The sequence below is a fragment of the Bacillus sp. S2(2019) genome (genome assembly GCF_005144805.1).
Lineage (GTDB): Bacteria > Bacillota > Bacilli > Bacillales > Bacillaceae > Bacillus > Bacillus altitudinis.
The window spans coordinates 632437-689443 of sequence record NZ_SWFL01000002.1 but is presented as its reverse complement, the minus strand read 5'-3'; the positions used below and the strand labels follow the sequence as shown (position 1 = coordinate 689443).

The following is a 57007-nucleotide window of genomic DNA, read 5'->3' as shown; positions in this document are numbered from 1 at the left end:
CAGGATAAATATCGAATGGTTCTTTTGTTTGAACCGTATCTGATTTGCCTTTCAGGCTTGCATACGCAAGCATTGTATACTCACCTGCTTCTAACTTCTGTCCTTTATTGATCGTGCCATTCCATTTCACACGATGCTCTCCTTTATCAACATGTTGATAAACTCCTGCTTCACCTAAGTACTCTCCATCTGTCGAGTAGACGAGGAATGCAAGGTTTTCAGCACCGCCTGGGAGATAGCTGCTAATAACATAGCTTCCAGCACGGTTATCCGGCTCTACGGAAACCGAAGTGACGCGCGGGTAATCAGGCTCTTTTACAATCAATAAAGTAGGGATTTCAGTGACCTTTCTGCCATTTTCGCGAATGGTGATACTGCCTTGGTACGTTCCTTTTTTCGTTTTCCCATAATTCACTTGTACTGCGGAAGTAAAGGACCCTGTGGAATTCCCTTTTACTGTGATTTTTTTCGTGCCGTTTGTGCTAATGCCGTTGCCATCGAACTTGTAATCAATGGTATAGGTTTTCGGTGCTTTTGACAGGTTTTCTACCTTGAACTTCTTCGTTTTGATTTGAACGCCCTTTTCTTTTAAGAAAGTGCCGTACGAATAGCTTGCATCAGACACAATAGAAGATGCTTGAAGTGATTCGATGATTCGAACGCTGCCTGTGCCCTGCGTATTGTGAGGGAACGGGCTGCCATTTGGATCATACAATGTTTCTGCTGTATTCATCATCAGCGCTTTAATTTGCTCTGTAGAATACGATGGTTTTGCTTGTTTAATAATCGCTGCTACTCCGGCTACATGAGGAGATGCCATGCTTGTTCCTTGCTTCGATCCATAGCCGTATGGCTGAGAAGGATCGTGTGTCGGAATGGTGCTGACAATACTCACGCCAGGTGCTGAAAGATCTGGTTTGATCATCCACGTATCGACAACAGGTCCGCGAGATGAGAAGTCAGCGACTTGTTCACTTAACTCTTTCACAAATTGAATCGAGAAAGTTGTTGTATTGTTACCAGCCTCAATGGCTTTAACAAGTGCTGTTCCTTCCGCTTTTGACAGCTTAATCGTCGGAAGTGCTAGACCTGGTACATCCACAGGGATTTCTCCATCGGTATTGTTGTACATGACAACGCCGATCGCACCAGCAGCTTTCGCATTGTCCACTTTATCAACAAAGGCAATGGCTCCACGTTCAATCACTGCCACCTTTCCTTTGACATCGATGTTTTCAAAATCTTTTTCGTCACCGATGCCTGCTTGGACGAGTGTGACTTGTTTTTGGTCAAGTGCTTTTAAATCATTTTCTTGATAGTAGCCCATCACTTTTGCTGTTGAATAGTTCGGGAATTTCACGTTGTATAAACTGTACGGAAGCTGAGTGGCTCCGACAGAAATAGCATCTCTTGATGTCCCAGGAGATCCAACGGTCCAGCTGTTTGGCCCACTGTTTCCGTTTGATGTCACAGCAACAACCCCTTCAGACATGGCCCAATCCAGTGCGATGCTTGTTGCATAATCAGGGTTATTCACACTGTTCCCAAGAGAAAGGTTCATGACATCGGCTCCGTCAGTGACAGCCCGGTCGATGCCTGCAAGGACATTTTCAGTTGTTCCTGATCCGCCTGGTCCAAGGACACGGTAGGCGAGAAGGGTAGCGTCTTTAGCGACACCTTTAATTTGTCCATTTGCCGCAATTGTTCCTGCGACGTGTGTACCATGATCTGTCGATTCGCCTCTAGGATCTCCTTTTGGTGTTTCTTGTGGAGAATAGTCATTATCAACAAAGTCATAGCCTTTGTATAATCCGAAGTTTCCTTTTAAATCAGGGTGGGTATAGTCTACTCCAGTATCAATGACAGCGACTTTTACCCCTTTTCCAGAGTAGCCGGCATCCCATGCTTTTGGGGCACCGATAAATGGAGCACTTTTATCCATGAGTGGAGAGACATCCTCATTAGGAAGCTGGACGCTTTTCTTTTTCACTTCATCTGTTTGATATGTAACATCCGGATAAACGGCTTTTACTCCGTCAACTGCGAGCAGTTTCGGGATTTCGTTTGCAGGAAGTTTCATAGAGAAACCAGAGAAGACTTTTTCATATTCTTGACGAACACTCGCTTTATCTAACTTTTTGAGTGCTGCATTCTTTACTTTCGTTCGAGATTTTTTGAGGGAGGCTTTTGTTTGTGCTTCGCCTTCTTGCTTGGCTTCAACTAAGGATTTTTCCTTTAATTCAACAATGACAGTGGTGTGTTTTCTAGACTTAACATTGATTTCGCCGAAGATTTCTGCTTTTTCCAGTTCCACCTGTTTGTTCGATGGAGCGGCAGCAGCCTGACCTGAAAAGAATGTGGATAAGGTAAAAATAGTGGAGAACAATAGAACAGAAGAACGAGAGATTACTTTTTTCAATTAATTTTCCCCTTTCTAGCTGTGTATTTAGGGAGATAGCCTTTCTTTTTGTGGATAAATAGGAAAGATTCACTGCCCGTTATTAAGTATTCCATACGATGAAACCAATTCCTTTACTAAAATGGTCTTATTTTACATAGTCACAAAGAACTATTTTGTTTATAAAGTCACACTTATGCACAATAATCTGTTGATAACTCGATTATTCAGATATATATATGGAAAATAAAAAAATCTCATACACAAAATCTAGTAAGAGGGTGTTGATATGTGGATAAACCCTGTTGATAAGATGTGCTTATCTTTGGGATAGTGTGTGTATAAAATTTTCATAGAAACATTGTGAAACATGCTCATCTTCTGCACTTTTCAACAAAACTTCTGAAAACTAGTTCGTTTTTTCACCCAGATTGTGACAAACCTCTCTTTTTTCTCGGGATATGATAGGAACAGTTAATTTGCTAGAACTGCTAGATTCTAAGGAAATCGGAGGGATGTTCAGTGAAGAAATGGAAGAACTGGTTGAGTGTATGGTTTGGTTTTGTAATGAATGTGCTTGTGAATCCTGGTGAGCTGCTGAAGAAGCAAGGGGTGAAAGTGGCAGCAGTGGATGGAGGATTCTTTCTTGCGGTGAATGAGAGAAAGCTAGAGAAACTGGCAGATGAAAAGAAGAAGAAGCGCAGGACAGAAAAGCCGTTTCAAGAAAGTCTGATGATGCTTGATGAAAAGACAACGAGAGAGGCGCGTGCCGGTCCGCTCTTATCTTTACAGAAAAGTTGAAACAGGGTAAAATCCCACATAAGACACGTTATCTGTGGGAGAGGATGCCCCTTGAAGATATATAAAATATTGAATAACAATGCAGTGGTTGTAAAGGAGGGTGATCAGGAGAAAATTGTGATGGGGCCCGGAATTGCTTTTCAGAAGGGGAAAAATGACGTCGTTCCCGTTCAAAAAATAGAGAAGATTTTTGTTGTGCGTGAAGAAAATGAGAAATTCAAACAAATTCTTGCGACATTGCCAGAAGCGCATATTGAGGTGGCAGAGCATATTATTAGTTATGCAGAGGGTGAACTCATGATGCCGCTCAGTGATCATATCCACATTTCACTGACAGATCATTTATCCTTTGCCATTGAACGCGTTCAAAAAGGCATTGTGCTATATAATAAATTGCTTGGTGAGATCAAAGTCTTATATAAGCAGGAATATGATATTGGAAAGTATGCCATTCGTTATGTAAAGGAGCGGCTTGGGGTTGACCTGCCGGACGATGAGGCAGGGTATGTGGCACTTCATATTCATACGGCCAAAATGAATACGGAGTCCATGAAGAAGACGGTCAAATACACAACGATGATCAAAGAAATGATCGAGCATATCGAAAGCGTTTTTGAGCGCTCGATTGATGAGGATAGTATTTCATATCAGCGGCTTGTGACACATTTGAGGTATGCATTAGGCAGGTTGGAATCGAATGAAGCATTTCAAATCATGGACGATGACATGCTGACTTTTATCCAAACAAAGTATGATTCGGCTTACCGGTGTGCACTTGGACTGGCTGATTTGCTGAAAAAAGAATATGGACTTCATCTCCCTGAATCGGAGATCGGCTACATCACGCTGCATGTCCAGCGTCTGCAGGATGCCGAATTGGTGTAAAGGTTGTGCCTGTCCGCAGGCTTTTTTTTATGCACACTACTCTAATTAGTGTATATGGGTCATTTGATTCGAAAAAATAGGTTGACGCAGGTCACGCTCTTATACTATGATGAAAGCGTAATCAAAAACCAATATCGTGGGATTGTGACTGTCAGGCAGGCAAGACCTAAAATTTGCGTAACGAGGGGACGTGTATGTCCTTTCATCGTTAGTGAATTTTAGGTCTTTTTTGTTTTAAAAAAAGGGGGAGACAACATGGATTATCAAAAAACAGCCAAAGAATTAACAACATTATTAGGCGGCAAAGAAAATGTCATTAGCGCAACACATTGTGCCACACGACTCCGATTGGTGATGAAAGATGAGGCGTTGATTGACAAAGATGCCATTGAAGAACTTGAGGGTGTGAAGGGTGCCTTCTCAAGCTCGGGTCAATTCCAGATCATATTTGGAACAGGTTCTGTCAACAAAGTATATGAGCCTTTTGCGCGTGAGGCGGGTCTTGAGGCAGACGACGAGAATCAAAAACCAGCCAGCCATGATGAAGCCGTGAAGCAAAAAATGAATCCACTTGCACGTTTTGCCAAGACGCTATCGAATATTTTTGTACCAATCATTCCAGCGATTGTAGCAAGCGGTTTATTAATGGGCCTATTAGGTATGATGAAAGCCTTCAAATGGGCTGATCCAAGCTCTGCCATCTTCCAAATGCTAGATATGTTCTCAAGTGCTGCCTTTATCATTTTACCGATTTTAATTGGGGTTAGTGCAGCCAAAGAGTTTGGTGGAAATCCATATTTAGGAGCTGTCATTGGGGGCATTATGATTCACCCGAGCTTGCTGAATCCATGGGGACTGACAGACGCAAAACCAGAATATATGCATCTATTCAACTTTGATATTGCGCTTCTTGGTTACCAAGGAACGGTCATTCCCGTGTTATTAACTGTGTATATCATGTGCGTGATTGAAAAGAACTTAAGAAAAGTTGTGCCGAACAGTATTGATTTACTTGTGACGCCGTTTGTGACGGTGATTGTGACTGGATTTGTGACGTTTATTGCTGTAGGACCGCTAGGGAGAATGCTCGGTACAGGGATCTCGAATGCACTCACTTATGTTTATGACCATGCAGGATTCTTAGCTGGACTGATTTTCGGAGGTGCTTATTCTTTAATTGTACTGACAGGTGTTCATCATAGCTTTCATGCGATTGAGGCAGGACTTCTGAATGATATTGGACGGAATTATTTGCTGCCGATCTGGGCCATGTCCAACGTCGCTCAAGGCGGAGCTGGGCTAGCGGTCTTTTTCTTAGCAAAGCGTGCAAAAACGAAAGAAATTGCTTTACCAGCAGCATTTTCTGCTTTCTTAGGTATTACAGAGCCGGTCATATTCGGTGTGAATCTTCGTTATCGTAAGCCATTTATTGCTGCAATGATCGGAGGTGCATTAGGCGGGGCGTTTGTCGTCTTCACGAAGGTAGCCGCCAACGCTTATGGTTTAACAGGGATTCCGATGATTGCCATTGCAGCCCCATTCGGTTTACAAAATGTGGTAAATTATGTTATTGGTATGTTAATAGCTGTTGCTGTTTCATTTATTCTTACCATCATCTTTAAAGTCAAAGAAGTCGAAAAATAATCAAGGAGTGGTCACCAGTGATGACAATAACGGACGCAGCACTTCGTCAAAAGGTAACAGATCGTATTCGAAACTATGAGCATTTGGTGAAAAAAGATGTGTACCGTCAGAACTTCCATTTAATGCCCCCAGTTGGTCTTTTAAATGACCCGAATGGATTGATTCAGTGGAAGGGAGTCTATCATGTGTTTTATCAGTGGCAGCCATTTAAAACAGGACATGGTGCAAAATTCTGGGGTCACTACACATCAACCGATCTAGTGAATTGGAAGCATGAAGAGGCTGCCCTCACGCCAAGTGATTGGTTTGATCAAAATGGCTGTTATTCTGGCAGTGCAGTCATTGACGATGGTCGTATGTACGTGATGTATACCGGAAATGTCCGTGACGAGCAAGGGAATCGTGAGACATATCAATGTTTAGCTGTGTCAGAGGATGGGGTTCATTTTGAGAAAAAAGGTGTCGTGGCGACTTTGCCAGCGGGATTCACTGCACATTTTCGTGACCCGAAGGTGTGGAAGCGGAATGGAAAGTGGTACATGGTCCTTGGAGCACAAAGTGAAGATCTCAAAGGACATCTTGTTTTATTCACATCTGATACATTAGACAATTGGACGTTTCAAGGCATTATTGCAGGCAGTGGAAAGAATGGATTAGACCATTTCGGATACATGTGGGAATGTCCAGATCTGTTTGAATTAGACGGTCAGGATGTATTGATCGTGTCACCACAGGGGCTGAAGCCTGATGGATTTAAATACAACAATACACATCAATCTGGTTATTTTGTTGGTACATTCGATGATCGTACCTACCAATATACGCATGGAGCGTTTGAGGAGCTGGATCGTGGCTTTGACTTTTATGCACAGCAGACTTTCCAAGATGAATCGGGCAGACGCATTTTAATGGGATGGATGGGTGTACCAGATCAAGGGGAAGAGCATCATCCAACTGTCTCTTATCAATGGATCCATTGTTTGACGATTCCGAGAGAGCTTCGTTTAGATGATGAAGGACGTCTTATTCAAAAGCCGGTAAGTGAACTTCGATCTATGCGGACAAATGAGCAGGAGCATGTTTTTCACGTTAAACGATCTGTTCACTCCATTCCTGTTGAAGATTTGACGAGCGCAGAGGTATTCATTGATCAAATTGAAACACAAAAAGGATTTGAATGCTGTATCCGTGCTGCTGCTCGTATCATTTATGATAAAGATGAAGGCAAACTAACATTAGAGCGAGATCGATTTGAAGATCGAACAAAGGAAGTTCGTGAAGTAGAAATTGATGAATTACAGGATCTGCATATCTTTATTGATGCATCATCGATTGAGATTTTTGTCAACGGAGGCCGGGAAGTATTTACTGCACGTTACTTTCCTTCCCCGGGAAATAAATCAATCTCCATCAGTGGTAGAAATGAAACGAAGCTTAAATTGAAGACGTGGCATTTGCAAAAAGAAGCAGATCATTGATCTGCTTTTTCTAGTGAGATCAGCCTGTATCTTAAAGCCTATATCATGTATATACAAGGTTAGCCTAAAGCGGTTTGATGACGTTTTACATATATGATAACAGGTTCAATTATGGTATCATTTTAAAATATATACAGCTGAGGCTGACGTTTATCCAAATGCGGTAGGACAAAAAGGGGTTGTTTACTTGAATTCAAAACAGCAGCCGACGACTAGAAAACGCTTGGAGACAATGGCAGATCATGTTGAAGATAAACGTGAAGAATATAAAGAATTGCTAATTCAAGTCCAATCTATTCTCGGTGAACCTTCTCTAGAGCAGGAAGAATTAAAAGAGAAGCTGTCAGATACGTATAAACAAATGAAAGAATATGCCTTATTTGTTGAATCCATTGAAGCCTTTATTCGAAAAATGGCGAAAGAATCTGATCAGCAAAAGTAGGTAAAAAAGTATGGTGAAAGAGTGTACCTGGGTGCGGGTATGCTTTTTTTATTTTAGTCAGATTATTCAGAAATTTAAATGAAAGCGTTGACATTCCTTTTGTCATGATACAAAATAAATAAAAATTCATCTGAGCATATACAGGAGGAACGATATGAACCATGCAACCAAGAAATGTCTGATCACCTTTATCATTGTGCTATTTTCTATGAGTTTTCTTCATCCTTCCGTTTCATCTGCCCGAACGCAACACACATCATTTTTTACACCTACTGCCTCCGTACCATCTGGTCAATATTATCGCTCACAAGAGGTGGCACTCCAATCTCAGGTGCCAAAAGCTTCTCTTTATTACACAACAGATGGCAGCCAGCCGACAACTCAAAGTCAGCGATATACAAAGCCTATTCAAATTGATACCGATACGACTTTAAAAGTAAGCGTTTACAAAAATAGGCATCGCCTTGCTACGTCTACGTACAATTATCGTTTTGTCACACGAGAAGACATTGCCTCATCTTTTTTATCTTTTGAATATCAAGGAATGCCTTATCGATTATACATTCCGAAAAATCATAAGAGGGGTAAAGCTTATCCTCTCGTCTTGTTCTTACATGGAGGAGGGGAGCGGGGGACTGATAATCAAAAGCAGTTACTTGCAAATGATGGTGCAGTTTTATGGGCTTCTCCTGAAGTTCAAAAGAAACATCCTGCATACGTACTAGCACCTCAGGCTCGAAATGCTGTGGATGGGGGTTTTGCATTAACAAGAAACGCGCAAAATGAGATCGACCTGACAAATGTGTTTCAATTTTCACCAGATTTACACAAAGCGCATGAAGTGCTTCAGCATGTTTTAACTTCTTATAAGATTGATCAGAAAAGGATTTATGCGACTGGTTTATCTCAAGGCGGATTTGGCTCGTATCAGTTGAACATCACATATCCTCGTTTGTTTGCAGCGATGATTCCTATTGCGGGGGGTGCAGATCCAAGTAAGGCAGGAATTTTAGCGAACAAGCCAATATGGGCATTTCATGCAGAGGATGATTCCATTATTCCTATCAGTTATGCGAGAAATACAATTCAAGCGATTCAAAAAGCTGGTGGAAGACCGATTTATACCGAGTATGCAAGCAAGTATGGGTATGATCATGCATCATGGACACCTGCTTATGAGACGCCAGGCTTAACAGATTGGTTATTTGCACAGAGACTCAGCTTACGATAAACAAAAAAAACCGATTCATCCAAGCGGCGGATCGGTTTTTATTGTTTTATTTGTCCAAACGATGTGCGGAATGTTTCGTTGGTCCGATGTATTCGTTTAGTTGGAAAGAGCCTTTAATGGCAGCTGTGATGAATTCTTTTGCTGCATAAATGGCTTCTTTCACGTCTGAGCCGTTGGCTAGTTCAGCTGTGACTGCGGCTGAGAATGTGCAGCCTGCGCCGTGTGTGTACTCTGTGTCGATCTTGTCTGTTTCAAGGCGTTCGAAGGTTTGTCCATCATAAAGCAAGTCAATTGCTTTATCTGGGCTTAGCTTACCGCCGCCAGTGATGACCACATATTTTGCACCAAGTTCATGGATGCGTTTTGCGGCTTCTTCCATTTGTTCCATCGTTTTGATCTCGCCAATGCCGCTTAATTGACCTGCTTCGAAAAGGTTAGGTGTGATAACTGTTGCCAGTGGTGTGAGCTTTTCGCGCAATGCTTCAGCGTGCTCTGGGTAAAGGACTTCGTTCGCACCTTTACATACCATAACAGGATCAATGACAACATTTTTCAGCTCATATGTTTTGATCGTTTCAGCTGCGAGTTCAATGACGTCAACTGTTGGCAGCATACCTGTTTTTAACGCATCTACACCGATGCCTTCAACGATCGTCGAGAGCTGCGCGCGGATGGTTGATGTATCGATTGGAAACACTTGATGATCCCAGTTGTTATGAGGATCCATTGCAACGACAACGGTTAAAGCTGTCATCCCGTAGACGTTTTTTTCTTGAAACGTTTTTAAATCTGCTTGGATACCTGCACCGCCGCTTGAATCCGAACCTGCGATGGTGAGTGCTTTATTCATAGACATAGTTGCTGAACCTCCAATGTGATGTGTAACAGTTACTGTTCTATCCCTTATTATAATCAGCTTTTCCATTTATCACAATGAAACGGCATAAAAAAGCGTTCCACTCTTCATGGAACGCCTCATTCTTTATCTTTTACAAATCACCAATTTCCCTTTTTTCAGCTCCTCTAAAAGCGTTAAGGCTAATTCTTGATCGGCGCCGGTCGACATGATTTTGGCCATCAGTTCATCATCCCTGGTGCGAATGACATTGGCGATCTGATCTAAAATCCCTTGATCGAAAGCTGTCATGCTCTTTGCTTCCGTGTACTCAGTAACGGTATCAGAGCGTTCGGGGTCATACGCAAACACAAACACATCGTCCTTTGTGGATTGTATCTGTTCGATCGTCTGTTTGGCTTCTTTACTATTCTCAACTGTGAAAAATTCCATCATCATCACTCCTTTTCATCAAAAATTCCCATTTTCTCGATCAATCAAACCGCCTTTTATATCATGAGAAGAAAGCCGATTTATGTTTTAATGAAAAAGACGAATCTATTAAAGGAGTTAGGCCGATATGAAGATTTCTTTACTAATTGTGACACATAACCGGCTGAGCGCATTGTGTGAACTGCTTGAATCCATCTCGAGACAAAGCGTACAGCCTTTTGAAATTGTGGTCGTAAATGATGCAGGAGAGCGAGTGGACGTGATTCAGGAACTCTATCCAGAGCTGCCAATTCGCTTGATTCATTTAGATGAGAATGTCCAGCATGTGAACGCAAGAAATGTTGGCGTGCGTGAGCTGACAGGTGACGTCATTATGCTGAGTGATGACGATGATTATTTTACACCTTGTCATATTGAACGTATGAGCAAGGCGCTGGAAGACGCTGATTTTGTCTTTTCGGATGCGGAAATTGTTTCGTTTGAAGAACGAGGTGCGACTCGTTTTCCAGTATCAAGACGTTTGTTTGCTTATACAGCGGACATTGAGGACATGCGTGTTTTTTCTACATATGTTCCTTCTGGCAGTATGTACAAACGACGCATACATGATGAGATCGGCTATTTTGATCCAGCGATGCATCACTACTGGGACTGGGACTTTTTCCTGCGTGTTACGCAGCATGCACGAGCCAAACGAGTGCCAGCTGCCAGTGTGATCTATGCGTTCTTTGATGGTGGGGGCAATCAGTCGAGTGATCTTGGTGAAACAAGGAAGAACTATTTAGATGACCTGAGTGAAAAGCATGGGCTCGGTGATTTGCCAACAGCGAATTTTGCTGTCCTATTAGAAGAACCAGCGATGAAAAATCGAGAATCAGAGAGTGAGATTGTATGGGATGGAAAACCGATGATCTCAAGATTGGCACAGCAGACAGAAGGAGGACAACCGCAATGAAGCCATTTTTAAATGATAGCTGGTGGGCTGTGATGAAAAGTGAATTTGAACAGCCATATTATCAGGAATTACGTGAGTGGGTAAAGGAAGAATATCGTACGCAGATCGTGTTTCCAAAGCCAGATGACATTTATCGTGCCCTCCATTTGACGTCGTATGAAGATGTGAAGGTCGTGATTTTGGGACAAGACCCTTATCATGGCCCAGGACAGGCACACGGATTAAGCTTTTCTGTTCAGCCTGGTGTCAAGCATCCGCCATCTTTGAGAAATATTTTTCAGGAGCTAAAGGATGACCTCGGCTGTCCGGTCCCTAACCATGGCTCGCTTGTCAGCTGGGCAGAGCAGGGTGTCTTGCTGTTAAACACTGTGCTCACTGTAAGAAAAGGAGAAGCGAACTCGCATAAAGGCAAAGGCTGGGAACGTGTGACAGACCGCGTCATCGACGTCCTGAATGACCGAGATCCGCCAGTCGTTTTTGTGCTTTGGGGCAGACATGCGCAAAATAAAAAAGAACGTATTGATCAAAGCAAGCATTACATCATTGAATCACCCCATCCAAGTCCTTTTTCTGCAAGAAACGGCTTTTTTGGCAGCCGTCCGTTCTCAAAAGTAAACGCCTATTTAAAGCAAATGGGGATCGATGAAATCAACTGGTGTATCAAGGACATCGAATCAAAATAGGACGAGGGGAAATCCCTTCGTCCTGTTTATTTTAAAAATTTACGGACAATGTCGAGTCCGTTTTTCGCATTTGGATAGCGGAAAGAAAAATCAAAGCGATTGGTCTGGCGTAGGACGCTTTTTTCATGGGTAAAGGTAAAAAAGCTTTCTTTTCCATGATATCGTCCGATACCGCTTTCGCCAACGCCACCAAATGGTAAGTATGGAGTGGCGACATGCATCAGCGTATCATTAATGCAGCCTCCGCCAAATGAGAGGTTGTCTAGAATATAAGCTTCTGTTTCATTATTTGTTGTAAATAAGTAAAGAGCGAGGGGCTTCGGTCTTGCCTTAATCATGTCAGCTGCCTCTTGAAGAGAGTCAAATGTGATGACAGGCAAAATAGGTCCGAAAATTTCCTCCTGCATCACAGGATCTTCCCATGTAATATGATCTAGAATGGTCGGTTCGATTTTGTGCTCTTGTTCATTGCGCTGTCCGCCTGTCACAATCGTGCCATTTGAGAGAAATTGTGAAAGTCGATCAAAATGACGCTGGCTGACATTTTTTCCGAAATGCGGATTTGTTTCAGGTTGGTCCCCGTAAAAGTCACGGATACAGGTCGTCATTTCACGCAATAGGTCCTCTTTGATCGATTCATGAACAAGTAAATAGTCTGGTGCAATACATGTTTGACCAGCATTTGTGAATTTACCAAAGGTGATTCGTTTCGCAGCGAGTTTGATGTCTGCATCAGGCATGACAATGCATGGACTTTTTCCGCCGAGCTCAAGTGTGACAGGTGTGAGATGTTTTGCGGCCGCTTCCATGACGACTTTGCCGACGGCTACACTCCCAGTAAAGAAAATATAATCAAAAGGCAGTTTCAGAAGCTCTGTGCTGACATCCACACCGCCTTCAACGACCGCTGCAAGATCTTCTTGAAACACGCTTTCCACAATCGTGCCAATCACGTTTGAGACGTGCGGCGTTAATTCTGACGGTTTTAAAGTAACGGCATTTCCCGCAGAAATGGCTCCAACTAATGGCGAAAGGGCCAATTGGAAAGGATAGTTCCAAGGGGCAATAATTAGAACGCTTCCGTACGGTTCCTTAATGATCATACTTTTTGATCCGATATGGGTCAGAGGTGTTTTCGCGCGAGATGGTTTGGCCCATTTGTGAAGATATTTGACGGTATGATTGATCTCTTCATATACCATGCCAATTTCTGTTGTATAGGCTTCCTGTTCGGATTTATGTAAATCATGGGCTAAGGCTTGTAATATGTCCTTTTCATGATGTTTAATGGCTTTTTTTAAATCGTTAAGAAGACGGATTCGATCTTGAACCGCTGGTGTTTGCACGTTTTTTTGTTTGTGAATGAGTTCAGTGAGTTTGCTCATCTTTCAGTCCTTTCAAAGACGATATTGTTTCTTTTTTATTATGTGTGAATCTTGGGTAAGGGTCAAATCAGATGAACAGAAGCACACAGCTTTGAAAAAATGAGCCCATTCGGTTTGTTCATTTGGTAAAATAATGTTGGAAAACGAATTTTTTAGATTGGAGGGTCTACCCTTGAATATTCATATATCAAGTCTGCTTCAAAAAATGGAGGAAGCCATTCAAAAAGCAAAACAAAGTGGAAATGATGAAGAGGTGAAACGTCAAGCGGCGGTCATTTCTTCACTATGTGATGTCATTCTCGACACATCATCACAGGTGCAAATGCCGCAGTCTTCGGTTATTTCACCACCTCCATCTATACAGACACCATCTGCACCGGCTGTGTCTACGGATCAAGCCATGCTAGAGAAATTGATGGGCACTAGCGGTGCAAAGAAATTTCAGCATAAAGAAGAGGGTCAACAAGAGAAAGATGGCAACGGTGACTCTATTTTTGATTTTTAATGGTCTTGTCACGACAAAGGGAAGGTGATCGGGTTGAAATTATTTTTGGGCGCCATTCAGTGGATGGCATTTTTTATCGCAGCTTCTATTGCTGTGCCGATTGCGATTGCACAAGCATTTGAATTAAATCAAGTGCAGTCGGCGGAACTGATTCAGAGTACATTCTTTTCACTTGGACTTGTGGCGATGGTGCAGTGTTTATGCGGTCATATGCTGCCGATCAATGAAAGTCCAGCAGGGCTGTGGTGGGGGGTATATACCCTTTATGCAGGCATGACAGGGACGATTTTTGCTACATATCCTGAAACCTTGCAAGCGTTACAAGGGGCGTTAATTTTTAGTGCTGCGTTCTTTTTTATTTTTAGTCTTTTTAAAATCATTAATTGGCTTGCGTCTTTATTTACGCCGGTTGTCACAGGTATTTATTTGCTGCTACTTGTTGTGCAGTTAAGTCAGCCAATCATGAAAGGGCTGATGGGGATCGGCTATCGGGGAAATCAGGTAGATGGGCTTGTGTTTTGTCTATCGATCTTGATTATTGTCATCACCTTCATGATCAGCCGCTCAAAATGGCATTATTTAAGACAGTTTTCTGTGTTATTCGCACTTGCAGGCGGCTGGCTGTTATTTGCTTTACTCGGACTAGCGAAGCCTGTTCGCATTCCTGAGCAGATCATTGAGTTTCCAAAGCTATTTCCATTTGGCATGCCAGTCTTTGACAGTGGACTGCTTGTTACGTCCTTTTTTATTACGATCTTACTCATTGTGAATATGCTGGCAAGTATTCGAATTGTGGAAAGTTCCGTCAAGGCATTTGGTGAACTGCGTGAGCGGAAACGAGCCAGACCGGCTGGTTTTGTCGCCGCATTTGGTCATTTGCTAAGCGGACTGATTGGTGCGATTGCGCCTGTCCCTATTTCAGGGGCAGCGGGTTTTATACAAACAACCAAAATTCCATCGAGAAAGCCATTTTTCCTTGGCAGTCTGCTCATTGTCCTCATTAGTTTATTTCCATTATTGATGAGCTTTTTCTCTGCATTGCCTTCACCTGTGGGGCTGGCTGTGAACTTTGTGGTGTTCTCTTCTATGATTGGGATTGCCATGTCTGAATTCGATCAGTATGAAAAAGAAGACATCCCGCGCATTCGATTTGTGCTTGGCATCGCTGTTTTAGCAGGCGTGGGCGCAATGTTTGTGCCGCAGGGGGCATTGAAAGGCATGCATCCTGTGCTGATTTCTTTATTGAGCAATGGTCTTGTGCTTGGTACGCTGATTGCAATTGTGGTCGATCAAGTGCTACTGCGAAAGAAAAAGAAATCCGACAATCTCGTGTCAGCATCATAGGAAAGTTGAATGTTGGATGAGACCCGCGCTATGATAAACATAATTGATGAGATAAGGAGAATGACGAATGAAACTATTTTTCATATTAGGTGCCATTAACGCCATGCTTGCGGTTGGTCTTGGAGCCTTCGGTGCACATGGACTGGAAGGGAAAATTCCTGAAAAGTATATTGAGATATGGAATAAAGGGGTTCAATATCAGATGTTCCATGCCATTGGCCTATTTATTGTCGCCTTTCTGGCAGATAAGCTGTCAGGTGTTTCTCTAGTGCCGACCGCTGGATGGGTGATGCTGGCAGGCATTCTTTTCTTCTCAGGAAGCCTTTATGTGCTTGCCTTGACTCAGGTGAAGATTCTAGGTGCCATTACACCAATTGGCGGAGTGGCATTTATCGCTTCTTGGATCATGCTAGTGATTGCAGCAGCAAAAAATTTATAAGATAGAAAACCGATGCTCTCATAGGGCATCGGTTTTTTCTTAACTCCAATAAGGAGAATAGTTCGGAGGTGCTTGATAATAAGGTACATAGTGAGAAGGGGGGACAGGGTGCGTTTGTGCCTCTTCCTCCCGGTGGCAGAAAGGTCCGATAAACACACCAGGCTTCACGGGCTGCGTCGCCTGCTTCCACTGCGTTTCGTTCATGCAATAAGTATGTGCCATGATGTGAGAAGGCGTGAGGGTTAGAAGGTCTGAACCTAAGATGACTTCTGGCGTCGATGCGTTAAAAATGGCTAACAAATGGGTTTTGTCCTGTAAGGCGACTTCGTAATGCCACCAGCCTTGTGGCACATTGGCTACCTGCCCGGGGGTAATGGTGTAGGTGGACAGCTTTTTTGTAAAAGGGTTCAACATGGATACAGCAGCAGAGCCGGCGATACAATAAACAAGCTCGGCAGCATTTTGATGATAATGAGGCTCTACTACTTTGCTTTTACTCAAATATATATCCAGCAGAGATACTTGATCGAGCGAATTTAATTGTTTTTTTCCTAAAACATTAATCAGGTTGTGTTGGTCATATTTCACAAGGGGGCTTTGATTCAAATCAAATGAATATTTGACATTCGGCGATGTATAATCCAGCTCAACAGTCATTGATGTCACCTCTAGGCGTTTAATAAAAACTACTAGGCATCTTATGAGCCTTCCCCCGAAGGTGTGTCAAAAACCTAGACAAAAGAAAAAAGCAAGGGCGTCTGCACCTTGCTGTTGATATGAACTTGAGGTTATCTCGGAGAATACGTAGACATCGAGTATGGATAGTCATATTGAATTTCCCCATCAAACGTAATGTAATCAAGATAGATCGTTAACAATAAGTATCGTGTCCCTGTTTTGTTATCACTGATGATAATGTGATCACGTCCTGCGGCCTCAATGACCCCTCTAAAAATCTTAGAGTTCCATTCTTTACTTGCCTCAAACGTCATATAGATCGTGGCTACTTTGCCGCGGTTTAATCGTAAAATATTTTCAATATAGGACTGCTCAAGCGGCAGCTGACCGGTGACGTTCTGCTGATAAATCGGTCCAGAAGGAATTTGATAGGGCTGCCCGCCACTTTGCCCACCTTGGCCTCCTTGTGAAGTACCAGTAGACGGCATTGGCGAATACCCCTGCTGCATTTGACCTTGCATTTGACCCTGCGTTTGGGGAGGGACTGAATAACCCATCTGCTGCGCAGGATACGGATTTGCTCCATATTGTTGCTGGCGAAAATCTTGACCTTCGAAACCCGAACCTTGCCCAAATTGATTTTTCAATTTCATAACGTTCCTCCTCTTTCCTCATGGTGTTCTAAACAGAAGGCAGAAAAGCGCCTGTTGTTTCCATAGCATTCTTTTTCTCTTTCACACTATGAGACAGGAAGAGAGAATATGTACATTGAACGAAAAAAAGGAACTGCTTTGTGCAGTTCCTCAGTATTCAGACAAACCCCGTATTCGTACTGCCTAGACTGCAAAGGTTTCCAACAATCTAAGGAATGCCTCTTTACATCAACCAATTCATAGCTCGCTGGACGTCATAGAGAAGGGTCATAATGAGAAAAAATAAGGCGATCGGTGCGATGGCAATGATAAAGGCCTGCCATATTCTCAGCTTCATCACAGCAACAAGTCCTAAAACAGCCATCCCAAATATCCATGCCTTGGTATACGCATCAACCAGTGGTAAAACGCTGAGATAATACCATACTTCATAGTGCTGGTCTAAATAGGGTGAGATTTTCACAAATGTATACGGACCAAGCAACCCCACAGTAAAAATCCAAGTAAGAGCAAATAAGGTGGAAGGGAAAATGACCGTCAGTGTGCAAGCTTTGAGCACATCTCGATACGGCGCTTTACTGCCAAAAAACAGTCGTCCTAACCACTGTAAAATGAAAGAACCGAAAAATAGAAGAAAATTGCCTACTAAAATACCAAAACCTGCTCCGTGTAACAGAATAAAAGGATATGGAATATGATTGCCCATATACTCACTAAAATACCCTTCGTACATCCAGCTTGTACCAGCGATACTTGCAAGGAGTATCATCAGCCACATGGGAATAGAGGTATGTTCATATGAGCGAATAATCGTTTTTGTCGCGACAAAAATTTTAAAGAATCGAAAAAAACCTTTTGCTTCCTCTTCTTGGGAGAGATCACTCTTCATATATTCCAATGTTCTTTACTCCTTTAATACACATAAATGATTACTTATATTACCAAAATTTTTACGTTTTTCAAAGATAGATCATGAAAAAAATCCAATTTTATAAAAAATAGGTCACTCTACAGTCTCTTTAAGAGGAGACACATATGATAACCATAGTTTAAAAGAGACCGAGGTGAAAACATTGACGAAAGTAACGGTCATTATGACGAGCTACAACAAAGCGGCCTACGTTGGCAGATCAATTGAAGCGGTGTTGCAGCAGACCTTGTCAGACCTTGAACTTTTTATCATGGATGATGGATCAAACGAACAAACCCTTGCTGCTATTGAGCCTTTCCGTAAAGATCCACGCGTCCATTTTATCCAAAGCGGGGTGAAAACGCTGGAGGAAAGAACGGCGAAAACACGCTATGCCGTCCTCATTAATCAAGCATTAGAACAGGCAAAGGGCGAGTATATTTCCTATGCCACAGATGACAATGTCTATGCACCAGACCGTTTAGAGAAGCTCACGAAATATTTAGATGCTCGTCCGAATGAAGAAATTGTCTATTCTAGTTCAAAAGTTATCTATTTAAATAGCGAAAAAGAGCCAGTAAAGGAAACGATTCGACCTGCGCAAACGGTGCAGTGGAATGCACCTTGTGCCATTGATCACTGCTCGGTTGTACATCGTGCATCCATTTTAACAAAGATTCGTGCTGAGTTTGGATCCTACTGGGACGAGAGTCCGCATTTTTATCGAATAGGAGATGCCCGGTTCTTTTTTAGATTAAATCACTTTTATCCGTTCTACCCTTTTGATGAGGTATTGGATACAAACTACATCACAGAACAGTCTATTCATTATCAGTTGGCAGAGGAAGAGAAAAACGATTTTATTCAAGCACTTCCTCCGCAGTCTACCTGCAGGGAGCTCCGCCATATATTAAAACAAAGACATGGGAGGTGACCTTAAGTGTCGCATTATATTCATCATTATTGGCAAGTGTACTTTGAGTATGTGAATCTGATGAAAGACTTATCCTATCGCCACATACCCCTTGGGTTAATCAGTAATTTTTATCAATACATCAGTCCTGAAGTGAGGGAACGTATGGAAGATGAGGCGTTTGGTGAAGAGCTGACAACGACTTGTCCAAAGCCGCAAGACATTCAGCCCTTTTTTGATCAGCATAAACAGCAGATCAAGCGTACCCCTTATCGTCCGAGTCATGGAAAGGTGCTGCTTCACTTTGAACACCTGCGTTTTACTGAACAAAATTACACGCGGTTCCATCCGAACCAAACAGTGGTGCTCGCGCGCTGGAAGAAGGCTGATTATTTCGGATTACCAGTGATTAGTAAGCCTGAATTAACCGGAGAGGTTAATAAAGAAGCCCATGTTGAATATATTGAAAAAGCAAATGCTCTATTGAAACCTTACGCCCACCATCCTGTCTTTGGCAATGTCTTTTTTAGAGAAAAGCTTCGGAAGGACCTTGTGCACTTTATTGATGTGATTGACCAAATAGAAACGCTATTTGAGATGCAGCCCATCACAGCTGTTGTTGTTGGTACGACGGAGGATGCTTATAGCCGTGTGCTCGCCTTACAAACCGTGAAGCGCCATCTCACAAGTATTTGTCTTCAGCACGGTGCGCTCATGGGAGACGAAGCCTTTTTGCCGATTTTCACCACCTGCCACGGGGTGTTTGGAAAATATGAAAAGGACTGGTATGTAGATAAAGGCTGTCAGCCTGAGCAGGTGGAGATCACAGGTCACCCGAGATTTGATTTGGTGCAGGAGCGAACACCGCTTCAACAGGAAATGGTCTTTCGTAAATTAAACTTCAACCCTGCCAAAAAGACTGTACTTGTGGCAACACAGCCGTTTTCAGAAGCCTTTTACGGTGATGTTCTTAAAACAATTGCAAAACGGAAAGATATTCAGCTGATTATGAAGCCGCACCCGTGGGAAATCGCTCGAAATCGATTAAATGACTACACAGCGATTGAACGTGCGGGGAACCATGTGAGATTAATTAAAAAAGAGATCGACTTGTATGACCTCCTGCCGTATATGGATATGGTCATTACGCTCACATCAACAGTTGGTCTGGAAGCAATGCTCTTTAAAAAGAGTGTACTGATTGGAAAAATGACAGAAGGCAGAAGATACCCTTATTACGAGTCGCTTGGCAGCTGCCACATGGAAAACCCTATTGAGCTGGCCGAGAAAGCGATCCGTATTTTATCGGATGAACAAGAAATGAAGCTGGCGAAACAGCAAGGGGCTCGTTTCATTCAAGAACATTATCCACATGCACAATCGACCGATGTTCTGCTTTCTCTGCTCAAAACAAAAACAGGCGTGGATTTTCAGAGATGAAGATAGGGGTGTGCAAGCGATATGGGACAAAAGAGAGCACAATTTCTTCCTTATGCACTGCCTTTTATTGAACAGGAAGAAATTGATGAAGTCATTGGAACATTAAAGTCCGGCTGGTTGTCCACCGGACCAAAAGTGAGACAGTTTGAAGAAGAGTTTAGGCAGCTGACTGGAGCGAAGCACGCGATAGCAGTTAATTCATGTACAGCTGCTCTATTTTTAGCGTTAAAGGCGAGAGGTATTGGAGCTGGTGATGAGGTCATCACAACGCCTCTGACGTTTTGCGCAACAGCCAATACGATCATCCATACGGGGGCAGCCCCTATTTTCGCGGATATTGATCCTGCGACACTCAATCTAGATGCGAAAAAATTAGAAGCGGCCATTACACCACATACGAAAGCGGTTGTCCCTGTACATTTTGCTGGTCAATCGTGTGATATGGACCAAATTTTAGCGATAGCCAAAAAATATGATTTGTTCGTGCTGGAGGATGCCGCTCATGCCCTTTATACGACCTATCATGATCAACCGATTGGATCAATTGGTGATGCGACCGCTTTTAGCTTCTATGCAACGAAAAACATAGCGACTGGTGAAGGCGGCATGCTGACGACAAATGATGATGCCCTTGCGGCTAGAATCAGAATGCTGGCGCTTCACGGGATGAGTAAGGGAGCGTGGAATCGTTATGGAGAAAAGGGAACATGGTATTACGAGGTCGAGGAACCGGGCTATAAAATGAACATGTTTGACGTGCAGGCATCGTTAGGGCTCGTTCAGCTAAGCCGGTTGAAGGAGATGCAGACACGCAGAGAACAGATTGCGAAGACATACAATCAGGCATTTCAACATGAAGCTGGTCTCATCTTGCCGCCTGTACATGATGAGGGAAGACATGCGTGGCATTTATATGTGCTGCAAGTTGATCCAAAAGAAGCACTGATCACACGCGATGACATGATTGATCAGCTGCAAAAGGAATATAAAATCGGCACGAGTGTTCATTTTATTCCCGTTCACTTGCATCCATATTATCAAGAGACCTACAACCATTCACCAGAGGATTTCCCTGAGGCACTCACTTATTACAAACGAACGCTTTCGCTCCCGCTCTATCCAAGTATGACAGATGAAGATGTGCAGGATGTCATCACCGCAGTCGTGTCAATTTTAAAAGACAAGAAGGCCTCTTCATGAAAGTCGTTCATGCAATAGACGATCAGGTGCTGGCAGCTTGGCTGAAAACATATGATCATGAAGCGGAACGCATGGCAGGATTCAAGCAGTTTGCTCTTGTCAGCGGTGCTAAGCTCAAAGCAGTGCTGCTATACGAATGGTCCAAATGGGAGAGCGGCATTTTTGACAAGCATATTTTTCATGTGAAGTTTGTGGAAGCTGAATCAGCGCTGCTCTTTAAAGAATTGATGGAGAGATTCATCAATTGGATGAGAACAGAAAAATGTGATTTTTTCTTTTTACGTCTTGAGGCGGCTGATCTTGAAAAAAACCGCATTGTTCAAAAACTATCACATGTGTATTATGTCGGTGGTCTGACTAGGCTTGAGGCACCGCCTGCCCTCATGGAGATGCCATTATCAGATCAAGATGTGGTGATGGGTGTGCCAGATAAGAAGGATTACGATGAGGCGGTCTTACTAGGTGATCAGGCTTTTGTGAAAAGCCGTTATGCCCTTGACCCATATTTAGACCAGCGTGTTGTTCAGCATTTTTATCAGGAGTGGATGAGAAACAACCTACTCGGACGCGCAGATATCAACCTCGTTGCCAAGGTAAATGATGAAGTGGTTGGCTTGATTCAAGGTATGACAAAGGGGCATGAGATGGGGCTTGAGCTTTTTGCGATCAGACCGGATGTTCAAGGGAAAGGGATCGGAAAAAAGCTGTTTATTGAGATGATGAAAGTGTCTCATCACAGAGGGCATCACTTCATTTCTGCGGGGACACAGCTTCATAATACGACAGCCATCCAGCTGTACGAAAAGATGGGGTTTAGAACAACAAATGCCTTTTTGTATTACCATGTGTGGCCGAAAAAAGGAGAGAGGTAAGATGGCGCATTTCTATATCGGAGATCGCAAAGTGGGAGATGATGCGCCTGTCTTTATCATTGCAGAGGCAGGCATTAACCATGATGGAAAGCTGGATCAGGCACTTGCATTAATTGATGTGGCAAAAGAAGCAGGGGCTGATGCGGTGAAATTTCAAATGTTTCAAGCGGATCGGATGTATCAAAAGGAACCGGGGTTATACGAAACGGCCAAAGGAGAAGAAGTGTCTATTTTTTCTTTAGTGGAACAAATGGAGCTTCCGCCAGAATGGCTGCCTGTCTTATTGACACGTTGTAAGGAAAAAGGACTGATGTTTTTAAGCACCGTGTGTGACGAAGAATCGGCTGATTTATTGAATCAAACGAATCCGCCTGCTTTTAAACTGGCATCCTATGAAATCAACCATTTGCCTCTTTTGCGTCATACGGCTTCTTTTCAAAAGCCGATCATTTTTTCAACAGCTGGAGCCACCATTGCAGATGTTCATGAAGCATACGAAACGATTACGAGCCAGCAAAATAAGCAAGTCGCTATCATGCATTGTGTGGCAAAGTATCCAGCGCCTAGAGCATATACGAACCTGCGGGTGATTCAAACCTTAAGATCTGCTTTCCCTGAAGCAGTCATTGGCTTCTCAGATCATAGTGAACACCCGACGGAAGCGCCAGTAGCCGCTGTGAAGCTCGGGGCAGCAATGATTGAAAAACATTTTACAATAGATAAAACATTACCCGGAGCGGATCATTCATTTGCTCTTAATCCTGAAGAATTAAAGGAAATGGTTCAGCACATTCGAGCAGCAGAAAAGCAGCGGAATCAAGCAGAAATAGACGTTCATTCATTACCAGAGGAGCTTCTTGGCAGTTCTTATAAAACGACAACAGCCATTGAAGGACAGATTCGAGAATTTGCGTATCGAGGAATTTTTACGACAAAAGGCATTGCAAAGGGTGAGACCCTCACGTCAGAAAATGTAGCCGTGCTGCGCCCCGGACAAAAAAATCAGGGATTGCATCCGCGATATATGCCAATTTTACTTGGCACAAAGGCTGTGAGAGACATCCCAGCTCATACAGGCGTTTCGTGGAAAGACGTACTCACACAGGAGTCTCATGATGATGCATGATGTGCTTTTTGTCATTCAGGCTAGGATGGGGTCAACAAGACTGCCCAAAAAAGTGATGAAACCGATCGGCGGCATGGCGCTGATTGATTTGATTGTGGAGCGGGTGAAGCAATCAGATGATTACCATCACAACATGCAAAACCTTATGATTGCCACAACGGTCGAGCCAGAGGATGACTATTTGGCTCAATATTGTATGTCAAAGGGCTATAAGGTGTTTAGAGGCAGTGAGGCAGATGTGCTTGAGCGGTTTGCGCAGATTGTCCGCCAATTTGAACCTAAAACGGTCGTACGTTTAACGGGAGACAATCCATTTATAGATCCTTCGCTTTTGTCGAAAATGCTTGAAAAACATAGACAGGAAAAGGCTGATTACACATATACGAACGGAACACCACTCGGTATTTCCGGGGAAATGATTGAAGCATCTATTTTATGTGAAATCGACAAATTTCCCCTCACTTATTCAGAACGTGAGCATGTCACGCTGTATATCAGAAAGCATCCCGAGCAATTTTCCCTTCAATTATTCACACCGCCCAAAGAACTTGCATATCCTGCTTATCGATTCACGATTGATACAGAAGAAGATTATGTGTTTGCTACCCGTTTACTAGAGAAAGCTGGTGGTTCTATTGCTGTGCCGACAGCTGAGCTCATTTCCATCTGTGAACAACATCCAGACATTGTTCGTTTGAATCAATCTGTGAGACAGAAGGATGCTGAATGAACAAAAAAATCATGATTGTTGTTTATGGTGGTTTTTTAAGAGGAATGGGTCATGTCGTCAGAATGAAACGTTTGGCAAAAGAACTGCTTCAAGAAGGGAACGACCTATATTTCTATACAAATGATCAGATTTGTGTAGAAATGCTTTCGCACCCAGAGTGGTACGTTCACATGGTGCATGAGTCGAATGCGCTTCTCCAGGTCCAACAAGACATCAAAAAGCTAAAGCCTGACCTTTTAGTCATAGATGTGCTTGATTGTGATCTTCAGTTTCTTCAAACGATCAAAGACTCCTGTGGCAGTGCGAGGCTTGTCTTATTTGAGGAAAAAAGAGAGGAAGCCTGTCAGCTTGCAGACACGGTCATAAACGGCATTTATGGCGGTCTGGACGGGAAGCACGAGCAGCTTAATGGCACGGCTTATTATCATGGAACGCCCTATTTATTGTTAGATCACGAGTTTAAACGATTCAAAGACACATATGAGGTTCGGAAAGAATGTAAAAAGGTGGTCATCAGTCTTGGCGGTAGTGATCCGTGCGGCCTGTTATCAAAGGCTGTATCGGCGCTTCTTCAAACAAATCACCTAGACATTTTAGCGGTCGCAGGAAAAGCCTCTCACATCAAAGAGCAAGTAGAGGCGGAACATATCCAATTCATTCAACATACAGATCAACTACCGGTTCTTTTATCAGAAGCTGATGTGGCTATCGTAGCAGGCGGTATGACGTTATATGAGGTAATTTGTATCGGGGTGCCCAGCATTGTCCTATCGCAAGTAGACCACCAAGCAGTGACAGCGAGCATGTTTGCGCAAAAGGGCGCTTGTTTTCACCTTGGATTAGGTGACCTTGTGGAAGAAAAAGACCTGTTGCAAGCTGTTCAAAAACTGTCTGACAGCTATTTTCTCCGCAGAAGCATTCATCTTAATGGACGTTCACTCATTGATGGAAAAGGAATCGAACGAGTGAAAAACATTCTTATACACCTCATGAATTCACACCAAAAAGAACATAAGGATGTGTAGATGTGAAGGGAGTTATTTTAGCAGGAGGAAAGGGATCACGGCTGGCACCATTAACGAAGATTTTCAACAAACACTTGCTGCCGGTTGGTCCATACCCGATGATTTATTGGTCATTATTCAAACTGAAAGAAGCAGGAATTGTAGATGTGATGCTGATTTCACAGGAAGAACAAATTCCGTTGTTTCAAAAGTTACTGGAAGATGATCGTGAACTTGGGATGAACATTGTGTATCAAGTACAGCCAGAAGCGTCTGGTATTTCCGATGGTTTATCCTATGCAAAGTCCTTTGCTCAAGGGGAAAAATTTGTGCTGATGCTTGGTGATAATGTATTTGAAGATTCTTTACGCCCTTTTGTCGACGCCTTTAGGCAACAAGAAAGCGGAGCCAAGGTTTTATTGAAAGAGGTGGCAGATCCAAAACGGTTTGGCATTGCAGAAATTGATCCTGCTCATCACCGAATTTTATCAATTGAAGAAAAGCCAGAGCATCCGACGTCATCTTACTGCGTCACGGGCATCTATTTTTATGATCAAGACGTCTTTCAATATATCGAGGAAATCTCGCCGTCAGATCGAGGTGAACTAGAGATTACTGATGTGAATAATCTCTACATCTCAAATAGCCAGCTGACCTATGATATGTTAAAAGGGTGGTGGATTGATGCAGGAACTCATGAATCTCTCCACGAAGCATCAACAAAAATGTTTGAAACGATGAAGGAAAAAGAGGGATACGAATGACGAAGTCTTATTTAATTACAGGTGGAGCAGGGTTTATTGGACTGAATTTTGTGAAGCTGCTGCTTCAAGAATCCGATGTCCGGCTGACCATATTTGATAAATTAACATATGCCAGTCATCCAGAGGAGATGGAATATTTATCAAAGCTGCCTCATGTCCGTTTTGTCCAAGGAGATATCACGCTGCAAGACGAACTAGATCAAGTATTTGATGAAGCCTATGATGCCATCATTCATTTCGCAGCAGAATCACATGTCGATCGCAGTATTGAGTCAGCAGAACCTTTTATCCAAACAAATGTCCTTGGTACCTATCGTATGCTTGAAGCGGTCTTAAAGGGAAAGGCGAATAAACTCATTCATATTTCCACAGATGAAGTATATGGAGATTTGGAGCCGGATGATCCTGCTTTCACAGAACAAACACCACTCTCACCGAATAATCCTTATTCAGCAAGCAAGGCAAGTTCAGACCTGCTTGTGAAATCTTATATCCACACCCACCAAATACCTGCCATGATCACAAGATGCAGCAACAACTACGGACCTTATCAGCATGAAGAAAAATTAATCCCAACCATTATTAGAAAAGCGGTCAATGGTGAAAAGATTCCGATTTACGGAGACGGCCAGCAGATTCGCGATTGGCTCTATGTAGAGGATCATGCGAGAGCCGTAAAACAAGTAGTAGAAAACGGAACAGCCGGTCAGGTGTACAATATTGGCGGAGGCAACGAGAAAACAAATCTTGATTTAACTAAAACCATTCTCACACATCTAGGCATCTCTCATGACCAAATCGAGTTTATTCAAGACCGGAAAGGGCATGACAGGCGGTATGCCATTGATGCCAGTAAGCTAAAAGAAGAGCTCGGCTGGATGCAGGCAACTTCATTCGAAAAAGGTATCGAAAAAACGATTGATTGGTACCGTGCCAAATATGATCAAAGTGAAGAAGGGTGACCGATGAAAGTTTTAATCACCGGTGCAGGCGGCCAATTAGGGAAAGAATTGACGAAACAGCTGAAAGAAAAAGACATCACCGTCATTGCTTTAACAAGGAGTATGCTGAATATCACAGATCAACAGGCAGTCAGACATGCAATGAGACATTTCCGTCCGGATATTGTTGTCAGTGCGGCTGCTTATACGTCTGTCGATCAATGCGAAACAGAAACGGAAAAAGCCTATCTTGTGAATGGGATTGGCGCCTACTATACAGCGCTTGAAGCTAAAAACGTAGGGGCAGATGTGTTACATGTCAGCACAGATTATGTATTTGATGGGCAAGCGGATACCCCTTATCAAATCGACGCACAAGCAGATCCACAAACCATTTATGGAAAGAGTAAAAAACTTGGAGAAGAATTGATTCATCTTGTATCAGATGAAGTGAAGATCATTCGGACATCGTGGCTTTATGGACATGAGGGACATAATTTTGTGAATACCATTCTTCGGCTGGCTGAAACGAAGGATCATTTGCGCATCGTCAATGATCAGTTAGGGTCTCCTACTTATACAAAGGATGCCGCAGAAGCTTTGATTCACTTGTTTGACCAGAAAGCAGGTATTTATCATGTCAGTAACCGAGCAAGCTGTTCATGGTTTGACTTTGCGACAGAAATTGTGGCAGCAAGCGGTCTGTCTACGACAATTGAACCCATTTCCACTGAAGAGTATGGTTTCCAAACACCTCGGCCCGCCTACTCTGTTTTAGATCTTCAAGCGATTGAAGCGACAGGCTGGAAGCCAAGACATTGGAAGGATGCACTTCACGAATACTTGCAGAAAGAAGGGAGATTCGAGCAGCATGATTGATGGTGTACAAACGAAAAAACTCATGAAACATTGTGATGATCGCGGCTTTTTCGCAGAGCTTATTCGAGATGACGAACCGATGCTGAAGCGCTTTGGGCAGGCGTCGTGGTCGAAAAGTTTCCCAGGAGTCATCAAAGCCTTTCATTATCATGAAAAACAAGACGATGTTTGGTTTTTCCCAGCAGGTCATGCACAGGTCGTTTTATACGATTTGAGAGAAGATTCTCCGACAAAGGATCAAACCGATGTGTATTATATGGGAGAAGATAATCCGATGCTGCTCCTCATCCCAAAGGGAGTTGCCCATGGCTACCGCGTATTAGGGGAGACGCCGCTGCAGATTGTGTATTTTACAACAGAATCGTACGACCCAAAAAACCCAGATGAGAAGAGAATTGCGTGGAATGATGAGGCGATCGGATTTAATTGGGAAACGACATTTAAATAGAGAAGAGAGGCCTTTCGCAGGAGAAAGGTCTTTTTTTGTTGAAATACATTCTGTATGTGTCATTTTATGTATATTGATGAAAAGGGATGTGGATGAGTTTGTCTAAAAGAATTGCATTTGTAACAGGGGCAAGTACAGGCATTGGAAAGGCAATCGCAATAAAACTTGCCGCTCAGAGCGATATGAAGGTGATCATCAACTCTAGAAATATGGCCTCACTTGAACAGACGAAACAGCACATTCAAGATATGACAGAAACAAAGGAACCGCTGTCTCTATTCTGTGGAGATATGTCGGTTGAAGCGGTGAGGTCGGAAGCCTTTGAGAAAATAGAAAAGGAGTTTGGCAGACTCGATGTGCTGATCAATAACATTCCAGGAGGAAAGCCAGATACATTTGATTCATGTGAAACTGACCAGATGCTGGCTGCTTTCTCCCAAAAAGCCATCGCCTACGTCGATACAATGAAGCGTGCAGCCGCATTGATGAAAAGACATGAATATGGACGGATCATTCAAATTGTCGGGAACCTGTGGAAGGAACCTGGTGAACAAATGTTTACGAATAGTATGATGAATGCAGCGATTATTAATGCCAGTAAAAATGCAGCCACACAGCTTGCGTCGTCTAGTATTACGGTAAATTGTTTAAATCCAGGTTTTATTGCAACCGATCGGTATGAACAATTTATCGGCAATATGATGACGAAGCAGGGAGTGTCACGAGAGCAGGCTGTACAAGCTGTCGCATCAGGTATCCCAATGCAAAGAGTGGGCTCAGCGAGTGAGATGGCGTCATTGGCAGCTTTTATGGCATCAGAGGAAGCTTCTTATATCACAGGTCAACAAATCTCCGTAGACGGTGGAACGATGAAAAGTATATAAACTGAAAAAAACCCGCTATAGGCGGGTTTTTTGATGAAATCGAATGGGGAGGATGGACAGGCGATCGATAAAGAGAGCAAGCTCCTCAATCGGGGCAACCATGGAAATGCGTACATGACGGCTTCCATTGGCTCCAAATACTCCTCCAGGCGTGACGACAACATCGGCATGTTCGAGTAAATAGTCAGCAAAGGCATGAGAATGTTCAAAGTCATCAGGAATCGGAGCCCATAAATAAAAGGCGCCGGGTGGACGTTCGATTGTCCAACCAAGCTTTCTCGCCGCTTGCCGGATGAAGAAATTGATTCGTTCAAGGTATATCGCCCTTAATGATTGAATATGACGGTCATCACTTTGCAAGGCAGCAGTCGCAGCGTGTTGAAATCCGCCATACATACTAACAAACACGTGGTCTTGGAAGGTGTTGATGGCTTGGATGATCTCCTCATTTCCAACAGCAAAAGCGACTCTCCATCCTGCCATATTAAATGTCTTTGATAGAGAATATAATTCGACTCCTACACTTTTCCCGAGAGGAGTATTCATGAAGCTCACGGGTGTTTGTTCATAATGAAATGAACCATAGGCGAAATCATGAATAACATACAGCCCGTGAGCGGCCGCAAAGGCAGCAGCCTCTTCAAAGAATGCCTCATTTGCAACAGCACCCGTGGGGTTATTCGGATAATTCAAGAACAGTACTTTTGCTTTTTTGACTATGTCAGGATCAATTGAGGAGAGATCTGGTAAATAGCCATTTTTCTCTTCAAGTTTGATACTGTATGGCTTGGCGTCCGCCATCAAAATGCCTGAATGATATTCAGGGTATCCTGGATCGGGAACGAGTGCGATATCTCCTGGATCAAGCAGACACTGACTCATGACATACAGCCCCGTTTTTCCGCCAGTGAAAAGAGCAATTTCCTTCTGCGGATCAATCTCAGCACCGAATTCCGATCTATAAAAATCTGCAATGGCTTGTTTGAAAAAGTCAAAGCCTCTAAAAGGGGCATATTGTTGAAATGGCAAAACACCCGCTGACTCCTGTAGGGCACTCACGATATGGGGAGGAGTTGGTAGATCAGGGTTTCCCTGACCTAGATTCATGATGTTTGCTCCGTTTTTTGTCTTTTGAGCTATTTTTTCAAAGACGGTGCCGAATTTCTGTTCAGGCAGCCGTTCAATCATTTTAGATGCTAACATTTTCACCACAGCAGCCTCTCTTTCTATCCCTTCACTAATTCATCCATTAACTGAATCGTTGCCTGTTTCTGAATGTTGCGGATGGACGCGGCAACATCTTGTGAGGATGATCCTTTTAATTCAAGAGATACGATTCCATTAAAAGCTTCAAATAAATCAAGATCCACCATAGTCCCTTTGGCAGGGAATGATTGACTGACAATCGCAGTATCTCCAACGAATGCTTCCTGCGGAATAGACACATGATCAATGGTGATATGTGTGGATTCAGGTGGTATGTGCCCACTCTCTTTAAAATGCTGAGGATACAAGTGGCAGTCCGCTACATAAAATGTATGTCCAGAAAGCAGTTGTTTTGGCAGTACAGCCTTTTTTCCATCAACTAATACATCAATCAATAGCTTGGCCATATCGACGCCAAAGACCTTTTTAATATTCGGGATCATATTCCAGCCAGCGAATCGAGCCGCTGATTCGATCAGTCCAGTTTCTCGATTTTTCATGAGTTTGATTTCTGTATGGGTTGCACAATGTTCAAGACCTAGCCCTTCATTTGCCTTCCTTGCTGCTTCAATGATGATTTGCTTTGCTTCATTGTCTAAGATCGTCGGAGTGATATGAGCCGTTTCTGTAAAGCCGATTTGAGGGGTTTTATCATGTATGACAAAAGGGAGATATTCGCCCTCTACGACCAGCCCTTCTACACTGACATAATCAGCATAACCTTCATCTTGATACCAATCTTCGTAAGCACCCTCTAAATACGTTTCAGCGACAAACGGTGCTTCATACGTGACAGCGTCTGGGACTGGTATGGTTTCCAAATACGATTGTACTTGTAAAAACAAGTCATCACTTCCGGCTTTGTCATGAAACAAGGTGACGCCAATAGAACTGGCTAAATATGTAGGCTTTAAAATGAGCGGTGTTCCGATAGACTCAATGGCTTGTTGGAAATCAGATAAAGTCGTGACAGGCTGAGTTTTCACCGCTTTGACGCCAGAGGCATTGAATGCAGCCCTCATTTGGCTTTTATCACGCGCCATTTCGGCTGCCTTGACACCGGCACCTCGTAGCCCAAGACGTTCAGCGGCCTTTGCCATCGGTGCAATGAATAATTCATTATTGGTCGTGATTGCATCTGCTTTGAAAAAGGAAGCCACTTGAATGAAGTCTTCCACAACCTCTTCTTCTGATTTTGGATAATCATCATGTGCCCAGTAAATAGAATCAGGGTGTTCAAAAGAAGGGTGTGTCTCAAAATAATCACGGTCTTTGATGACCGCAATGGAGTATTTTTCGATTAGCTCGGCATGTCCCTTTGTAATCGCAAAGGGTCTTGGGATATAAGAAACGATATGGTATGATGCCGCCACGCTTTCATAAAACATATGAGGCGGGCACCCTCCTAAGTCAGCAATGACAAGTACAGTTTTTTTACTCAATGAAAGCACTCCTTTTATCTAGCGGTGTAACCGCCATCTGCAGTGACGACACTTCCAGTCATATAGCTGGATAGGTCAGAGGCGAGAAACAGCATCACGCCAGCAATTTCTTCAGGTTTTCCAAGCCGCAGCATAGGATTCACCTTTGCTTTTTCTTTTTTGACGATCTCGAGACTTTCTGTGTGATTGTCTAAAAAGGACTTTTCATTTAGTGGCGTATCAATGATGCCAGGGGCAATACAATTTACCCTGATTTGATGAGCGGCATAGTCGATGGCCATTGATTTGGTGAGCTGAATGACACCGCCTTTTGTTGCATTGTATGCCGGAATGTCAGGCCAGCCCACAAGACCTCCGACAGATCCGGTATTGATAATACTTCCACTCTTCTTTTCAAGCATATGCGGCAATGTATGCTTACTCATGAGAAAGACGCCGGTCAGGTTGACCTGAAGAATACGATGCCAATCCTCCAGTGCCATCTCATGAATAGGTGAGACAATTTCGATGCCTGCATTGTTAATGAGGACATCAATGGCACCGAATCGGCTCAGCACGTTCTGAACGGTTTGGTGACAGTCAGACTCCTTCGTAATATCTGTTTTAAAAAATGCAAGGTGCTCATGCGGCAATGATTCAATGAGTTGGTTGCCGCTGCTTTCATTGATGTCAGCGACAGCTACTTTTGCTCCATTCTCGAGGAAGAGCTTGACGGCAGCAAGCCCAATCCCCGACGCACCTCCTGTAATGAGGACAACTTTTCCATCCAGCTTCATTTCTTCACCTTAGATGCCTTTGGCTTCAAGCGATTATAGCGGGGAGGGAAGAAGAGATTAATAGACTTTGATGCTTCTGGCTTTGGATTGATGGCCCCATGATCTTCCCTTGGGTCACAGAAATAGGTGGTGCCAAATTCCATCTTTTCTGTAAAGCCTTCGATCGTCATATCATACCCTCCGCTGATGCAAATGCCGATTTGTTCATTTCTATGTTTATGAAAAGGCATTTCTCCGCCGTTTCCAGGGATATTGGCAATCATCAGCTCCATCCAATCTTCCACAAAAAAAGTCACTTCCATGCCAGGGAGTAAATCCCGTGTTTTGAAAATGTCTAAGAAATAAGTGGGGGGAGCTGTATATTCTTCGTCATCCTTTAATCTCTTAATATCAATGGCGATCACTTCTTCATCTGTCAGATTTGAAGCGCCGTGAGGGACAAACGGTGGTGCGATATAGGCTGATTCTAATGGGGTGAGCAGTTGAGTCGATTGGCCGACAGTCATTTGAAGCTCGCCTTTTAATACAATGCCGATTTGTGCTTCGGGATGTTCGTGAGGTTCAATGATTGTGTGGGGAGGGACGTATGAAATTAACACTTCCGTACCGCCTCTTACAGTGGAATATTGGATAACGCCATTATCCCATTCTAATTTTTTCGCTTGAGGAAAATATCGTTCTTGCGTCTTTTGTTCAGTTTGCATCTTATATCTCTCCTTTTCCGAATATGGACCAACTCATGGGTATACTTTTAAACGTTCGAATGAAGATGAGGCCATATGTGGCTCTTGCCACCTCATTCGTTAAAGCAAAATCAAATTCGCCGTCCCTTACTTTCTGCGCGGCAGTACTTGTAGAATTAACAAGTTCAAATTCAGCATTTTGGTGAATGAAATATTGAATTAAATTGACAGGTGCAGGATGTGAGACAATTTTTAAATGGTGGAGCATTTGTTCATTGAATGGGAAATCAGGTCTGACAGCCAAACCATACATGGGCGTGTCACATCTGAAAATTTGTAAAAGCTGTAGATCTGGTCTCATGTAGAAGTGTTTGATGCCTTCATATGCGTGTGGAACGAGAGTAAATTGAAGTGGTTGAGAGAGAGTATGTTCAATGCAAGTTTCGAATGTGTCATAAAGGGATAGTTTCGTATGAGTGCCGAGTGTAGTGGTGGATTGAGAGATGAAATGTTTTGCTGCGTATTCACTGCTTGTCCCCTTAGGGCCTAGTGTGTTGACTGTAAACATCTTAGGTGAAGGGCTAGGCTCTTCTTTGAAATGAAACACATCATCATTCTTTAGGATCATGTTTACCATCCAATCTTTTTCAAATTTTTACTAGATTATAAAATTTAAAATTGGCAATTGTCAACAAATTTTATAAAAAATGTAATATACGATGATATTAAAAATTGATCTAAAAAACTGCACATATCGAGATGTGCAGTGAAATGTGCTTACGTTTCAAGTGTAGTTGGCTGTTTTTTCTGTAAGGCGCGTTCTCGTTTATAGCTGCCGAAGCTGATGATAAAACCAACAAGTGTGATCAATGCACAGACAAGACCTACCGTATGATATCCGAAATGGACATAAACGGGTCCCATCAGTGCGGAACCGAGCATAACAGCAAGGTTGGAGGCCAGGCTGTAAAAAGCCATCACTTTGCCGCGATGGGTTTGAGAACAGTCACTTAGAACGGTGCTTAGAAGCGTGACAGATAAGCTTTGCATTGCACCCCAAATAAATAGGGCGAAAATCAGCAACATCCATGAGAATGGCGCATAAGGAAGCAAGGCTAGAACAATCGCAATTCCACCCAGCACAAAGACAAGGGAACGGGTTTTACCGAACCAGTCTGCTAATTTTCCAGTAAACATACTCATAGAAAAGCCGACGCCATAAGCCATAATAAGAAGTCCAGCAGTTGATTGTCCGCCATCAAACAGACTTTGCAAATAAGCACCTAAAAACGAGTACATGCCGTAAAATCCAAGCATATTGCAAAACGTCACAGTCAAATAGGCAGGCACACGATCGATTTTCAAAGCTCCCCATAAAGCGCCTGTTTTCTCTCTAGCTTGAGGTGCCTTCGGATCAGCTGCTCTGACTTGTTTTCTTGATTCAAGGATGACGAGTAGCAGGACAATGAGACTCATCATAGCGAAGATCCAAAACGTCCAGCGCCAGTTTAAACTCTGGCCGATAAAGGCGCCAATGGGCACACCAAGGACAAGAGAAAGAGACCAGCTCGATACAATGAGTCCCATCACTTTGCCGCGGTATTCGTATGGAACCCGGTCGCCCACAAGAGCATAGGCTGTTGGCACAAATACACCAGTTGCCAGCCCAGAAATAGCACGGCCTGCAAAAAACACGGCCAAATTTGGGGCAGCAGCACACATCACTGTTCCAATTAAAAAGAAAGACAGCCCAATTATCAAACAAAGCTCTCTTGAATATCGGTCCCCTAAAGGAACGAGTAGCGGAGCTCCAACCAGCACAGCTAACCCATAAATGCTGATGGAAAGAGCGAGAACATCAAGAGAGTGCTGAAAGGAGTTTGATAAATCAGGCAGCAGTGGTGAAATCACCAGTTCCTCCGATCCCGCCGCAAAAACGCCAAGTGTGAGTGCAATGGCAAGTGTGATGGGAAATGTTTTAGAAGCCTGGCTGTCTAAAGATTCTTTCATCAAGTGATCCCTCCATACTTGCTTTTTCATTCAATTCCGTTAAAATAAATTCTACCATTATTTAGTTTTATTTTACATTTCGTATCATAAGTATCATCATAAAATACTTTTCAAATGGAACGATTTTGGGATAGGAGCGTAACGAATGAAAATCACCGATGTGGATGTGCATATTTTAAACGAGTTGAGAGAAGATGCCCGCTTATCAATGAGGGAATTGTCCAAACGAGTGAATTTATCAGCACCTGCGGTAGCAGAAAGAGTGCGAAAACTAGAGGATGCAGGGATTATCGAAGGGTATTCTGTTCAAGTCAATTATAAAAAGCTGGGTCTGATGATAGACTGTTTACTGGAAGTCACCGTATTAAATGGGGAGTATCAGCGTTTTGTGACATTTATGAACCAGCATCCACGTGCGTTCTTTGCTTATCGGGTGGCAGGGCAGTCCTGTTTTTTCATTAAGCTGTCTGTTTCTTCTCTTGAAGAAATTGAAGCGTTTATTCAAGATGTGTCTGGCTTTACAAAAACGGTCTCCCATATTGTCTTATCAGAGCATTCCTTTACCCATCCCATTCAGGAACGTGTGAAACAAATAGAAGAGCCAGAAATGACCGTGGTGAAATAGAAAAAGGACCTGCCCTCAGGTCCTTTTGATTCGTTTATCTGACTGATAGCTCATGATCGTAATGATCAATCCAATGAATGTCACACCTGCCGCAAAGAGCGGGACAAGCTGTAAATGTGTGATTTCAATAGCAAGACCGCCAAGCGCTGCACCGCCGGCATTTCCAATATTAAAGGCAGAATGACTGAGCGTTGATGCGAGTGTCGGGGCTTCATGTGCCATGTTCATCGTGCGGAATTGCAAGGTAGGAACGAGAATAAATGAAATAATTCCCCACACAAAAATCGTCAGCACGGCAGGCACTTTAAAGGCAGATGTATATGTGAATAACAACAGAACAGCCATCAGCAAGATCAATGTGATGATAATACTCGGCATCAGCTTCCAGTCGGCAAGCTTTCCGCCGACTAAATTCCCAATGGTGACCCCAAGCCCAAAGAGGACAAGAATGAGGGTGACCCCGTTTTCCTGAAAGCCAGTCACTTGCAGCAGGATCGGGCTGATATACGTAAAGGCGGTAAACACACCCGCAAAACCAAAAATCGTCATCGCAAAGGAGACGAGGACCTGCGGCTTTTTCAACACCGATATTTCATTTCGAATATCTAATACTTCTTCTTTCGATTGATTTGGTACTAAACTGATAATACCGATTAAGGAAATGAGACCAATGACGGCAATGACGAGAAATGACATGCGCCAGCCGAATTGATTTCCTATAAAGGTACCAAATGGCACACCCAGTACATTGGCTACTGTCAGTCCTGTAAACATGAAGCTGATCGCACTTGCGCTTCGCTCCTTAGGAACAAGCCGTGCAGCCATAATGGCGCCGACACCAAAGAAGGTACCATGAGCAAATGACGTTAAAATACGTGCAGCCATCAACAGACCATAAGAAGTCGATACAGCGGCGACAGCATTTCCCGCCACGAAAAGAATCATTAATAGGATGAGGAGACGTTTTCTCGACATTTTTCCAGTTGATAACGTTAAAATAGGGCCGCCAACTGCGACACCGAGTGCATATCCGGTAATCAGTTGACCTGAAGCAGAAATAGATACATGGAGATCATTTGCGACATTTGGCAAAAGACCCATGATCACAAATTCAGTCATGCCAATCGAAAACGCACCGAGCGTTAACGCAAAAATAGCGATGGGGAAGTTTTTCATGATGAGATCACCTTTCTAAACAAATACATAAAAAGGCTTCGGAGAGATCCGAAGCCTTAAGAGTTTATCATACATGGAAATAAGACGCTAGCTGCTCGTTTGCTAATCGGTTTCCAACAAAGAAGGAACCAAACTCGCCGTAACGTGCACTCACTTCATCAAATCGCATTTCGTAAACCAATTTTTTAAATTGAAGCACATCGTCAGCGAAAAGAGTGACGCCCCACTCATAATCATCAAAGCCAACAGAACCTGTAATGATCTGTTTTACTTTCCCAGCATAGCTTCTGCCAATTAAGCCATGGCTTCTCATAAGGGATTTACGTTCATCCATTGAAAGCATGTACCAGTTGTCATTGCCAGAACGTCTTTTATCCATTGGATAGAAACAGACATATTGAGAAGAAGGAAGCTCAGGATAGAGGCGCGCACGTACATGTGGGTTCTCGTAAGGGTCTCCGCCATCTCCGCCTCCTGCTAAGTAGTTGCTGAGTTCAACAACTGACACGTAAGAATAAGCTGGAATCGTAAACTCGGCTAGTCGTGTCTTGTTGAATTCAAGTTCAATTTCACCTAGTTCTTCCATGGTCGGACGTAAAATCATGAGCATAATATCTGCTTTTTGGCCGACAATACTATAGATTGTTTGGCTTCCAGCCTGATGGTGCTCGGCTGTTTTCCATTTTTCTAATAGACCTGTGAACTCATGAATGATGGCTTGACGCTCATCGCTTGTCAGCAGCTTCCAAGCTGTCCAGTCGATCGTTCTAAAATCATGCAGCGCATACCAGCCATCTAGTGTTTGAGCTGCTTCATTTGTTGTATGTTGTTCGCTCATTTCTTTCACTCCTATTTACAGTTTTCCATCTGTTCCAACTATAACATAGTTTGTCCAAATGAAGATGTGATCAAAACTTGAACGACGAAAACGCTTTTCTAGAAATTGATTTAATTAGTTTGAAAAATAAGAATTTAAATTGTAAGCGCTATAATGTAAGTTGGTAGTTTGAATTTATGTAGAAGAAGAGTATGCTTAAAAGAGAACGCTTTTTTTGTAAAATCAAGGAGGGTATTGAAGTGGCAGATATTTTTTCAACAGTTCAGGAAAAGGTTGCAGGTAAAGGAGTTAAGATCGTTTTTCCTGAGGGAATGGACGAACGCATTCTAACAGCCGTTCAAAAACTAGCAGATGGCAAAGTATTGCAGCCAATTGTTGTAGGTAAGAAGGAAGAAGTAGAAGCAAAAGCAAAAGAATTAGGTCTTACACTTGATGGTGTTGACGTGTATGATCCTCATACATATGAAGGTTTTGACGATCTTGTACAAGCTTTCGTCGAAAGACGTAAAGGCAAAGCGACAGAAGAGCAAGCGAGAAAAGCATTACTGGATGAAAACTACTTCGGTACAATGCTTGTTTATAAAGGCCTTGCAGACGGCCTTGTAAGCGGAGCAGCACACTCAACTGCTGACACAGTGCGCCCAGCACTTCAAATCATTAAAACAAAAGAAGGCGTAAAGAAAACTTCTGGCGTCTTCATTATGGCTCGCGGCGAAGAGCAATATGTGTTTGCTGATTGTGCGATCAACATTGCACCAGACAGCCAAGATCTTGCTGAAATTGCGATCGAAAGTGCAAACACAGCAAAAATGTTTGACATCGAACCACGTGTAGCAATGCTTAGCTTCTCTACAAAAGGTTCAGCAAAATCAGACGAAACAGACAAAGTATCTGAAGCGGTTCGCATTGCAAAAGAAAAAGCACCTGAGCTTGTTCTTGATGGAGAGTTCCAATTCGATGCAGCTTTCGTTCCTTCAGTGGCAGCGAAAAAAGCACCAGATTCCGTCATCAAAGGCGATGCTAGCGTATTTGTTTTCCCTAGCCTTGAAGCAGGAAACATTGGCTACAAAATTGCCCAGCGCTTAGGTAACTTTGAAGCTGTAGGTCCAATCCTACAAGGTCTAAATCAGCCAGTAAACGATCTTTCAAGAGGCTGTAATGCCGAAGACGTTTACAATCTTGCGCTGATTACAGCAGCTCAAGCACTATAAAATAGCATCTCGACTAGAGCAGTCAGTACGATAGATTCGTGCTGGCTGTTTTTTTATTTTGTCCAAATGTGTACAATAAAGAGTGAAAAGAAAACACGAATCGTAGATAAAGCCGATAGGATAGGCAGGTGCTATAATGGAGGATTTAATATATAAACTTCAGCATAAGGTCGCATTTTTAACCGATGCGCAGAGGAGAATTGCAGATTATATCGTACAAAATCCAATGGAAGTCGCTTTTTTAACTGTCGATAAATTGGCGTCAAAAGTCGGGACGAGTACAGCAACGATCATGCGCTTCTCTGCTGCTGTGGGGTATTCCGGTTTTTCTGAATTCCAAAAAGAGCTTCAATCAGCTATGAAGCATAAAGCCGACCCTCAAACGAGACTTGAAGCGAATCTCAAGCATTCAAATAAAAATAAGCTCCTGCATGACCATGTAGAACTGCAATTTCAAAATATCCAGTATGCACTAGACAATATCACGGAAGAAACCTTTCAGCAGATTGTTGGGAAAATAGCCAGCGCACGCCACGTTTTGTGTACAAGTGTTCGAAGTGGAAGACCTGTTGGTGAGTATCTGTCACTCGGAATCAATCGGTTATTGGGGAATTGCCAATACATTGATGCAGACAAAAGCGACTGGGTGGATGATTTGGTTCATTTCAACTCGGGTGATTTCATTATAGCTGTCAGCTATCCGCGCTATGCAAAGCGTATGAAAGATTTGATGGAAGCAGCGAAGTCTTATGGGGTGGAAGTCCTTTTAATTACAGACAGCTACAGCTCTCCATTAACCAAATATGCACAATATGTATTACCATGTTCCTCAGCAAGTGTAGGCTCTCATAACTCTGTCGTATCTGCTATCTTTATCGTCGATTACATTTTAAGTGCCTTAGCGATGAATGATCCTGAAAGAACAAAACCACGTTTAGATCAAATCAATCATATGTTAACGAAAATGAGTTACCACACAACACATTAGTCGTGTGGAACTCATTTTTTTATTTTTGAAAGCGCTTTACTAATTGAAAATGAGGTGGTATGATCATATCACGAAAGTAATAAATATTACTTTAATAAAAATAAGTGTAATGAATATAACTCAAAGGGGATGATGGAAACAATGAGTACTGTTCATTTCGTGTCAAATGATCTTATCGCTAGGGCAAAAAAGCTTAACTCGACCTTGCTGTCAGACGTAATGGGATGCACCGGCGCGATGGATCATCAAATCAAACCAGTTGCGAAAGGCATGAATGTAGTCGGCACAGCTTTTACTGTTAGCTTACGGCCAGGGGATAATTTATTTCTTCATCAAGCGATCTACTCTGCTAAAGAAGGAGATGTACTGATTGTTGATGGAAAAGACCATAAGGGTCATGCCTATTTAGGGGAATTGATGGCACATTCAGCAAAGGCTGTAGGAATAGAAGGAATCGTGATTGACGGGCTTGTTCGCGACAAACTCTCTTTAGAGGAGCTGGCTTTTCCAATCTACAGTAAGGGATTTATGCCAAACGGACCTTATAAAGATGGTCCTGGGGAATTGAATCAAACCATCTCGTGCGGCGGTGTCAAAGTAGCCCCAGGTGATCTAGTCATTGCTGACGATGATGGAGTCGTCATCGTTCCAAAGGAAAAGGCGGAACACCTGCTGACACTAGCGGAAGAGAAACAAGCGTATGAACATCAGAGATTAAAAACGATTCAACAGTATGTGGACGAAGGAAAGCAAGACATCAGTCTCTTAGCACCGGCATGGCTAGAAAGCAGAATGAAAAAAATTCAGGAATAGGGGAATCGGTGATGAAAATAGGTTTTATCGGATATGGTGAAGCGGCATATGAGCTGTCAACGGGATTGAAAACAGAAGGATTAAATCAATTTTATGCGTATGATGTCCTATTACAAAATGAGAAATTAGCTGGCTCGTTGAAAGAAAAAGCATCGCAAACAGGCGTTCAATTAACGAGCAGTATTAGCGAACTCATTGAGAAATCTGATCTTGTGATTGCAGCTGTACCAGCGAATAAAACCTTAGAAGTGGCACAATCCGTATCGGGAAGTTTGAAAAAGAATCAATTATATGTAGATGTATCGGCATCAACACCAGACATCAAAAAACAAGTAGCAAACGAAATTGAAAAGCAAGAAGCTCTATTTGTAGATGCCGCCATGCTAGGGCCTCTTCCAATCAACAAACACAAGGTTCCGATCACGGCAAGCGGCAGTGGAGTTGACCAATTCATGAAAGTGATGAATGCTTATGGCATGAATATCACAAAAATTAGTGACCAGCCAGGAGATGCTTCGGCACTAAAGCTAATCAGAAGCATTTATATGAAGGGGATTGTCGGTCTCTTGATTGAATTTTTGGAAATTTCCAAAAAATATAATGTGGAACATCAAGTGATTTCTTCACTAAGCGATACAATCGATAGCAAAAGTTTTGAAGAGACCATGAACCGTCTTGTGACAGGGAGTGCATTGCATGCAAAAAGACGGGCGGTTGAGCTGCTTGGCTCTATTGAAATGCTAGATGAAGCAGAGATTGATGCCAGTATGTCTCGGGCAGCACAACAGAAGCTTGAGAGATTAGCAGACTTTCACTTTGCTGAACGATTTGACGGGGTAAAACCTGCTAGCTGGGAAGAAGTCATTGACGTGATGCAGCAAGGGGAATAAATTGTAAGCGTTTTATTTAATAAAGGGGAGGCGAAGAAACGATATGGGTTTTATTGCGTTGATTGTGTTCATAGCTGTCATCATTATATGGAATGTTATGGTGAAACGGAATATGGGAGAAGCCATGCTACTAGGCTTTATTGCGACCACATTATTTGGCGGATTAGATGCGTTAAGACTTTTCTGGGATGGTTTAATATTTGCATCCACATATGAGGTGCTTTATGCAGCTGTCGCATTTGTATTCATGGCCTATTTAATCGAAAAGTTGGAATTAATTCATGCACTCTTACGAATCCTAAATTCGGTTGTAGGCAAACTTCCTGGTGGAGCGGCTTATATGAGTACGTTAGGTTCAGCAGTGTTAGGCGCTCTTTCAGGTTCAAATTCTGCAAACACAGCTGCGACTGGCTCTATCACGGCCTCTTGGATGATTAAATCCGGGTGGAGCCGGACCCATACGGCCACGATTCTAGCAGGGAATGGCGGACTTGGAGCGGCACTGCCTCCGAACTCTTCCATGTTTATCATGCTTGGGTTTGCACCAGTTGCCGCCCTTGTATCTGAGGGAGATTTATATATTGCCCTTCTAATAGGAGGACTGTATCAAGTCGTATACCGATTTATTTTGGTGTATCTTCTGGTGAAAAAGAATAAAATTCAGGCCATGCCGCCAGATGATATTCTTCCTTTCTGGGAAGCGGTAAAACAAGGGTGGAAGTCGATCTTTATTTTTTTCGGTGCCTTGATTCCTATCATGATCACCATTGGTCCGTTTGCAAACTACTTAAAAAGTAATCCAAACATCGGACCGGAGGCAATGGATCAAATTTCTTTAATTACGTGGATTCCGATTCTCATGATATTAATTAGTCTAACAATTGGAAGAAGCAAGGCGTCTGCTTTAGATTGGTCTCAATTTTTCAAATCAGCCATTCCTAAATTCACAACGATTGGCGCTTTGATGCTGTTTGCAGTGGCTGCTAGTCAAGTGCTTGCTGAATTAGGGCTCGCAGATGATTTGACGCAAATCACATCAGTACTTGCCATTCCGAAATGGCTCATGGTGCTCATTGTGGGTGTTCTTGTCACACTGGTGGCAGGCCCTCTATCTTCAACAGCGACATTAACAGCAGTTGGGCTTGTCTCATTTTCAGCTTTAATCTCAGTTGGAGTGGACCCAGTTGTGGCTGTAGTTGCCATTCTTGCTTTTTCATCAACTGAAGGCGCTTCCCCGCCTGCATCAGGGTCCATATTTATCGCTTCTGGTCTTGCAGGGGCCAGACCAGAAAAAACCTTTATCCCACTGATCCTCTATTATATGCTTCCGATCGTTGGTATTGGCTGGCTCATTGGAATGGAGATACTTCCCGTATAGAAAGGAGAAACAGATGAGAGTATTGATGGAATTGTTATTTAAAGTGCTGCTTGTCCTATTTCTAACGTCAGGAACGTTGTTGGTATTCGGTCAAATACTAGGAATTCTCTTGCAAAAGGGAGATATGATCATTGCTAGTACGAACCTATTTAAAAACCCAACACTGGTGTTAAGTGCCTTTTTTAGCCTTGTCGGGTTTTCACTCCATTATATACCTGAGAAGAAAGACACCTCATTTAGCGATCATCCATCAGCATCAGCAGGTGATTCGCTCAAATAAGCATGAAAAGCTGGATTCAGTTGATGAATTCAGCTTTTTTGTGCGTGTGAATTAGGTATAAAAACCCAATACATACGATTCATTTTTTAGTGAATTCGTTTTCAATCATATGCCTCTTGTGCTAGTAAATGGTAACATAACGGAGGACTATTTGAGGAATAGAGGTGTTTGACGATGTCTGGAGCTATCATCGGTTATACAACAGCCTTGTATTCGTTAAAGGCAGACATATCCATAAAAAAAGAACAAATCATAGAACTGAACATGTGTCGAAAAGAAATAAAAGAAGCAAAGTCTGCTCTGGCAGATGCTAACAAGAAAATGACTCATCCAGATCTGACATCACATACATGGTTTGGCCATCTCGCAGATACGTTTGATGACATTCGAGACGAGATGGCATCCGCCAGTCAAGAGATAAAAAGTGTACAGCTGACCAATCTAGTGAACCGAATTGATGAGAAAATCAGCGACTTAAAATCAGAGATCCATTCATTAGAACATGAAATTCATTCGGTTGAAAGAAAAATAGAGAAAGAAAAGCAGAAACAATTGGAAGAAAAAAGAGGGTAGTCACATGAGCAGAGAAATTAAAATAGATGCCAGTCAGGTCAAACGAGTATTACAGCATGCAAAACAATCAGGCGCTCAAATGAATGCAACACTTCCAACAACCATCAAAGGAAGAAATCAGCTCCTGACGGCAGACACATTAGAAAAAATCAATCAGCAGTTGAACGAATTAAGTACATCCTATATAGACATTCTTCAGAAACAACTTGTACAAACAGAACAAGCGGTGAACACCATGATCGAAACGGACAAGGCGCTTGCTTCCAGCAGTAAAAGAAAATAAAGGAGAACGCAATGAAAACCCTTGATGCTTTTGCGCTAATAAACGGAATTGACCAAACGCTGAATACATTAAAGCAGCAATCACAACAGATTAGCTCCATAGAAAAACAAATCCAACAGATCATCTCACTTGATGGCGCACTAAAGGGAGAGGCGGGACAAGCCATCCGCTCCTTTTATACAGAATGCCATATTCCCTTCCTGCAATTTTTTCAGGTTGTCATTGAGGAATACAGCTCTGCGCTCAAACAAACAAAGCAGGCACTTCATACACTTGAATCAAATCAGCACGGCTTTATATCACAAGCATTTATTGAACACGAACTTGATTCAGGTTTAAAAAAAGCAGAGCGAGCGATTTCTGACATTGTTTCAGATGTGAGCCAGGCGATCGGCAGGGTCAGTCATATCGTTCACTTGCCTCATGTAGACGAGTCTGCTTTTCAACAGAGCTATCAAAAAACGTGGCTTGAGACATCCAGAACCATTGGACTGCTCCATGCCTTTGACAGAGAACAAACAAGTGCTATGAATGAAACAACAAGTGCATTGCAAACAATGAAGCAATACATCAACACGCTAAGCACCATGTTCACCGGTCCCAAAATCGACATCACGAGCTATCAAAAAGGGTCTATTTTCAAAAATGGAAAAGAAGAAAAAATAAGCAGCACGATCAGCGGATTGAATGACAAAATAGACAACATGAAAGAAAACCCGATGATGATCATGTTGAAGAAGCTGAGAGAGAAACAACAGGCGGATGTGGAGACGGTGGTTCATAGAGGTACCCTCCGAAACGTCAACAAGCAAGTCAAAGCAAACGATCCATTGCTTACGACATTACAAAAAGAATCTGTGAGCGGGAAAAGTAAGATTCATAGAGACATCAGGGTCGTAAATGGTAAACTATATAACGTAAAAGGCATCAAAAAGCTAAAAGAATTCGACATCGCTGATGAAGTCGTCACAGATCCGTCTGACATTGATTTTATAGGCGGGAGATACACCGTTTACGCCAATAAACAAATCATCCGAACGTATATCGCAAACGGCGAAGTAAGAATAGAAGAAGTCGACAACATCCCAGAAAGCCGCAGCCGCGGAAATGCCAAACGCATACTAGACGGTGAGGTAGTCTCAACCGCCGAAAACATCATTTTAGAATACAGCGGCATCTACGACGGCTACCGAGCCGTTACTGGTAAAGACCCAGAAACCAGCCGAAACATCAGCAGCACAGACCAAGCTTTATCCGCAGCCTCTATCATCCCAATCACGAAAATAGTGAAGGTTGGGAAATATGTTTTTAGGTTGGAGCAAGGGAAGAATGTGAAGAGGGTTAAAACACCTGCTTACGGTAAACAATCCGTACCTAAGGGACCTTACCGTGAAGTAAATGGTTTCCCTGCAAAAGTAAAATCAGGAGCTCAAGAAAAACATATTCCAGAAACACCAAATTACAAGCAAGAAGTAGCAAACGGAAAAAAGAAAAGCATTTTTTACGGAGATAATAAAAAGGCACAAGAATTGCTTGATAAATACGCTGGTAGAGGGGAATTCCTAAAAAACGGGAGAGAAGTTATAGATTTTGGTCAAAAGATAGGAAAGACTTATGATATGAAAACTCAACAATATATAGAGACTACTAGAGGCACAATACATTATTCAAAAGATGGTGCTCATATCGTACCTTCAAAACCATTAGAATTAAATTAAAAAGGTGGATACATATGGACTATAACCCTTTAATAAAAACATTAGATGATTACGGCGGGGAAGAGCTGATATTAGAGTGGGGTAACGGATTAAAGATCATAGGGAAACCAGACACACTTTACGAAACTGATAATGGGTTAGAGGATGATGATATCAATTACGTTGAATATTATGCCGTTGCTTTTAGAGTAGAGAACATCATATCGTCTCCAAATAAAGAAAGCAGAGTGTATGATTGGTTGATAGGAGAAGAAAGGTCTTTAGTAGAAATATCCCTTTATGATGATCCACCTAATGCAGTGTATTTAGCAAACGGTCAAAAGTTATGGGAATTATCCCTTGAAGAATAAAAACAATAGGCGTAATAAGAGCCCTCTGTAAGAGGGTCTTTTGTATATTCGAAATATAACGATTCGAGCATCGGCTTTGTTTTTGTTCCAAAAAGCTGTAAATAGGAGAACAAAATGAACAAAAAACAAGAACTAAAGAAACAAATCCAAACGGTCATCAACATCCTAGAAAAAGAATATTCGCAAGAGATCAATCAAGGTGTACTTGAATTAATATATAGAAGATACAAGAATGCCCAAAGAATCATGCAAGCCAATGATGATCTCCAAAAGGTCTTTATCATTGGCGGAGTTAGGGCTTACTTGGATAGTCATAATGACTATCTAAATCCATTCTTAGATGAATTACATAAAGCGGAAAGTCTACTAAAAGAATTGTTGTATTGATTATATAGTGATAGGTAGAAGTCTTTGTATTAGAAAGCGATACAAAAACACAGAAAGGAATTCGTATGAATCAGAAAAAACACATCAACAAAAAAACAGTCAATTGGCTATTAAGCATCAGTGTTCTTCTCGTCATTGGGACAGCTTTTATGAGAGGGGTTTATGTCCCACATGCCGGTTCGGATTATCGAGGTTTTCCCATTGATTGGCTAGTCCTGCATTCAAATTATGGTGTTGAATTTCTATTTTTTGGTTTTATACTCGATGTCATCATTTTCTATTTTCTATTAAAGGTGCTCCTGCGGGTGTATAAAAGGATTATGACAAAATCAGCTGAATAAACGCTAGTTCAACCTTTTAGGAGGCTTTCAAAATGATTCATTTTTCTCAGATTCCCAACTTGGTCATGAACGAACCAGCAAGTGACATACATATCAAAGAGGCAGAAGCTGAACTAAATATGATGTTTCCTCATGCCCATCAAGTCTTACTGAAACAATCAAATGGATGTTCCATTGGAGGCGACCTGCTTTTATACGGAACTGAAGACATTGTAGAACGCAATAAAACATGGGAAGTCCATCATTATGCCAGCGGCTATGTAGCCATTGGTGACGATGGCGGCGGGCGAGTATTTCTTATGCGGCAGGCAGAAGAAGAGAAAAAAGTGTGGATCGTCGATGCTGGTGTGATGGACCCTCAGCATGCGGAATTGGTGGCTGAAGACTTGTTAAGCTGGGTAAGTCACGGCTGTTTCATAGAAGTTTAGTCTATTAAGGAGATGATCGATTTGCCGTGGAACACATTGATCGCTGCATGCCTCGTGGTTGGGATTCCTGTCGTTTTGATTGCAGCTGTTTATTTCATTTCGAAAAGGAAGAACAAGAAAACCAAATCCAGTTGAAAAGCTCTGTGACGTTCCTTGTCATAGAGCTTTTTTCTCTCTCATTCTCCCTCCATGTTATAATAAACACAGTTTATGAACGAGAGGATATGCAGGACATGAAAAATGAACCTATTGAGTTATTGACGCAGCCGACATGGCGAATCATAGATCAATCGAGCCTTGGTCTCTATGTAGACCCAAAGCAATCTTTTGCGATGGATGATACGCTTTGTGCGTCGGTCGGGAAAGGACTCTCACCAGCGACAGCGCGTTCTTGGGTGCACCACAATACGATCGTTCTTGGGATTCAGGATACAAGACTTCCATTTCTCCAAGATGGTGTAAAGCTTCTTGCGAAAGAGGGATATCGCGTGATTGTGCGCAATTCAGGCGGTCTTGCTGTTGTGCTGGATGAAGGCGTACTGAATGTGTCTTTAATCTTTGCGGAACAAAAGAAGGGCATTGATATTGACCGAGGATATGATGCGATGGTGGAATTGATCCGCCGGATGCTGTCGATGTATGAGGTGGACATTGAAGCCTATGAAATTGTCGGCTCTTACTGTCCAGGTAGCTACGATTTGAGCATCAATGGAAAGAAATTTGCCGGCATTTCTCAGCGTAGATTACGCGGAGGAGTCGCTGTGCAAATCTATTTGTGTGCAGATGGAAGCGGCCGGGAACGAGCTGATTTGATTCGCCGTTTTTATGAGGCGGCCTTAAAGGATAGAAGGCATGAGGTGAAAGCGGTATTCCCTGATATACAGCCTGATACGATGGCATCCCTATCAGAATTAACTGGAGAACCCATTGATTGTGCGCTTCTCATGCGTCTTTTACTAGAAGAACTTCAAAAGCTGAGCGAGCAACTGACCGCTTCAGGGCTGACCACCGAGGAACAGCTGGAGTTTGAGAAGAACATGACACGGATGATTGAGCGGAATGAGAAAGTGTTCTCGTAAACATATCTTTCCAGCCATCTTAAAAATAGAGGTGATGTAATGGAAACGAAACTTCTGAAAGCGATTGAACTTCGAGAAAATGGCCATCTTCAAGAATCCAATGACATGCTCATCCATCTTGTAGAAGAGTATCCAGATCATGCCTCCATTCACTATCAATGTGCTTGGAGCTATGATGTGTTAGGGGAGGAAAAACAAGCTGTCTTTTTTTATGAGAGGGCGCTTGAGCTAGGTTTGTCTTCAGAAGAAAGAGAAGATGCTTTCTTAGGATTAGGAAGTACATACAGAACCTTAGGGGAATATGAAAAGTCAAAACAAATATTCCTCCATGCGATGGAAGCTTATCCGCATAATAAAGCCATTCAAACGTTTTATGCCATGACTTTGTATAATTTAAATGAACATAGCAAAGCCATGGAAATACTATTGAACTGTTTGACTGAAACGACAAACGATCCTGCTATTTTGAGTTATCGAAAGGCCATTGATTTTTATTCAAATCAGTTAGATCGATTGTGGAAATGATTTATATAGAAATGGAGGGGCAATGTAATGGAAGAATCCCCTCCTTTGCTATGACATTTTATATGTGATAGTCCTTTATGACATAAGAAAGAAGGAAAATGTTTTGTCACTCATCACCACGTATTACCCGCTGTTTATGCTTTGTATTTTGTCTCTGTTGTATATGATATATCGTATCCAGCCAATGGCCTCTACTGTGAAAAAAGTCATCATTGTGCTATGTGTGTTAACAAATGCTGCCTATATTTGCTGGCGCCTCTTCTTTACATTGCCGCATGAAGGTACTTTTAATATTGTCATGGGCATTTTGCTTGTTGCCTGTGAATGCATTGGGTTTATCCAGCTGCTTGTGTTTTATACACTGGTTTGGAAGCCTTCAAATCGGAAACAAGTCATGATCAGTGATCTTGACAGGCTGCCAACAGTTGATATTTTCATAGCTACATATAATGAACCGATTGAGGTGCTGAAACGCACTGTTGCAGGTTGTTTGAATCTCTCTTATCCGAAGGAAAGCGTTCAAATTTATTTATGTGATGATGGCAATAGGGAAGTTGTAGAGCAGCTTGCTTCTGAGTTTGGTGTTCATTATCTGACAAGAACAGATAACAGATTTGCTAAGGCAGGTAATTTAAATCATGCAATGTCTCAAACGGATGGGGAGCTGATTCTGACGCTTGATGCAGATATGGTCCCTCTTCCTTCATTTTTAGAAAAAACAGTGCCCTATTTTCATGATGGGGCAACTGCGTTTGTTCAAGTTCCACAGGCGTTTTATAACGAAGATCCTTTCCAATATAATATGTTCTCGAAAGATCGAATTCCAAATGAGCAGGACTTCTTCATGCAAACTCTCCAAGCTGGTAAGGATCGGTTTAATGCCGTCATGTATGTTGGGAGTAATACGGTTTTTAGAAGAACGGCATTAGATGAAATTGGCGGATTTGCTACTGGAGTGATTACAGAAGACATGGCAACAGGAATGCTTCTCCAGGGGAAATTCAAATCTGTGTCTGTCGGAGAAGTATTAGCCGTCGGTCTGGCACCTGAAAGCTGGCTTGATCTGTTAAAGCAAAGAGATCGCTGGTCGAGAGGGAACATTCAGTGTGCCCGTAAGTTTAATCCTTTGAAGGTGCGCGGCTTAACGCTGATGCAGAGAGTTCTTTATTTAGATGGCATTGTGTATTGGTTTAACGGTTTGTTTAAAATGATTTATATTCTCACACCGATTTTGTTTTTATTGTTTGGTATTCAAAGTTTCTGGGCAGATTTCCAGTCCGTTTTCATGTTTTGGCTGCCGGCGTTCTTTAGCTCGTATTTAGCATTTAAACTTGTGTCGAATCAAAAAAGAAGTATGTTTTGGAGTCATATTTATGAAAGTTCAATGGCATTCCATTTAGCTGGTGTGGCACTCAGTGAACTGTTCTTGAAAAAACGTGTTGAATTTCTGGTGACACCGAAGGGGATTCAAACGGACAAAAGGCATTTTCATCTGAAAACGATGATTCCCCATCTGCTCTTCTTGCTGCTCTCATTGCTTGCCCTTGTGAAAATAGGGTACGATGTGAAGGTAAATGGGACGATGAACGCTGATCTCATGTTGATTAATATTTTTTGGGTGCTTTATAACGGTGCAGGCTTATTCATGGCACTGCTTGTGGCGTTTGATCGACCGCGTTATCGGAAATCAGAGCGATTTATCATTGAAAAAGAGGGGCATCTTCGTTCTGATCATCAAGATCAGTCGATGGCTTGTTTTCTACTAGATATGAGTGATTCAGGTGCACGTCTATCCATTCCATTGGACAAAGCGTCTTCTCTATATCAAGGACAAACGCAATTATTTTTTTCAGAGAATGAAAGTGTGTCGTGTGACGTGGTTTGGAGCTATCCAGAGGGAGACAAGCTGATGGTTGGTGTTGCTTTTACTGACACACAAAAATCAGAGTATTTATCACTGATCCGTTTCTTATTCACACGAGAGCATGTAGCGGTGACGGATCGTGAGAAAAAATCGTATGCTGTTCGGACGTTTCTCCGCTTTTTAAGAGAAACGGAGAAGGTACCAAAGGCTCTACGGCGCAAATGGATGAGAAGGCCATTGCAAGGTGTGACAGGCACGATCGCCTATGAGGACCGACTAGCAGAGAAGATGCCGGTGATCATACATGATATCAGTTTATCTGGGTGCAAAATTGAGTTTGAAGATTCAATTGAATTAAATGGGCAAGTGCTGATCACCATTGACACAGAATCTCTAACGGATCAGCCGGCGATTGCGATTTGGACATCACAAAAGCGAGGTCGTACAATGGCCGGACTCAAGTTTGTTCAGCCTGAAATCAAGCAGATAGAAGAAAGAGAGGGAGTGGTTTCTTGAAATCTAAAAATGGCGGTTACCTCTATTTACTATGGCTTCCTGTCATCATAGGAGCCGGCTACGGCATTTCGCTTTTCGTGCCGTTTCTTCAGCCTGTACTGACGCTTGGTATCGCAGGGCTTTATATTTTTATCTTTGGTGATTTTCAGGTGAGGCAAGTTAGGTACATTTTTATGTTCGTCTTCTTGATCAATGTCCTTTTTAGCGTGATGCTATTTTTGGATATTTAAAAAAGTGCTTCCCGCAGGTGGGGAGCACTTTTTGGTTATTCTGCCATTTTTTCAAGGTTGCCGTTCCGGTCCATTTTAAAGGTTGGTGCGGCACTGTCGTCCTCTTCAAACAAAACTAGTTTTCTTGCACGGTTCATGATTTTGACGAGTGTTTCATAATCTTCTTGAATGGTGAGCTGATCCTTTTCAAGCTTTTTCACTTCAGCTTCTAGTTGAGACACTTTATGTGAAAGTTCGTTGTTTTCTCGTTTTAACCGGCTGTTTTCCATCCGTAAGGCAGATGATTGCTGTCCATCGCCTTCATAGCGGCGTAAGAAATCAATGATATCCTCAATGGTTAACTCTTGGCGCTGCCCAAATGGATTGGCTTCTGGCTTTTTCTCTGTCACTTGAGAAGCCTGTGACAATAAATGTGATAAACTAGCTAACTCTTCATTGTAGCTTTGATCCACAAACTGAAGCTGTTCGGCTGTTTCGGCTGCAGGTGCAAATGTTTCTTCTTGCGCAGGTTCCAGTTCTTGAGAGAACTCTTCCTGTGTGATCGTTTCTTCAACTTGCGGCTGATAGAGCAAACGTTTTTTCGCAGGCTGTCCATTGCCGAGTGCACGCATGCGTTGTTTACGCTGTTTTTTGGCAAGTGCCAATGCTTTTTCATATTGATGCCTCACGACAGCATTCCATCTAAATCCGCATGCCGCTGAGGTACGGTTTAGCTTGTCTCCAACTTCTTCAAATGCGTTCAGTTGTGTACTGCCCTCTCTGACGTGACGTAAGACGGTTTCTGCCAGAAGGAGATCATTTTCCTCTGACCAAGCATCTTGTCTTTGTTTTGACATGTGTTTAAACCCCCATAAGATTTGATGGTATTAGATTAGCCAAGTTGAAGAAGGTTTATACAAGTTTGCTAAAAGGATAGTGGAAAATACTAGCTTTTATGTGAATACGTCTCTGTGCTGACAATGCTTCTTGCAACTCCAGTCGCTTCGATGTACAATGTTGGGTGGTATATTATTCACTCTTAGTTGTCCAACTGTTTCATATAGAATGAAGTTTCATCATTGAAAGGAAGCGTAAGAACATGGCTAATGAGTTTCGCGTATGTGACGATTGTGATGCGACGAACCTAAAAACGTTATTGCCTCGACTTAAATCGGTTGACCCTGATGCAAAAATTGAGATTGGCTGTCAATCGTATTGCGGTCCAGGACGAAAAAAGGCTTTTGCGTTTGTGAACAATCGCCCATTATCCGCACCAACAGAAGATGAGTTACTCGAAAAGGTTCAAAAAAAAGTCAAATAAATGTCACTGAATGTGTTCAGTCGACCTAAAAAGAGGTCCGTCCCTGTCAGGTCGGGCTTTTTACGTCCGTTCAATCTATGAGAACACATTCGCCAGCAAATTCAAGGATGTTTTCGGGAAAAGTTACCCGATATAATAGAAACACGTCTTAAAAAAAGAGGGACGAAACGATGGCGTATCCAAAAGGGAAATTATCCGAAGAAAAGGTATTTAAAGATCCTGTGCACCGCTATGTTCACGTACGGGATGCATTGATATGGGATTTAATCGGAACGAGAGAGTTCCAGCGCCTTAGACGAATTAAACAGCTAGGCACCACTTATTTAACGTTTCATGGGGCAGAACACAGCCGATTTAATCATTCACTCGGTGTATACGAGATTGTCAGACGAATTGTGGATGATGTGTTTAAAGGAAGACCCGAATGGGATGAAGGGGAGCGTGAGCTTGTACTGAGTGCCGCCCTACTTCATGACCTTGGACATGGTCCGTTTTCTCATTCCTTTGAAAAGGTCTTTCATTTAGATCATGAATCGTTTACAAGAGATATCATTTTAGGGCAGACGGAAGTAAATGAAGTGCTGCGCCGGGTCAGTGACGATTTTCCAAAGCATGTAGCAGAAGTCATTGCCAAAACGTATCAAAACAAACAGGTGGTCAGTTTGATTTCAAGTCAAATTGATGCCGACCGAATGGATTACTTGCAGCGTGATGCTTACTATACAGGCGTCAGCTATGGTCACTTTGATATGGAACGTATTTTACGCGTGATGCGTCCAAGAGAAGATCAGATTGTGATGAAACAGAGCGGGATGCATGCCGTAGAGGATTATATTATGAGCCGCTATCAAATGTACTGGCAAGTGTATTTCCACCCAGTGACCCGCAGCGCGGAGGTCATTTTAACAAAAATCCTCCATCGTGCAAAAGAGCTGCATGAAACTGGCTACATTTTTACACATGCCCCGGTTCATTTTTATTCAATTTTTGAAGGAAATGTCACCACAGAGGACTATATTAAGCTGGATGAATCCATTGTCTTATTTTATTTTCAGGCGTGGGAAGATGAAGAAGATCACGTGCTGGCTGATTTGTGCCGCCGTTTTATGAACCGCCGTTTATTCCAATATACAGAGTTTAATCCAAACGAAGAAATGACGAAATATTTCAAGCTGACGGCTTTGTTCAAAGAAGCAGGAATTGATCCTGACTATTATTTAGTGGTCGATTCTTCCTCTGATTTGCCTTATGACTTCTATAGACCGGGCGAAGAAGAAGAACGGCTGCCGATCCACCTTTTGACGCAAAGTGGTCATATTAAAGAACTGTCGAGACAGTCAGATATTGTTGACGCCATTTCCGGTAAACGAAGAACCGATCATAAACTTTATTTCCCGATGGACTTAATTGTAGATATGTCGGAAAAAGCTGAAGAAAAGAAGGCGATCATGAAGCTGCTTGGATTGGGATAAGGAAGTACTGAAAAAGGAGATGTCGGGAATTTGTTGAAAGAGCATGCAAAGTTGATGAAGGTGTTCTCTGAATCTGGGGAAATCGTTGGACGGAAGAAGCTGCAAAAAATGATTTACATAGCAAAAAAGCTAGATTTGCCTTTTTACGAGAAATACGATTTTCATTTTTATGGCCCCTATTCAGAGGAGTTGACGCTCAGAATTGAAGAGCTGTGCAACCTTGGATTCTTGGACGAAATGAAGGAAAAAAAGGGCGGATACTATCAATATCGCTATTCGCTGACGGACAATGGGAAAGAGTTTCTCGATCAGTGTGAAGTGGACATGCCTGACCTCAAAGTGCTGACGCAGCAGATGAATGAGCAATCGTCTCGTTTTCTAGAGCTTGTCTCAACGATTTTATACTTTGATGATCTGCCAAAAGATGAGGTAAAGGAAAAGGTCTTCACCATTAAAAGCAAGCAGCGCTATACGGACGAAGAATTTGAGGCAGCTCTTGCTTATATTGATCAGTTGAAGGAATTGAACTAACGACAAGAACCAGTTTGTGATAGCCAATGGCTAGAACAGACTGGTTTTTATTTTGCACGCATATAGAAACAGAAACAAGTCGACCTCATGGATCGACTTGTTTTTTAGGAATGATGATAAGAAAATCTTGCTAAAAATTGTTTTGTCCGTTCTTCTTTCGTCTGTTCAAAGACTTCTTCTGGTGTGCCTGATTCGACAATCACACCATCTTCCATGAAAATGACCCTGTCGGCAATATCATAGGCAAAGCTCATCTCATGCGTGACGATGATCATGGTGACGCCTGTTTGTGCCACCTGTTTAATGACGTCAAGTGTTTCACCTACAAGCTCGGGATCTAAAGCGGAGGTCGGTTCATCAAACAAAATGACCTCCGGATTCAATGCAAGTGCTCTTGCAATGCCTACTCGCTGCTGCTGTCCGCCAGATAATTGATGCGGATAGGCATCTTTTTTCTCTAGTAATCCTACTTTTTTGAGCAATTGGAGTGCTGTGTCATAGGCTTGGTCTTTCGGTTGTTTACGGGCAATGACTAAGCCTTCCATGACATTCTCAAGTGCTGTTTTATGAATAAACAGGTCGTATTGCTGAAAGACCATGGCTGTTTTTCTGCGAATTGCTAGAATGTCTTTCGGTTTTGCTTGATTGAATGTGACAGTGGTCTGATCAATGCTGATTTCACCTTGATCCGCACGCTCAAGAAAATTTAAGCATCTGAGAAATGTTGATTTCCCAGAGCCGCTCGGTCCTAAAATGACAACGACTTCGCCTTTTTCCACCGTTAAATCAATTCCCTTTAGAATTTGGTTTTGACCGAATGCTTTATGCACTTGTTTGATGTGAATCATGCGAACCGCCCCCTTTTACTTTTGTGTACATATTTCTCATATCCAGCAGTGATGGCTTCAATAGAGGCACACAAAGCCCAGTAAATAAGGGCAACAGCAATGTAAGCTTCAAGATAACGATAGTTCACATTGGCTTTAATTAAAGCGCCGTTTAAAATATCGACCACAGATACCATAGAGACGAGAGAAGAGGCTTTGATTAAACTGATGAGCATGTTGTTCAGTAAAGGAAGAGAGATGGGAAAGACTTGTGGAATGATCACTCTTCGCAACACCTGCCTGCCTGTGAAACCAACGGATAGAGCGGCATCAAATTGACCCTTTGGGATGGACGCAAGAGAGCTTCGAAATATCTCTGATAACCCGCTGACGGCATATAAAGAAAGGGCGAAAATGGCAATCCATCGTCTATCTAAATCGCTAAAACGGATGGGCAGCGAAAGAGATGCAGCCAATTGATCGAGCGAATCGGAAAAAATAAGATAAGATACGAGCAAGATTAATACAACAGGAATGGCTTTAAAAATCGCCACAAACCATTTGAACAATGGAGACAATACAGGCACTTGATAAAAACGGATAAGGGCAATACCGAAGCCAAAGATGGAGCCGAATACTAGCGGAAGAAAGCCTAATAGCAGCGTCGTTGGCAAATAATGAAGTGCGGCTACAAAGGCCTGAAACATAAAAGCAACGTCAAAATCCACTCAGATCGCTCCTTTCTTATGATGTAGTAAAGTCTCCGCCCAATATTTTTTTAGACAATTCAGCGAGCTTGCCGTTATCAATCAGTTTTTGCAGGGCTTGATCAATGTCCTTTTGAAGTTTTGTATTGTTTTTTTGGTATAAATAATACGTTTTAGATACGTTTACAGACTTTCCGGATGTCACAAGATGAGCATTGAACTGTTTGTTTAGCTTATTGACGTCATACTTTGTGAGTAAGGCAGCATCGACCGTGCCATTCTGCAGGTTTTTGACTAAAATTTCGTTCCCGCCATCCCCGTAGACAATGTCAATTTTCCGATCATGCTTTGCGTTATATTGCTCTAGCAGATAAGCGAAATTACTTCCTGTAGAGGTGTGCACTTTGTGTCCAGCTAAATCGTCCAGGCTTTGAAAGTCATGACCGGATGCTTTATTCACCACCACATAGCTTGTATAATCTGTATAGCCAACTTTTCCAAATAGATATTTCTTCTGACGCTCGTCATTGATTTCATATTGGTGTGCAGCGAGATCAACTTTACCGGCATCTAAAGCAGGCAGAATATTTTTAAACTCAAAGGATTCATATTTAAACTTATATTGTGGCAGCAGCTGATC

General features: G+C 42.5%; 63 protein-coding genes (2 of these 63 running past the window's edge). 44 read left to right on the top strand and 19 right to left on the bottom strand.

What is annotated here, in order from left to right; translation table 11 throughout:
* On the bottom strand, positions 1-2419 hold the 5' portion of the coding sequence (locus tag FBF75_RS08650) for a S8 family peptidase (RefSeq protein WP_136944632.1). It extends 5 nt beyond the left edge of the window; the window shows 2419 of its 2424 coding nt (coding positions 1-2419); its start codon is at positions 2417-2419; its stop codon lies beyond the left edge, outside the window.
* A 501-nt stretch (positions 2420-2920) separates the two neighbouring features.
* Here FBF75_RS08650 and FBF75_RS08645 point away from each other — a divergent pair.
* From FBF75_RS08645 to FBF75_RS08620, 6 genes are all read left to right on the top strand, one after another.
* Positions 2921-3199, top strand: a complete 279-nt coding sequence (locus FBF75_RS08645; protein ID WP_035389875.1) for a hypothetical protein — start codon at positions 2921-2923, stop codon at positions 3197-3199.
* A gap of 51 nt (positions 3200-3250) precedes the next feature.
* Complete coding sequence (locus FBF75_RS08640; protein ID WP_026050173.1) at positions 3251-4084, top strand: PRD domain-containing protein; 834 nt, start codon at positions 3251-3253, stop codon at positions 4082-4084.
* A gap of 255 nt (positions 4085-4339) precedes the next feature.
* Positions 4340-5728: a sucrose-specific PTS transporter subunit IIBC gene (locus FBF75_RS08635; protein ID WP_008345474.1), complete on the top strand. Its 1389-nt coding sequence runs from the start codon at positions 4340-4342 to the stop codon at positions 5726-5728.
* 20 nt (positions 5729-5748) lie between these two features.
* Positions 5749-7206 (top strand): glycoside hydrolase family 32 protein, encoded by a 1458-nt coding sequence (locus FBF75_RS08630; protein WP_136944706.1) that lies wholly within the window; start codon positions 5749-5751, stop codon positions 7204-7206.
* A gap of 187 nt (positions 7207-7393) precedes the next feature.
* On the top strand, positions 7394-7648 hold the full coding sequence (locus FBF75_RS08625) for a hypothetical protein (RefSeq protein ID WP_008359596.1): 255 nt from the start codon (positions 7394-7396) through the stop codon (positions 7646-7648).
* A 154-nt stretch (positions 7649-7802) separates the two neighbouring features.
* Complete coding sequence (locus FBF75_RS08620) at positions 7803-8879, top strand: chitobiase/beta-hexosaminidase C-terminal domain-containing protein (RefSeq protein ID WP_035389870.1); 1077 nt, start codon at positions 7803-7805, stop codon at positions 8877-8879.
* 46 nt (positions 8880-8925) lie between these two features.
* Here FBF75_RS08620 and FBF75_RS08615 read toward each other — a convergent pair whose 3' ends face one another.
* Positions 8926-9735, bottom strand: a complete 810-nt coding sequence (locus FBF75_RS08615) for a bifunctional hydroxymethylpyrimidine kinase/phosphomethylpyrimidine kinase (protein ID WP_008343648.1) — start codon at positions 9733-9735, stop codon at positions 8926-8928.
* 126 nt (positions 9736-9861) lie between these two features.
* Positions 9862-10167, bottom strand: a complete 306-nt coding sequence (locus tag FBF75_RS08610) for a general stress protein (protein WP_136944631.1) — start codon at positions 10165-10167, stop codon at positions 9862-9864.
* 127 nt (positions 10168-10294) lie between these two features.
* Between FBF75_RS08610 and FBF75_RS08605 the strand changes: the two genes are divergently transcribed.
* Both FBF75_RS08605 and FBF75_RS08600 read left to right on the top strand, forming a co-directional pair.
* Positions 10295-11122 carry a glycosyltransferase family 2 protein gene (locus FBF75_RS08605; protein ID WP_035702458.1) on the top strand — a complete coding sequence of 276 codons (828 nt, stop codon included), beginning with the start codon at positions 10295-10297 and terminating at the stop codon, positions 11120-11122.
* A complete protein-coding gene (locus FBF75_RS08600; RefSeq protein WP_136944630.1) occupies positions 11119-11805 on the top strand; it encodes a uracil-DNA glycosylase in 687 nt (228 codons plus the stop codon). The genes FBF75_RS08605 and FBF75_RS08600 overlap by 4 nt, the downstream gene beginning before the upstream one ends.
* 26 nt (positions 11806-11831) lie before the next feature.
* Here FBF75_RS08600 and FBF75_RS08595 read toward each other — a convergent pair whose 3' ends face one another.
* Positions 11832-13190, bottom strand: a complete 1359-nt coding sequence (locus FBF75_RS08595; protein ID WP_136944629.1) for an aldehyde dehydrogenase — start codon at positions 13188-13190, stop codon at positions 11832-11834.
* A gap of 172 nt (positions 13191-13362) precedes the next feature.
* On the opposite strand from FBF75_RS08595, the gene FBF75_RS08590 reads away from it, so the two are divergent.
* From FBF75_RS08590 to FBF75_RS08580, 3 genes are all read left to right on the top strand, one after another.
* Positions 13363-13695, top strand: coding sequence for a YwdI family protein (locus FBF75_RS08590; RefSeq protein ID WP_008343634.1), 333 nt, complete (start codon positions 13363-13365; stop codon positions 13693-13695).
* 33 nt (positions 13696-13728) lie between these two features.
* Complete coding sequence (locus tag FBF75_RS08585) at positions 13729-15039, top strand: purine/pyrimidine permease (protein ID WP_007497786.1); 1311 nt, start codon at positions 13729-13731, stop codon at positions 15037-15039.
* Between the two features lie 67 nt (positions 15040-15106).
* Entirely contained in the window at positions 15107-15478 is a 372-nt protein-coding gene (locus tag FBF75_RS08580) for a DUF423 domain-containing protein (protein WP_003215282.1), read from the top strand.
* 39 nt (positions 15479-15517) lie between these two features.
* Here the strand turns inward: FBF75_RS08580 and FBF75_RS08575 are convergent, their stop codons facing one another.
* The 3 genes from FBF75_RS08575 to FBF75_RS08565 all read right to left on the bottom strand — a co-directional run bounded on the left by FBF75_RS08575 (position 15518) and on the right by FBF75_RS08565 (position 17707).
* Positions 15518-16135, bottom strand: a complete 618-nt coding sequence (locus FBF75_RS08575; protein WP_007497783.1) for a cupin domain-containing protein — start codon at positions 16133-16135, stop codon at positions 15518-15520.
* Between the two features lie 131 nt (positions 16136-16266).
* Complete coding sequence (gene gerQ / locus FBF75_RS08570) at positions 16267-16809, bottom strand: spore coat protein GerQ (RefSeq protein ID WP_007497781.1); 543 nt, start codon at positions 16807-16809, stop codon at positions 16267-16269.
* Positions 16810-17032: 223 nt separating this feature from the next.
* Positions 17033-17707, bottom strand: a complete 675-nt coding sequence (locus FBF75_RS08565; protein WP_007497779.1) for a YIP1 family protein — start codon at positions 17705-17707, stop codon at positions 17033-17035.
* A 175-nt stretch (positions 17708-17882) separates the two neighbouring features.
* Here FBF75_RS08565 and FBF75_RS08560 point away from each other — a divergent pair, with 175 nt between their 5' ends.
* From FBF75_RS08560 to FBF75_RS08505, 12 genes are all read left to right on the top strand, one after another.
* Positions 17883-18653 carry a glycosyltransferase family 2 protein gene (locus tag FBF75_RS08560; protein WP_050827643.1) on the top strand — a complete coding sequence of 257 codons (771 nt, stop codon included), beginning with the start codon at positions 17883-17885 and terminating at the stop codon, positions 18651-18653.
* 6 nt (positions 18654-18659) lie between these two features.
* The gene (locus tag FBF75_RS08555) at positions 18660-20072 is read left to right on the top strand and encodes a capsular polysaccharide export protein, LipB/KpsS family (protein WP_136944628.1); all 1413 of its coding nucleotides are present in this window, start codon (positions 18660-18662) and stop codon (positions 20070-20072) included.
* A gap of 21 nt (positions 20073-20093) precedes the next feature.
* Positions 20094-21272, top strand: a complete 1179-nt coding sequence (locus FBF75_RS08550) for a DegT/DnrJ/EryC1/StrS family aminotransferase (RefSeq protein WP_136944627.1) — start codon at positions 20094-20096, stop codon at positions 21270-21272.
* Positions 21269-22144: a GNAT family N-acetyltransferase gene (locus tag FBF75_RS08545; protein WP_136944626.1), complete on the top strand. Its 876-nt coding sequence runs from the start codon at positions 21269-21271 to the stop codon at positions 22142-22144. The genes FBF75_RS08550 and FBF75_RS08545 overlap by 4 nt, the downstream gene beginning before the upstream one ends.
* Before the next feature lies 1 nt (position 22145).
* A complete protein-coding gene (locus FBF75_RS08540; protein WP_136944625.1) occupies positions 22146-23270 on the top strand; it encodes an N-acetylneuraminate synthase family protein in 1125 nt (374 codons plus the stop codon).
* On the top strand, positions 23260-24000 hold the full coding sequence (locus FBF75_RS08535) for a cytidylyltransferase domain-containing protein (RefSeq protein ID WP_017360114.1): 741 nt from the start codon (positions 23260-23262) through the stop codon (positions 23998-24000). Before FBF75_RS08540 ends, FBF75_RS08535 begins: the two co-directional genes overlap by 11 nt.
* Positions 23997-25025 carry a glycosyltransferase gene (locus FBF75_RS08530; RefSeq protein WP_035389861.1) on the top strand — a complete coding sequence of 343 codons (1029 nt, stop codon included), beginning with the start codon at positions 23997-23999 and terminating at the stop codon, positions 25023-25025. Before FBF75_RS08535 ends, FBF75_RS08530 begins: the two co-directional genes overlap by 4 nt.
* Before the next feature lie 2 nt (positions 25026-25027).
* The gene (locus FBF75_RS08525; RefSeq protein WP_017360113.1) at positions 25028-25768 is read left to right on the top strand and encodes a sugar phosphate nucleotidyltransferase; all 741 of its coding nucleotides are present in this window, start codon (positions 25028-25030) and stop codon (positions 25766-25768) included.
* Positions 25765-26730 carry a dTDP-glucose 4,6-dehydratase gene (rfbB, locus tag FBF75_RS08520; protein WP_136944624.1) on the top strand — a complete coding sequence of 322 codons (966 nt, stop codon included), beginning with the start codon at positions 25765-25767 and terminating at the stop codon, positions 26728-26730. Before FBF75_RS08525 ends, rfbB begins: the two co-directional genes overlap by 4 nt.
* A 3-nt stretch (positions 26731-26733) precedes the next feature.
* Complete coding sequence (gene rfbD / locus FBF75_RS08515; RefSeq protein ID WP_017360111.1) at positions 26734-27588, top strand: dTDP-4-dehydrorhamnose reductase; 855 nt, start codon at positions 26734-26736, stop codon at positions 27586-27588.
* The gene (locus FBF75_RS08510) at positions 27581-28036 is read left to right on the top strand and encodes a dTDP-4-dehydrorhamnose 3,5-epimerase family protein (protein WP_035702434.1); all 456 of its coding nucleotides are present in this window, start codon (positions 27581-27583) and stop codon (positions 28034-28036) included. The genes rfbD and FBF75_RS08510 overlap by 8 nt, the downstream gene beginning before the upstream one ends.
* A 92-nt stretch (positions 28037-28128) precedes the next feature.
* Entirely contained in the window at positions 28129-28920 is a 792-nt protein-coding gene (locus FBF75_RS08505; RefSeq protein ID WP_276606733.1) for an SDR family oxidoreductase, read from the top strand.
* Between the two features lie 15 nt (positions 28921-28935).
* Here FBF75_RS08505 and FBF75_RS08500 read toward each other — a convergent pair whose 3' ends face one another.
* From FBF75_RS08500 to FBF75_RS08475, 6 genes are all read right to left on the bottom strand, one after another.
* Positions 28936-30129 (bottom strand): aminotransferase class I/II-fold pyridoxal phosphate-dependent enzyme, encoded by a 1194-nt coding sequence (locus FBF75_RS08500; protein ID WP_169476082.1) that lies wholly within the window; start codon positions 30127-30129, stop codon positions 28936-28938.
* A 17-nt stretch (positions 30130-30146) separates the two neighbouring features.
* A complete protein-coding gene (gene bacD / locus FBF75_RS08495) occupies positions 30147-31568 on the bottom strand; it encodes an alanine--anticapsin ligase (RefSeq protein ID WP_136944621.1) in 1422 nt (473 codons plus the stop codon).
* A 14-nt stretch (positions 31569-31582) separates the two neighbouring features.
* On the bottom strand, positions 31583-32344 hold the full coding sequence (locus FBF75_RS08490; RefSeq protein WP_052320449.1) for an SDR family NAD(P)-dependent oxidoreductase: 762 nt from the start codon (positions 32342-32344) through the stop codon (positions 31583-31585).
* Positions 32341-33048: a 3-((4R)-4-hydroxycyclohexa-1,5-dien-1-yl)-2-oxopropanoate isomerase gene (bacB, locus tag FBF75_RS08485; protein WP_008343606.1), complete on the bottom strand. Its 708-nt coding sequence runs from the start codon at positions 33046-33048 to the stop codon at positions 32341-32343. Before bacB ends, FBF75_RS08490 begins: the two co-directional genes overlap by 4 nt.
* 1 nt (position 33049) lies before the next feature.
* The gene (locus FBF75_RS08480) at positions 33050-33655 is read right to left on the bottom strand and encodes a bacilysin biosynthesis protein BacA (protein ID WP_024719463.1); all 606 of its coding nucleotides are present in this window, start codon (positions 33653-33655) and stop codon (positions 33050-33052) included.
* A 149-nt stretch (positions 33656-33804) separates the two neighbouring features.
* Complete coding sequence (locus tag FBF75_RS08475; RefSeq protein WP_052320448.1) at positions 33805-35037, bottom strand: MFS transporter; 1233 nt, start codon at positions 35035-35037, stop codon at positions 33805-33807.
* Between the two features lie 145 nt (positions 35038-35182).
* Here FBF75_RS08475 and FBF75_RS08470 point away from each other — a divergent pair, with 145 nt between their 5' ends.
* Positions 35183-35662: an Lrp/AsnC family transcriptional regulator gene (locus FBF75_RS08470; RefSeq protein WP_008343601.1), complete on the top strand. Its 480-nt coding sequence runs from the start codon at positions 35183-35185 to the stop codon at positions 35660-35662.
* A 15-nt stretch (positions 35663-35677) separates the two neighbouring features.
* On the opposite strand, the gene FBF75_RS08465 is transcribed toward FBF75_RS08470, so the two are convergent.
* Together FBF75_RS08465 and hemQ are read right to left on the bottom strand one after the other, a co-directional pair.
* Positions 35678-36838 (bottom strand): MFS transporter, encoded by a 1161-nt coding sequence (locus FBF75_RS08465; RefSeq protein ID WP_017360103.1) that lies wholly within the window; start codon positions 36836-36838, stop codon positions 35678-35680.
* Between the two features lie 67 nt (positions 36839-36905).
* The gene (hemQ, locus tag FBF75_RS08460; protein WP_017360102.1) at positions 36906-37676 is read right to left on the bottom strand and encodes a hydrogen peroxide-dependent heme synthase; all 771 of its coding nucleotides are present in this window, start codon (positions 37674-37676) and stop codon (positions 36906-36908) included.
* A gap of 239 nt (positions 37677-37915) precedes the next feature.
* On the opposite strand from hemQ, the gene pta reads away from it, so the two are divergent.
* The 17 genes from pta to FBF75_RS08375 all read left to right on the top strand — a co-directional run bounded on the left by pta (position 37916) and on the right by FBF75_RS08375 (position 51530).
* Positions 37916-38887, top strand: a complete 972-nt coding sequence (gene pta, locus FBF75_RS08455; protein ID WP_017360101.1) for a phosphate acetyltransferase — start codon at positions 37916-37918, stop codon at positions 38885-38887.
* A gap of 136 nt (positions 38888-39023) precedes the next feature.
* The gene (locus FBF75_RS08450) at positions 39024-39875 is read left to right on the top strand and encodes a MurR/RpiR family transcriptional regulator (RefSeq protein ID WP_048001138.1); all 852 of its coding nucleotides are present in this window, start codon (positions 39024-39026) and stop codon (positions 39873-39875) included.
* Between the two features lie 141 nt (positions 39876-40016).
* On the top strand, positions 40017-40688 hold the full coding sequence (locus FBF75_RS08445; protein ID WP_136944620.1) for an RraA family protein: 672 nt from the start codon (positions 40017-40019) through the stop codon (positions 40686-40688).
* 11 nt (positions 40689-40699) lie between these two features.
* Entirely contained in the window at positions 40700-41578 is an 879-nt protein-coding gene (locus tag FBF75_RS08440; protein WP_136944619.1) for a prephenate dehydrogenase/arogenate dehydrogenase family protein, read from the top strand.
* Between the two features lie 43 nt (positions 41579-41621).
* Positions 41622-42956 (top strand): TRAP transporter large permease subunit, encoded by a 1335-nt coding sequence (locus tag FBF75_RS08435; RefSeq protein ID WP_007497735.1) that lies wholly within the window; start codon positions 41622-41624, stop codon positions 42954-42956.
* Between the two features lie 13 nt (positions 42957-42969).
* A complete protein-coding gene (locus tag FBF75_RS08430) occupies positions 42970-43236 on the top strand; it encodes a hypothetical protein (protein ID WP_046526753.1) in 267 nt (88 codons plus the stop codon).
* A gap of 174 nt (positions 43237-43410) precedes the next feature.
* Entirely contained in the window at positions 43411-43809 is a 399-nt protein-coding gene (locus FBF75_RS08425; RefSeq protein WP_008343584.1) for a YwqH-like family protein, read from the top strand.
* Between the two features lie 4 nt (positions 43810-43813).
* Positions 43814-44092, top strand: a complete 279-nt coding sequence (locus FBF75_RS08420) for a YwqI/YxiC family protein (RefSeq protein ID WP_008343583.1) — start codon at positions 43814-43816, stop codon at positions 44090-44092.
* 11 nt (positions 44093-44103) lie between these two features.
* Positions 44104-45810, top strand: coding sequence for a T7SS effector LXG polymorphic toxin (locus FBF75_RS08415; RefSeq protein WP_136944618.1), 1707 nt, complete (start codon positions 44104-44106; stop codon positions 45808-45810).
* Positions 45811-45824: 14 nt separating this feature from the next.
* Positions 45825-46160 carry a hypothetical protein gene (locus FBF75_RS08410; RefSeq protein WP_024719455.1) on the top strand — a complete coding sequence of 112 codons (336 nt, stop codon included), beginning with the start codon at positions 45825-45827 and terminating at the stop codon, positions 46158-46160.
* Positions 46161-46274: 114 nt separating this feature from the next.
* Positions 46275-46547, top strand: a complete 273-nt coding sequence (locus FBF75_RS08405) for a hypothetical protein (protein WP_046344697.1) — start codon at positions 46275-46277, stop codon at positions 46545-46547.
* Between the two features lie 65 nt (positions 46548-46612).
* Positions 46613-46888: a hypothetical protein gene (locus tag FBF75_RS08400; protein WP_024719453.1), complete on the top strand. Its 276-nt coding sequence runs from the start codon at positions 46613-46615 to the stop codon at positions 46886-46888.
* Positions 46889-46920: 32 nt separating this feature from the next.
* Positions 46921-47316, top strand: coding sequence for an SMI1/KNR4 family protein (locus tag FBF75_RS08395; protein ID WP_017368244.1), 396 nt, complete (start codon positions 46921-46923; stop codon positions 47314-47316).
* A 233-nt stretch (positions 47317-47549) separates the two neighbouring features.
* Entirely contained in the window at positions 47550-48395 is an 846-nt protein-coding gene (gene lipL / locus FBF75_RS08390) for an octanoyl-[GcvH]:protein N-octanoyltransferase (RefSeq protein ID WP_025208157.1), read from the top strand.
* A gap of 39 nt (positions 48396-48434) precedes the next feature.
* Complete coding sequence (locus FBF75_RS08385) at positions 48435-48920, top strand: tetratricopeptide repeat protein (protein ID WP_136944617.1); 486 nt, start codon at positions 48435-48437, stop codon at positions 48918-48920.
* Between the two features lie 103 nt (positions 48921-49023).
* Entirely contained in the window at positions 49024-51300 is a 2277-nt protein-coding gene (locus FBF75_RS08380; protein ID WP_048001135.1) for a glycosyltransferase, read from the top strand.
* The gene (locus FBF75_RS08375; protein ID WP_008343557.1) at positions 51297-51530 is read left to right on the top strand and encodes a DUF5970 family protein; all 234 of its coding nucleotides are present in this window, start codon (positions 51297-51299) and stop codon (positions 51528-51530) included. The genes FBF75_RS08380 and FBF75_RS08375 overlap by 4 nt, the downstream gene beginning before the upstream one ends.
* A 35-nt stretch (positions 51531-51565) precedes the next feature.
* On the opposite strand, the gene FBF75_RS08370 is transcribed toward FBF75_RS08375, so the two are convergent.
* Positions 51566-52366, bottom strand: coding sequence for an RsfA family transcriptional regulator (locus tag FBF75_RS08370; protein ID WP_007497717.1), 801 nt, complete (start codon positions 52364-52366; stop codon positions 51566-51568).
* 242 nt (positions 52367-52608) lie between these two features.
* On the opposite strand from FBF75_RS08370, the gene FBF75_RS08365 reads away from it, so the two are divergent.
* The 3 genes from FBF75_RS08365 (at position 52609) to FBF75_RS08355 (ending at position 54833) form a co-directional block, all read left to right on the top strand.
* Positions 52609-52830: a YuzB family protein gene (locus tag FBF75_RS08365; RefSeq protein ID WP_003215259.1), complete on the top strand. Its 222-nt coding sequence runs from the start codon at positions 52609-52611 to the stop codon at positions 52828-52830.
* A 170-nt stretch (positions 52831-53000) separates the two neighbouring features.
* Positions 53001-54302, top strand: coding sequence for an HD domain-containing protein (locus FBF75_RS08360; protein ID WP_007497716.1), 1302 nt, complete (start codon positions 53001-53003; stop codon positions 54300-54302).
* 30 nt (positions 54303-54332) lie between these two features.
* The gene (locus FBF75_RS08355) at positions 54333-54833 is read left to right on the top strand and encodes a YwgA family protein (protein ID WP_007497715.1); all 501 of its coding nucleotides are present in this window, start codon (positions 54333-54335) and stop codon (positions 54831-54833) included.
* 104 nt (positions 54834-54937) lie between these two features.
* Here the strand turns inward: FBF75_RS08355 and FBF75_RS08350 are convergent, their stop codons facing one another.
* The 3 genes in view from FBF75_RS08350 to FBF75_RS08340 are tightly spaced (at most 16 nt apart) and all read right to left on the bottom strand, a layout consistent with a single transcriptional unit that may run on beyond the window.
* A complete protein-coding gene (locus tag FBF75_RS08350; protein WP_046526747.1) occupies positions 54938-55681 on the bottom strand; it encodes an amino acid ABC transporter ATP-binding protein in 744 nt (247 codons plus the stop codon).
* A complete protein-coding gene (locus FBF75_RS08345; protein WP_008343549.1) occupies positions 55678-56388 on the bottom strand; it encodes an amino acid ABC transporter permease in 711 nt (236 codons plus the stop codon). The genes FBF75_RS08350 and FBF75_RS08345 overlap by 4 nt, the downstream gene beginning before the upstream one ends.
* Before the next feature lie 16 nt (positions 56389-56404).
* Positions 56405-57007, bottom strand: the 3' portion of a protein-coding gene (locus FBF75_RS08340; protein WP_056704190.1) for a transporter substrate-binding domain-containing protein. 240 nt of this gene lie beyond the right edge of the window; only the last 603 of its 843 coding nucleotides appear in the window; the start codon falls outside the window, past its right edge — the gene reads right to left on this strand; the stop codon is at positions 56405-56407.

Excerpts from the sequence above, each read along its gene's own strand:
- FBF75_RS08635 (WP_008345474.1), top strand. The coding sequence starts at position 4,340 with ATGGATTATCAAAAAACAGCCAAAGAATTAACAACATTATTAGGCGGC.
- FBF75_RS08630 (WP_136944706.1), top strand. The coding sequence starts at position 5,749 with ATGACAATAACGGACGCAGCACTTCGTCAAAAGGTAACAGATCGTATT.
- FBF75_RS08620 (WP_035389870.1), top strand. The coding sequence starts at position 7,803 with ATGAACCATGCAACCAAGAAATGTCTGATCACCTTTATCATTGTGCTA.
- FBF75_RS08615 (WP_008343648.1), bottom strand. The coding sequence starts at position 9,735 with ATGTCTATGAATAAAGCACTCACCATCGCAGGTTCGGATTCAAGCGGC.
- FBF75_RS08610 (WP_136944631.1), bottom strand. The coding sequence starts at position 10,167 with ATGGAATTTTTCACAGTTGAGAATAGTAAAGAAGCCAAACAGACGATC.
- FBF75_RS08605 (WP_035702458.1), top strand. The coding sequence starts at position 10,295 with ATGAAGATTTCTTTACTAATTGTGACACATAACCGGCTGAGCGCATTG.
- FBF75_RS08600 (WP_136944630.1), top strand. The coding sequence starts at position 11,119 with ATGAAGCCATTTTTAAATGATAGCTGGTGGGCTGTGATGAAAAGTGAA.
- FBF75_RS08595 (WP_136944629.1), bottom strand. The coding sequence starts at position 13,190 with ATGAGCAAACTCACTGAACTCATTCACAAACAAAAAAACGTGCAAACA.
- FBF75_RS08580 (WP_003215282.1), top strand. The coding sequence starts at position 15,107 with ATGAAACTATTTTTCATATTAGGTGCCATTAACGCCATGCTTGCGGTT.
- FBF75_RS08575 (WP_007497783.1), bottom strand. The coding sequence starts at position 16,135 with ATGACTGTTGAGCTGGATTATACATCGCCGAATGTCAAATATTCATTT.
- gerQ (WP_007497781.1), bottom strand. The coding sequence starts at position 16,809 with ATGAAATTGAAAAATCAATTTGGGCAAGGTTCGGGTTTCGAAGGTCAA.
- FBF75_RS08550 (WP_136944627.1), top strand. The coding sequence starts at position 20,094 with ATGGGACAAAAGAGAGCACAATTTCTTCCTTATGCACTGCCTTTTATT.
- FBF75_RS08545 (WP_136944626.1), top strand. The coding sequence starts at position 21,269 with ATGAAAGTCGTTCATGCAATAGACGATCAGGTGCTGGCAGCTTGGCTG.
- FBF75_RS08540 (WP_136944625.1), top strand. The coding sequence starts at position 22,146 with ATGGCGCATTTCTATATCGGAGATCGCAAAGTGGGAGATGATGCGCCT.
- FBF75_RS08535 (WP_017360114.1), top strand. The coding sequence starts at position 23,260 with ATGATGCATGATGTGCTTTTTGTCATTCAGGCTAGGATGGGGTCAACA.
- FBF75_RS08530 (WP_035389861.1), top strand. The coding sequence starts at position 23,997 with ATGAACAAAAAAATCATGATTGTTGTTTATGGTGGTTTTTTAAGAGGA.
- rfbB (WP_136944624.1), top strand. The coding sequence starts at position 25,765 with ATGACGAAGTCTTATTTAATTACAGGTGGAGCAGGGTTTATTGGACTG.
- rfbD (WP_017360111.1), top strand. The coding sequence starts at position 26,734 with ATGAAAGTTTTAATCACCGGTGCAGGCGGCCAATTAGGGAAAGAATTG.
- FBF75_RS08510 (WP_035702434.1), top strand. The coding sequence starts at position 27,581 with ATGATTGATGGTGTACAAACGAAAAAACTCATGAAACATTGTGATGAT.
- FBF75_RS08505 (WP_276606733.1), top strand. The coding sequence starts at position 28,129 with ATGAGTTTGTCTAAAAGAATTGCATTTGTAACAGGGGCAAGTACAGGC.
- FBF75_RS08490 (WP_052320449.1), bottom strand. The coding sequence starts at position 32,344 with ATGAAGCTGGATGGAAAAGTTGTCCTCATTACAGGAGGTGCGTCGGGG.
- bacB (WP_008343606.1), bottom strand. The coding sequence starts at position 33,048 with ATGCAAACTGAACAAAAGACGCAAGAACGATATTTTCCTCAAGCGAAA.
- FBF75_RS08480 (WP_024719463.1), bottom strand. The coding sequence starts at position 33,655 with ATGATCCTAAAGAATGATGATGTGTTTCATTTCAAAGAAGAGCCTAGC.
- FBF75_RS08475 (WP_052320448.1), bottom strand. The coding sequence starts at position 35,037 with ATGAAAGAATCTTTAGACAGCCAGGCTTCTAAAACATTTCCCATCACA.
- FBF75_RS08470 (WP_008343601.1), top strand. The coding sequence starts at position 35,183 with ATGAAAATCACCGATGTGGATGTGCATATTTTAAACGAGTTGAGAGAA.
- FBF75_RS08465 (WP_017360103.1), bottom strand. The coding sequence starts at position 36,838 with ATGAAAAACTTCCCCATCGCTATTTTTGCGTTAACGCTCGGTGCGTTT.
- hemQ (WP_017360102.1), bottom strand. The coding sequence starts at position 37,676 with ATGAGCGAACAACATACAACAAATGAAGCAGCTCAAACACTAGATGGC.
- FBF75_RS08450 (WP_048001138.1), top strand. The coding sequence starts at position 39,024 with ATGGAGGATTTAATATATAAACTTCAGCATAAGGTCGCATTTTTAACC.
- FBF75_RS08445 (WP_136944620.1), top strand. The coding sequence starts at position 40,017 with ATGAGTACTGTTCATTTCGTGTCAAATGATCTTATCGCTAGGGCAAAA.
- FBF75_RS08440 (WP_136944619.1), top strand. The coding sequence starts at position 40,700 with ATGAAAATAGGTTTTATCGGATATGGTGAAGCGGCATATGAGCTGTCA.
- FBF75_RS08435 (WP_007497735.1), top strand. The coding sequence starts at position 41,622 with ATGGGTTTTATTGCGTTGATTGTGTTCATAGCTGTCATCATTATATGG.
- FBF75_RS08430 (WP_046526753.1), top strand. The coding sequence starts at position 42,970 with ATGAGAGTATTGATGGAATTGTTATTTAAAGTGCTGCTTGTCCTATTT.
- FBF75_RS08425 (WP_008343584.1), top strand. The coding sequence starts at position 43,411 with ATGTCTGGAGCTATCATCGGTTATACAACAGCCTTGTATTCGTTAAAG.
- FBF75_RS08420 (WP_008343583.1), top strand. The coding sequence starts at position 43,814 with ATGAGCAGAGAAATTAAAATAGATGCCAGTCAGGTCAAACGAGTATTA.
- FBF75_RS08415 (WP_136944618.1), top strand. The coding sequence starts at position 44,104 with ATGAAAACCCTTGATGCTTTTGCGCTAATAAACGGAATTGACCAAACG.
- FBF75_RS08410 (WP_024719455.1), top strand. The coding sequence starts at position 45,825 with ATGGACTATAACCCTTTAATAAAAACATTAGATGATTACGGCGGGGAA.
- FBF75_RS08405 (WP_046344697.1), top strand. The coding sequence starts at position 46,275 with ATGAACAAAAAACAAGAACTAAAGAAACAAATCCAAACGGTCATCAAC.
- FBF75_RS08400 (WP_024719453.1), top strand. The coding sequence starts at position 46,613 with ATGAATCAGAAAAAACACATCAACAAAAAAACAGTCAATTGGCTATTA.
- FBF75_RS08395 (WP_017368244.1), top strand. The coding sequence starts at position 46,921 with ATGATTCATTTTTCTCAGATTCCCAACTTGGTCATGAACGAACCAGCA.
- lipL (WP_025208157.1), top strand. The coding sequence starts at position 47,550 with ATGAAAAATGAACCTATTGAGTTATTGACGCAGCCGACATGGCGAATC.
- FBF75_RS08385 (WP_136944617.1), top strand. The coding sequence starts at position 48,435 with ATGGAAACGAAACTTCTGAAAGCGATTGAACTTCGAGAAAATGGCCAT.
- FBF75_RS08370 (WP_007497717.1), bottom strand. The coding sequence starts at position 52,366 with ATGTCAAAACAAAGACAAGATGCTTGGTCAGAGGAAAATGATCTCCTT.
- FBF75_RS08365 (WP_003215259.1), top strand. The coding sequence starts at position 52,609 with ATGGCTAATGAGTTTCGCGTATGTGACGATTGTGATGCGACGAACCTA.
- FBF75_RS08360 (WP_007497716.1), top strand. The coding sequence starts at position 53,001 with ATGGCGTATCCAAAAGGGAAATTATCCGAAGAAAAGGTATTTAAAGAT.
- FBF75_RS08350 (WP_046526747.1), bottom strand. The coding sequence starts at position 55,681 with ATGATTCACATCAAACAAGTGCATAAAGCATTCGGTCAAAACCAAATT.